This window comes from Acidobacteriota bacterium (assembly GCA_018001935.1).
GTDB lineage: Bacteria > Acidobacteriota > JAAYUB01 > JAAYUB01 > JAAYUB01 > JAGNHB01.
Genome location: JAGNHB010000011.1, coordinates 1 through 57,671 on the forward strand (window position 1 = coordinate 1; position 57,671 = coordinate 57,671).

Sequence of the window (57,671 nt, forward strand, 5' to 3'; positions counted from 1 at the left end):
CCGCGGACGAAAGATCCCGAGAGGGGTGAAGAGAAAGATGAGTAAGTTTCCCATTCGCAATTCCAAAAGTAAAAAGCCGGTTCGAATCCTCGACTACTTGATCAGTATCCTTAAATGAGCAGTATTGCTTTTAGGCTCTTTTGTTTGTGCTTCCGGAAAGCGCGTGGGTTCGCTCGAGGGCCACGCCGCTCCGGCAGCCTGCGCGGCGCGGTCAAAGCGGCGCTCCGGCAGCCTGCGCGCCGCACTCCGCACGGCGATGGCGACGCCGACGCCGATGGCGGTGGCGGTGGCGGTGGCGATGGCGGTGGCGATGGCGGTGGCGATGGCGATGGCGATACCGATAGCGATACCGATAGCGATACCGATAGCGATACCGATAGCAATAGCAATACCGATTGTGATAGCGACAAAGACTCCGCTGAAAAGCTCTCCGGACCTACAGCCTACAGCCTACACCCCTACAGCCTACAGCCTTCACCCTTCACCCTTCACCCTCGATCCGCTTTCCCGGGCCGTTTCCGCCGCCGGACGAACTTGGCCTCGGACCAGGCCGCCACGCGCCCGCCGACCAGGATCTGCGCTTCGAGGCGGTACAGGGGGGGGTGGGAGGCCGTCACCCGGGACCGGATCTCCAGGTCCGCGTCGCAGGGGACGGCGTGGAGGTAACGGACGTGCAGGTCGCCGGTGACGGCCTGGATCCCCTGGTGAAAGAGGCAGTGGGTCATGGCGGCGTCCAGCAGGGCGGCGATGACGCCGCCGTGCAGCATGCCGTCGTAGCCCTGCAGTCCCCCGTGTCCGGTGAAACGGGTCTCCACCGTCCCCTCGCCGTCGGGCTGGAAGGACAGCCTGAGGGACCAGGGGTTCCGGTCCCCGCACAGGAGGCACCGGCCGTGGTTGTTCCGCACACTGAGCGTGAGGGGCTCTTCAGTGGTCACAGACGTTGCCCCCCACCCGGAGCGTCCCGGCGAGGTGCTCGGCCACCAGTTTCTCGGGGGCTTCCGGGGGGGCTCCCACCACCACCTGGATGCCTTGTTCGGCGAAGAGCGCCAGGGCGCGCTGGCCCATGCCGCCGGCGATGATGACGTTCGCGCCGTGCTGCGCCAGCCAGGCCGGCAGCTTGCCCGGTTCGTGGGGCGGGGCGGCGACGTCCTCGCGCCGGAGGATTTTCTTTTCGCCCGGGTCCACGTCGATGAGGGCGAAGTGGGCGCAGTGCCCGAAGTGGAGGGCCAGCTTGCCGTCGGCCAGGGGGATGGCGATTCTCATGGTTCGGTTCTCCTCTCGGTTGGTTTTCTCTTGCCGGGCCTCGTCGGTCCGGGGGCCGTCCAGCGACAGGACGGTTCGGGCGACCTCGTGAAGGGCCTCCGCCGCGGGGGTCGCGCCGTGGTCCCGCAGGAAGGCCCGGCCGCCGTCGCAGGCGGCCACGATCCGGGGGTCGAAGGGGAGGGAGCCCAGGAAGGGGACCTTCATGTCCGCGGCGATGCGCCGCCCGCCGCCCGAGCCCAGGATGGGGGTCACCTCGCCGCACGTCGGGCAGGCGAAACCGCTCATGTTTTCCACGATCCCGAGCACCGGGACCCGGAGCCGCCGGCAGAAGGTGACGGACTTGCGCACGTCCACGGCGGCCACGCGCTGGGGCGTCGTCACGATCACGGCGCCGTGCAGGTCCCCGATCAGCTGGCAGACGGAGAGGGGCTCGTCGCCGGTCCCCGGCGGGGAGTCGATGACCAGGACGTCGAGGTCGCCCCAGGCCACCTCGGAGAGGAACTGGCGGATCACCCCCATCTTCATGGGACCGCGCCAGATGACGGCCTCGTCGGGGTCGTCCAGTAAAAACCCCAGGGACATGACCTTCAGGCCGTTCACCTCCACCGGGAGGAGGCCGTTCTCGTCCCCGTGGATTTTCGCCCCCTCCAGGCCCAGGAGCGTGGGGACGCTGGGCCCGTGGATGTCCACGTCCAGCAGCCCCACGCGCTTTCCCGCCATGGAGAGGGCGGTGGCCACGTTGACGGCGACGGTGCTCTTGCCGACGCCGCCTTTGCCGGAAAGCACCACGATCTTGCGGCCGATTCGGGCGAGGCGCTCCCGGAGGGCCTGCTGCTGGAGGTACTCGTCAAGGGCGCCGGGGGCCGGGTGGGCGGCGTGCCCCCCGGTCCCGCAGGTCGTCCCGCCACTGCACGGATCGGATTTCGATGTCACAAAACCTCCTTGTTGTCAACGCTCGACGGCGTAGGGCCACATGGCCACGCCGCCGTCGAGGACTTTCACGTCGCGGAAACCGGCGGCCTGAAGGATCCGGGCCGCTTCGTAGCCCCGGAGGGAGACCTTGCAGAACGTCACGATCTCCCGGTCCCGGGGGATCTCGTCCAGCCGTTTCCGCAATACGCCCAGCGGGACCAGCGTCGACCCGGGCAGGCGCACTTCCGCATGCTCCCGGGGCGAGCGGACGTCCAGGAACACGAAGGCGTCCCCCCGGTCCAGCCGGGCGCGGGCCTCCTCCGCGGTGATGCCCGTCATGAGGCCGCTTCGCTTGTTGCGGGCCACGTTGGCGGCCGTGATGAGGTTGTCCATGGCGGGGGCGTAGGGCGGGGCGTAGGCGAGGTCGAGCCCGGCCACGTCGTCCAGGGTCATGCCCGCCGTGATGGCCGTGGCTGCCACGTCCACCCGCTTGGCCCCGTCGCCGGGGCCCACCGCCTGGACGCCCAGGAGTCGGCCGGTGGCCTGGTCCGCCACGAGCTTGAGCAGCAGGGGTTGGGAGCCGGGCATGTAGTGGGCCCGGTCCGGGCCGGGGGCCAGGGCGGTGACCACGTCGAAGCCCTCCGCGCGGGCCGCGGCCTCGGTCAGGCCCGTGCGGGCGACGGCGAAGTCGAAGACCTTGCAGACCGCCGTACCCAGGATGCCGGGGAAGACGGAATCCACTCCACAGACGTTGTCGGCCGCCACGCGTCCATGCTTGTTGGCGGTGGAACCGAGGGGGACGAAGGCGGGGCGGCCCGTCAGCCGGTCGGTGCACTCGGCGCAGTCCCCCGCCGCGTGGATGTCGGGGTCGGAGGTGCGCAGGCGGTCGTCCACCCGGATGGCCCGGGTCATTTCCCCGATGGCAAGCCCGGCCCGCCGTGCCAGGTCGACATTGGGGCGGACGCCCGTCGCCACGATGACCATCCCGGCGGGGATCTCCCCTGCTTCCGTCCGGACGCGCCCGACCCGGCGAGGGTCGTCCGGGGCCGGTTCCAGGGCGAGAGCCCGGGTGCCGGTGAGCACCCGGACACCCTTGGATTCCATGTGAAGCTCCACCAACCGGGCCACCTCCGGGTCCAGCATGCCGAGGATCCGGGGGAGCATCTCCACCACGGTCACCCGGCAGCCGTGGGCGGCCAGGGCCTCCGTGGCCTCGACGCCGATCAGGCCGCCGCCGAGGATGACCACGTCCAGCGCCTTCCGTTCGGCCAGCAGTGCCCGGATCCCCTCGGCATCGTGGATGCCGTGGAGGGTGAAGACGTTCCCCAGTTCCGTGCCGGGGATGGGCGGGATGACGGGGACGGCCCCCGTGGCCAGCACCAGTTTGTCGTAGGGGAGCCAGGACTCCGTCCCGGACTTGTGGTCCCGGGCCCGGACCCGCTTGCCGGGGCGGTCGATCTCGACGGCCTCCGTTCCGGTGCGGACCTCGATGTTCTTGACGCTGCGGAAGAAGGCGGCGTCCCGCGGCACCCCCGCCGGGGTGTCCATCAGCTCACGCTGGGCCTTCACCTCGCCCGAGACGTAGTAGGGGAGCCCGCAACCGGCGTAGGAGAGGAACTCCCCCTTCTCGAGGAGGGTAATCCGGGCGTCGGGCCGGAGGCGGGCGATCCGGGCGGCGGTCTTGGGGCCGGCCGCGACCCCGCCGATGACGAGGACGTCCATGGCCGGCTCCCTCAGGCCCGGAAGGCCTGGTCGAGGTCCCGAATCAGGTCGTCCAGGTCCTCGATGCCCACGGAAAGGCGGACGAGACCGTCGGTGATCCCCGCGGCCTCGCGCTCGGCCCTGGGGACGCCGGCGTGGGTCATGGAGGCCGGGTGTTCGATCAGCGTTTCCACGCCGCCGAGGGAAACCGCCAGGGTGGCCAGTTTGACGCTGTCCATGAGGCGGCGCCCCGCTTCCAGGCCGTCGCGCATCCCGAAGCTGATCATGGCGCCGAAACCGCGCATCTGGCGGCGGGCCACCTCATGCTGGGGGTGGGAGGGCAGGCCGACGAAGCGCACCCACTCCACCTCCGGGCGCTGCTCCAGCCACTTCGCGATGGCCATGGCGTTCTCCTCGGCGCGGGCGACCCGCAGCGAGAGGGTCTTGATCCCGCGGTGCACCAGGAAGGCCTGGTGCGGGTCCATGTTGCACCCCGTCAGGATCATGGTGTCCCGGAGCCGCTGGTAAACGCCGGGGTCCCGGGCCGCCAGGATGCCGCCCACCACGTCGGCGTGCCCGTTGATGAACTTGGTCACCGAGTGCATCACCACGTCGGCGCCCAGGAGCAGCGGCTGCTGCAGGCAGGGCGAGGCGAAGGTGCCGTCCACCGCCAGCAGCGCCCCCGCGGCGTGGGCGATTTCCGCCATGGCGGCGATGTCGGTGACCTGCATCATGGGGTTGGACGGCGTCTCGATGTAGACCAGCTTCGTCTCGGGGCGAACGGCCGCCCGCGCAGCCTCGAGGTCGGAGGTGTCCACGAAGGTGGAGCGGACGCCGAAGCGGCTGAAGTGCCGTTCGAGGAGGATGCGGGAGGGGCCGTAGACGGACGCGGTGCTGACCACGTGGTCGCCTTCCTTGAGCAGGGCGGAGTAGATGGTGTTCACGGCCGCCATGCCGGAGCTGGTGGCGATGCCGCCGACCCCGCCCTCCAGTTCCGCCACGCACTTTTCCAGGGCGTCGAGCGTGGGGTTCCCGATCCGGGTGTAGATGTAGCCGTCCGCTTTCTTCGCGAAGCGGTCCGCGCCGTTCTGCGCGCTGTCGAAGGCGAAGGTGGACACCTGGTAGATGGGCGTCACGACGCTGCCGTAGGGGTCGGGCGAGACGCCCGCGTGGACCAGTTTGGTGTTCATCCCGACGTTTTCTGTTTTCAATTGATCCTCCAAAGAGATAAATGAGCTTGGTAAAATCCTGACGACCCCGAAAAAAGCCCGGATTCGGATCTCACAGAGGCACAGAGGCACGGAGAAGAATCATAAGAATTTTTGATTCTATTAAATACGATTTGCATTTCTCCGTGCCTCAGTGCCTCTGTGAGAGAAAAGGACTTTTGGCGATGGCATCATATCCTGACATCCCCGAGAAGTCCCATCGCCCTCCGGGCGACGGCTCAAACCAACGAATTGCCGAACAGTTCCGTCCGTTTCCAGACGTGTCGCGAAACCATCCGGTCCCGCCCGCTTCACCGGCGGCCGGTCGTTTCAGCCGCCGCCAGGCGTTCCCAGACGGCGCGGATATCGTCCGCCGCCGGCCCGCCCCCTTCAACCACCGCCTGCCCGTCCATCTGGGCCCGGGTGACGGACCGGTCGTAACGGATACGGCCGGCGACCCGCGCCCCGGCCTCGCGCGCGTCGTCCTCGACCCGCGCGGACAGCTCCGGGTTGATGTCCCACTTGTTCACGCAGACCGCGGTCGGGACCCCGAAGTGACGGGCCAGGGAGAGGACCCTCGCCAGGTCGTGCTCCCCGGAGAGGGTGGGCTCCGTGACGACGAGCACCTCCGTGGCCCCCGTCACCGAGGCGATGACGGGGCAGCCGATCCCCGGCGGGCCGTCCACGAGGATGAGGGAGCGGCCGGTTTCTTCGGCCACGCGCCGGGCTTCCCGCCGCACCGTGGACACCAGCTTCCCGGAGTTTTCCGCGGCGACGCCCAGGCGGGCGTGAACCATGGGCCCGCAGCGGGTGTCGGAAACCATCCACTCGCCGCAGACCCGCTCGGGAAAGTCGATGGCCCGGGCCGGGCAGAATCGGACGCAGACGCCGCACCCCTCGCAGGCGGCGGGATCGATGACGAAGACCGCTTGGCCGGTGTTGTCGTCGAGGCGCTGCACCGCGCCGAAGCGGCAGACCGACAGGCACTCCCCGCACCCCGTGCAGTCGGAGGGCCGGATGACGGCCTCGTTGCCGCTGCGGAACACGTGGCGCTCCAGGGTCCGCGGGGCGAGGACCAGGTGAAGGTCCGCGGCGTCCACGTCGCAGTCGGCGACCACGGCTTGTTCGGCCAGGACGGCGAAAGACGCCGTGACGCTGGTTTTGCCCGTTCCCCCCTTGCCGCTGACGACGACGATTTCCCTCATGGCTCGCCCCCGCAGGGAGGTTTTCCGCACCGGCCGTCCCGGCCGCAGCAGGTCAGGCCCTCCCGCTCCAGGGCGCATCCCCCGCCTTCGGGCCCCCGGGGGGCGGCTGCGCCCGACCCCTTGATCACGAAGCCCGCCCCCCCGGTGACCAACTGGCGGACCCTGCCGCCGCAGTGGGGGCATTCCGACAGCGGGTCCGCAGTGATGCTCCGGCGCTGTTCGACCACCTTGCCACATCCTTCGCATTCGTATTCGTAAGTCAGCATTGATGACCTCGCAGAAGTCCTGAATCTGATCTCACAGAGGCACAAAGGCACGGAGAATACACAAAAAGCTCATTAGAACAAAGTGCGCATACTCCCGAATCCACTGGCGGGGTTCAGGGCAGCGAAAAACCACCTTTTTGCTACTACAGACATTGCCTCTCTCCCTCCTGCGGCTTGCTCTCGACGATTTCCCGCAGCCGCGTGAAAAGGCCCCGGTACTCCGGCAGCGCCTCCACCATCAGGTCCCCCCGGGAGTAAGCCTCGGCGATCCGGCGGTCATCAGGGATTTCCAGCAGGACCGGGATGTTCTCCCCCCGGCAGTAGCGGTGCACCCGGTCGTCACCGGACCCGGCGCGGTTGACCGCCACGCCGAAGGGTACCCGCAGGTGGCGCACCATGTCAACGGCCAGTTCGAGGTCGTGGAGGCCAAACGGCGTCGGCTCGGTCACCAGCAGGGCGAAATCGGCGCCGCGGATCGTGGCGATCACCGGGCAGGAGGTCCCCGGCGGCGCGTCCAGGATGGCGGGGATGCCCGGCCGCAGGCGGGCCTTGACTGCCCGGATCAGGGGCGGGGCCGTGGGGACGCCGACGTCGAGGCTGCCCGCGACGAGGGTGACGTCGCCGGATTGGAAGGTTTCGATCACGCCCAGGCGGCGGGGGACCTCGTCGATGGCCCCCCGGGGACATACCCGGGCACACCCCCCGCAGGCGTGGCACAACTCCGGGAACAGGAGCGGCGCGGTCCCGAAGGAGACGATGGCGCGGAAGGCGCAGAACCGCCCGCACTCGCCGCAGCCGTCGCAGCGGGCCGCGTCCACCCGGGGAACGGGGACGGTGACGACTTCCTCGGCGACCCGCGGCCCTTTCAGGAAGAGGTGGCCGTTGGGCGCCTCCACGTCGCAGTCCAGGACCTGCACGGGGCGTCCGAACACCCGCGCCAGGTTCGCGGACACGGTGGTCTTCCCGGTTCCCCCTTTGCCCGAGGCTACGGCGAGGATCATGCGCCGCCTCCGTTCCTTTCGCCGGCGCCGTGTTCATGCCCCGTGTCCGGCGGGGCGGGGTGGGCCAGGAGCGCGTGGGCCCCGAGGGGGAGGCCGGCGTGGGCCGCCACCACGGGGCACTTCACCTTGAAAAGGAAGAAAATCGACCGGGTCGCACCCGCCAGGGTCTCGTAGTTGCCCTGGCCCTTGGCGACCACCAGGTCGGCCGCGTCGAAGCGACGGCGGAAGGCCGCGGAGCAGTCCTCCAGGATCGTCCCGGGCGCGTCGGAGCCGTTGGAGAGCACCTCGACGAAGCCGGTCAGGCCCGCCTCCGCCGCGTCTTCCAGGGTCGCGTCGTTGATCACCGGGGCGCCCCGGACGGCGACGGTCACCTTGCCGGGCCCGATCTGCCCGATCAGGAGGCGATCGAAAACGATCTCGCCGGCGTTGTCCGCCAGGAAGAGGATCCGGCCCGCCGCCGCCACCGCGGAGCGGAAGGTCTCGACGTCACCGCTGAGCGGGGCGTTGACGGCCTGCTCGAAGGCCCGGGGCAGGTCGGCCTCCGTCAGCCCGGTCTTGGCGCCCAGGTCGATGACGTTGGCGGCGATGGCGAGGCGGATCGCGAGTTCCAGGGGATCCCGAAGGCGGTGCAGGCGTTCCTGCCACGCTTCGGCCAGGGTCAGGGCCAGGTGCGTGAAGCGCTGTTTCAAATCCCGGTAAGGGTCGACCCCTCCCGTCAGCGTCCGCAGCCGGCGGTGGACCTGCTGGGCCAAAAAAGGCGGCGGGCGGTGGAAGTCCGCCCGGCTTGCCCGCCGCAGGAGGTCGCGCACCGCCGTCTCGTGGACGGCGGGGTCCGGGGAGGCCAGCCGGGCCACGTCCAGCGCCTGGCGCACCAGGCAGGGAATGCATTCGAGAGAGGTCTTCATGATCGCTTTCGGTCTTCCGTCGAGTATCATCCGGACCGGGGCAACGCGAGCGGCGGGACCCACTCCCGGCGCACGGGTTGCGGCTTCGCCGGGAGCGGCCGCCGTTTACGCCCAGTGTCCTTCGACGTCGGCCGAGGACGCCTCGGAAAGCTTGCCCGCGCGGAAAGCGGCGAGCGCCTGCGCCACGGTGGCCTCGGGGGAAGGGTAGATCTTCACGCCGGCCGCCGAGAGGACCCGGAAGGCCTTGGGCCCGCAGTGGCCGGTCACCACGGCCTTCGCTCCCGTCCGCGCCACGGTCTCCGCGGACTGGATCCCGGCCCCCTGGGCGGCGTTGAGGTTGATGGAGTTGTCCACCACGGTGAACGTGTCGTCGTCGAGATCATAGACCAGGAAGCGGGGCGCCCGGCCGAACCGGGGGTCCAGGGGGGCGTCGAGCCCCTCCCCGGTGGTGGTGAATACGATTTTCATGGCAATCCCTCCGTCGGGTGTGGGGAAGGGGGGACCGGCCCCCCATCCCCCGGGGTTTTCGCGGTCGGGGTTCCCGTCGGTTTCTGCCGGGACGGGAACAATCGCGAAGGCTTCGATCGTCCACGCAAGCTGAAGCTTGCGCCACAACTCACTTCTTCGCGACGGCGGCGTCGATTTCCTCGGCACTCAGTTCCCTGGTGCAGAAGAACCAGTCGTAGCACTTCAGGCCGGCCTGCCCCTCCATGCGCTCCTTGGCCACGCCGCAGGAGCCGGCGGGCGGGACGATGACGGGGTCGCCGGGGCGCCAGTCCGCCGGGGTGGCCACGGAGAAGGCGTCCGCCGTCTGCAGGGCCACGATCAGGCGGTAGATCTCGTCGAAGTTCCGGCCCGTGCTCAGCGGGTAGTAGATGATGGTGCGGATGATGCCCTTGGGGTCGATGACGAACACGGCGCGCACGGCCTTGGTGGAACTCTCTCCCGGCTGGATCATCCCGTACAGGCGGGAGACCTCCATGGTGATGTCCTCGATGAGGGGGAACTTCACCTCCACGTCCTTCATCCCGCGGTACTCGATCTTCTCCTTGATGGTGCGCAGCCAGGCGATGTGGCTGAAGAGGCCGTCCACGGACAGGCCCACCAGCTTGCAGTTGACCCTGGCGAACTGCGCTTCCATGGTGGCGAAGGTCATGAACTCGGTGGTGCACACGGGGGTGAAGTCCGCGGGGTGACTGAAGAGGATCACCCAGCTGCCGGCGTACTGGCCCGGGAAGTCGATCATCCCCTGGGTGGTGACCGCCTTGAAGGGGGGGGCCTGGTCCCCGATCCGGGGCATCGACACGGCGGTTCCCTTGACGTCTTCCATGATTCATCCTCCTTGGGTTGAAATTGAGTCGAACGTAAGTTCACGGATGCCCCGCGGGGCGCCCCGGATTCAGATGCCCCTCCCGCTCGGCCCCCGGGAGCGGGGAGGCCGCAGCCCATGCCAAGGTGAAGCGGGTGATCGGCGCTCAGAAGACCCGGGTCATGGCCGCCCCGCATTTCGGACAGGGGATCTGGGCGCACGGGAGTCCTCGCCGGTGCGGTTCCTGGTGGCCGCAACTCAGGCAGCGGCAGAAGCCTGAGGCCCCCGAGCCCGCACCGACCCCCGCACCGCCACGGCCTCCTCCTTGTCCCTGGCCACGCCCGCCGCGGCCCCGACCGCCTCCCCGATTCCCGGGGCCCGAGCCCTGACCCGTTCCCGCCCCGCGTCCGCCTCCCTGCCCGCCTCCACCCGGGTTTCCCCTCATGGCAGCCTCCTGTACGAAATATTCCCTGTCCTCCAGTCGGCAGCGCCGGCCGCCGGCCCGGCAGCCGGGCATGGCCCAGGCGTCGGGGTCGAGGCGGCCCTCGAGAAAGGCCCGGACCACTTCGGAGCTTTCCCCGGCCACGAAGGCGATCACCCGGATGTCGGCAGCGTTGATCAGGAGGTGCAGGGGTCTCGAGATGGCCCCGCAGACCAGGACGCGCACCCCGAGCTGGGCCAGGTCCAGCGCCTTCCGGGCCGGCGGGTCCTCGGCCAGCGCTTCCTCGCGATCGTCGAGGATCTTCCCGTCCTCGACCTCGACGACCCGGACCCGCCGGGCGACGTCGAAAACCGGGGCGATGCGCTGGTTCCAGACGGCGAAGGCGATCCGCGTCATGACACGCCCCTGATGCCCCCGCCATATGGACCATCGCCCTCCGGGCAATGGCTCAACCGAAGGCTGCTCAAGCTTTTTCCCGTTCGGCTCCCGGGCTTTTCCGAAGTCGTCAATCTTGATGCCCTCGCAAAATGTCCTGATTGTGATCTCACAGGGGCACGGAGGCACGGAGAAGAATCATAAAAATTGTTGATTCTATTAAATACAATTTGCATTTTTCTGTGCCTCTGTGCCTCCGTGAGGGAGAAAGACGGATAACGGGGATGCCAACCCTGTTCGGGCTTCGCGAACCGGCGGGAGGGTGCCGACGCCTGCGGCGGACGTCATCCTCACCGGACCGGATGCTTTGATTGCATCCGGGGTGCCAGAAAGGCCCGGAAGTGGGGCGTCAAGCGTATCATCCGACTTTCACTGGGGTTTGCCGGCATTTTCGGCCGTGCCGGGAGACGGATCGGGTAGCGTGAATGCTACGGTCGGGGCGGGCCCGGATGCAGTTGCGCAACCCTGGCAGCCCCTCAGAAAGTACCATCGCCCTCGGGGCGATGGCTCAATCAATGGCTTTGCAAAGACGTTCCCGTAAAAAGTCGCCAAGTGGTTTTTCCCGCGAATCACGCCAAGGGGCGCGAATCGGGTCTCAGTGGGCCGTCTTCGCGCTCACCGGTCCCCGGATGACGATCCGGCCCTCCACGCGGGGGGAAACCGGCGAGTGGCGCCCCAGGTACTCCAGCAGCACGTCCCAGAGGACCAGGTCGAGCTGCGTGCTCCCGACCTCGCCGAGGACCTGGTAGCCGCGCCCGCTCTCCACGAGGAAGTCGTTGGTGGCGACCCGGTACCGTTTCGTGTCGTCCAGGCGGGCCTCGCCGACGCGGACGTCCAGGAGTTCCAGTTTCCCGTCCGTGCGCTGCCGGTACTCCAGCACGGCGCCCGAGATCTGCGGCGGCTGCCGCTCGAGCAGCCCGATCCCTTCGAAGAGACGCCGCACCTGGGCCCCGTTCATCTCGAGGACCACGACCCGGTTGTCGAAGGGGAGCAGGGAGAAGACCTGTTCCTTGGTGATGTCCCCCCGGGGAAGGCTGTTCCGGATGCCCCCGGAGTTCTGTATGGCGAGGTCGGCCTTCGCGGACTCCCGCATGGCGTCGCACACCAGGTTCCCGGCGGCCGTTTCGCCCCGGGAGTCGTGGTCCACGTCCACCGTCGTCGAGCCCACCACGCGGGAGAAATCGGCCTTGATCCGCTCGAAGTAGGCGTCGACCATCCCGGCCGCAACGTCGTCCCGGGGCCGGTCCGGTCCCGCGAGCACGGTGACGAGCCCGCTCCCGGGTAAAACCTCGACGGGGCCTCGCCCGCCCGGTTTCACCCGGAGGCGCAGGACCCCGAGGTATATCCCGTAGGACCCCGCCTGGGCGATCAGGGTCCGGCCGACCCGGAGCGGTTCCCGGACCGCGGTGTGGCTGTGACCGCCGACGATGACGTCGATGTCCCGGACCTTCCGCGCCAGTTCGCGGTCCGCCTCGAAGCCGAGGTGGGAGAGCACCACCACGAGCCGGGCGCCGTCCCGGCGGGCCTTGCGGACGAGGGGGGGGAGGACGTCGGCCGGTTCGTGAAACACCAGGCCGCGGGTGTTCTCCGCCCGCGTGATGTGGGGGGTGACGGGGGTGGCCACCCCGATCACGGCGACCCGGACGCCCCCCCGTTCGAACACGGCGCTCGGCGGGAAGAGGGGCGGGCCGCGGCTGCCGACCGCCTCGATGTTGGCGGCCAGGAAGGGAAAGGCGGCCGACTCCCTCAACCGCCCCAGGACGTCCCGGCCCCAGTCGAACTCGTGGTTGCCCACGGCCATGGCGTCGAAGCCCAGGTGGTTCATCCACTCGATCACCGGCTTCCCCTGGAAGGAGTTGGACACGGGGGTCCCCTGGAACATGTCGCCCGCCGAGAGGAGGAGCGTCCGTTCCGGGGCCCGGTCCCGTTCCTGCCGGATGAGCCCCGCAAGGTACCCGGCCCCGCCCGTGGGGACCGCCTCGTCGACGTTTTTTCGCAGGGCGGGCATCAGGTAGCCGTGGGTGTCGTTGACGTGGAGGAGGGTGATCTCCACCGGGGCGGGGGGGGAGGCCTGCGCCCCACCGGCCAGCATCAGGAGGCAGGCGGCCAACACGACCCGGAGGAGTCGGGCCTGGCTTGTCATGTTCTTTCCCCTTTCATGGGCAGGTTTCCGGATCGGCCGTCCCGGCCGCTCTCCCGGATCCCCAGCTTTTTCATCCGGCGGAAGAGGGTGGTCTTGTGGATCCCGAGGTCCCGGGCCGCGGCCACGCGGCTGAAGGCGTTGCGCTCCAGCGCGGAGCGGATGGCCCGGGTGTCGAGGAGGTCGTGGGCGGCCCGGACGTCCGGGACCGTCTCCCGCGTGGCCTGGCGTCCCGACAGTTCCACCGGGAGGTGCTCGACCCCGATGGGCCCTTCCCGGCAGAGGATGAAGGCGCGCTCGATGACGTTTTCCAGTTCGCGGATGTTCCCCGGCCACTCGTGGGCGAGGAGGACGGAGAGGGCCTCGGGGGAGAGCCCCTGGAGGTGTTTTTTCTGAAGGTGGTTGAAGCGCTCCACGAACTGCCCGGCGAGGAGGGGGATGTCCTCCTTGCGGCTGCGGAGCGGCGGCAACTCGAGGCGCACCACGTTCACCCGGTAGAAGAGGTCCTCCCGGAAGGCGCCTCGGCGGACCTGCTCCGCCAGGTCCCGGTGGGTGGCGACGATCACCCGGACGTCGGCGGTCTCGGGCCGGGTCGAGCCCAGGGGCTCGTAGGTCCGGTCCTGGAGCACCCGGAGCAGGCGGACCTGGAGGGCGGGGCTGATCTCCCCGATCTCGTCCAGGAAGAGCGTCCCCCCCTTTGCCAGGGCGAAGCGGCCGGGCTTGTCCCGGTTGGCGCCGGTGAAGGCCCCGGCCTTGTAGCCGAACAGCTCCGACTCCAGCAGCGTGTCGGGGAGGGCCCCACAGTTGACCGCCACGAAGGGGCCGCGGTTGCGGGGGCTGAGGGCGTGGAGGGTCCGGGCCAGCACCTCCTTGCCGGTCCCCGTCTCCCCCTGGAGGAGGACGGTGCTGGGGCTGACGGCGACGGCGGGCAGGACCTCGAACAGGCGGTGCATCGCGGGGCTGTGGCTGACCAGGTCGCCGACCCGGGATTTCCCCTCCAGTTCGCGGCGCAGCGCTTCCGTCTCCGAGAGGTCCCGGAAGGTCTCGGCCCCCCCGGTCACGCGGCTCCGCTCATCGCGCAGCACGGCCGTGGACACGCTGACGGGGACCCGTTCCCCCTCGGGTGTGAGGATGTAGCCGGTTTTCCCGATGATGGGGCGGCCGGTTTTCATCGTCTCCCGGAGGGCGCAGTCGCTCTCGCACATGCTGGATCGGAACACCTCCGAGCAGGGTTTGCCCAGGGCTTCCTCGCGGGGGATCCCCGTGATCTCCTCGGCGGCCCGGTTGAAGGAGGTGACCCGCCAGTCGGGCCCCACGGTGAAGACCCCGTCGGAGATGCTCTCGAGGATGGCCTCCGTGGGGGATTGGGTTGATTTCGCCTTGTCCTTCGCCATCACGCTTCCCGTTCGCCCGGGCGGCGGTCACCACCCGGCTCCCGGGAGAATCTGAGCACAGGCACAGCGTGGTGTCAAGCGCTTTCCGGGAAAGGATGGCTGCGAACGGCCGATGTCCCGGGGTCGTTCTCCCAGGCCACCAGGAGGGATAAAAGGGCCTCGTCGAACTCGACCAGAGGGTCCATGGCCAGGGAGCCGGACTGGAAGGGCGGGAGAACCGCGTTGGCCGGCAGGGAAAAGGAAGGGGTTTGCATCTTTTGTATCCTTTGTTCGTGTCAATTGGCGTTATTCGCGGGAAATATCCAATTGGCGGCTGTTTGCGGCTTCACCAAGGGCAACACGGGAACCGGCCCGTCTCCCGAAGGCTCGAAACGGGATCATTGTAGCACCACCCCCCGGGTGAACGGGGGGAAGGAAACACGAACCCCGCGAACGGAACCTGCCATCCCGCCGGGTGCGTTGAAGAGACCTTCACCCCGTCATCCCTTCGGGAGGCGCCCGGAACGGGGCGCCACGAAGCCCCCCTTCGGGAAACCGCCGGACGTTCCGGGCGCCGAAAAAAAATACTTGACACCCGCAAGGAATAGCATGCATCATAGATGAGGGTAGCAAATATTGCTGACGCCAACTACCCGGGAGCGCTCATGGTTCACGAAAAACTCTGCAGGATGAAGGACCTTTTCCGCCGGATGTACGCCTTCGAGGCGGAACTCCAGAAGGAGTGGGGCCTCTCCCTCAACGAGGCCATGGCCTTGTGCACGCTCTCGGGAGGCACCCGCAACGCGGGCGAGGTGGCGGCGGAGGTCGGGCTGTCGGAATCCCGGATGTCCCGGGTGCTGGGCTCGCTCGAGAGCAAGGGGTTCATCCACCGGGACGTGTCCCACGACGACAAGCGGGTCATGCTCTTCTCCCTGACCCCCGCCGGGCGGGAGAAACTGGACGGCATCCAGGCGGCGGGCATGCCCTTCGGGTTCTGCGACGAGGCCGGCGTCGGCACGGACGCGGCCGATGAGCGGTCTGCGTCAGATCAGGGATGAAACCACGAACCACACGAGCCGCACGAGCAGCCTCGGGCGCTCGACCCTTCGGAGAGGTGGGTATTATGGACGTTGGAACGGGAAGGAAGACAAGGCACGAGCTTCGGTCGGTCGCGCTACTGACGATGGCCGTGGCGCTGCTGACGGCGGGGTTCGGGACGGTGTGGCCCTCCGCGGCGGACGGCGCGGCGACGGGACCGGGCTCGCAACAGGCCGCCCCGGCCGGTGACGCGATCTCGGACGCCTCCGCGGCGGTGGAAAGCGCAAAGGCGGAAAACCCGACGCCGGACGCGCCCCGGCGGCTGACGCTGCGGGAGGCCGGCACCGCCGCCCTGGAGAACAACCCCTCCATCACGGCGGCGCTGCGGGAGGAGGACGCCGGCAAGGCCCAGACCCGGCAGGCGCGCTCCGGGTACTACCCCCGGGTGGAGAGCCGGGCGGTCTTCACCAACGGCAACAACCCGGTCTACGTCTTCGGGACCCTGCTGGGCCAGCAGCGCTTCTCCGCGGCCAACTTCGACATCGACGCCCTCAACCACCCCGACCCCGTCAACAACCTCAAGGGGGAGGTGACGCTGTGGCAGTCCATCTGGGAGGGGGGGAAGACGCCGCTGCGGGAGAAGATGGCCCACCGGAACGAGGCGCTCAAGGGACGCCAGACCGAACAGGCCCGCCAGGCGCTCCTGATGGACGTGGTGCGGCACTACTTCGCCGTGCAGCTGGCCCGGGAGAACCTGGCCGCGGCCCGCGCCACCCTCGCGTCGGCGCGGAAGAGCCGCGAGCGCATCCAGGACCTTCTGGACCAGGGGATGGTGGTCAAGTCCGACCTCCTCCGCATGGACGTCTTCGTGGCCGACGTCCGGCGCCAGGAACTGGAAGCGGAGAGCCAGGTCCGCCTGGCGGCGGCGGCGCTGAAGACCGACCTGGCCGGCGCCGAGCCGGGAGAGCTCGACCCGGCCACCCCGCTGGCCCTGCTGGACCTCCCGGTCCTCGCCGAGGCGCAGGCGCGGCAGGAGGCCCTGAAGAACCGGCCCGAGCTGGCGGTCCTGCGGGAGGCCGTGGAGATCGGCAAGCTGCGGGTCCGGGAGGCGCAGGCGGACTTCAAGCCCAGCATCGGCGCCTTCTCCACCGTCGAGGCCAACCAGGGGACCACGGGCGGGAGCTTCGGGGCCAACTACGTGGTGGGTGTCCAGGCCCGCCTGACCCTCTACGACGGGCACTACCGCGGGGCGAAAGTGGCGGAGATGAAGGCGGAAGCCGCGGCGACGGAAGCCCGGCTGAAGCAGTACGAGGACCTGCTGTCCCTGCAGGCCAAGGACGCCTGGCTGCGGGTGGGCACCGCGAAGGCCCAGCACGCCGTGGCTGCCGAGGCGGTTGGGATGGCCGAGGAGAGCCTGCGGATCGTGAAGAACCGCTACGAGGCCGGCATGGCCGTGCTGACGGACCTGCTCAACGCCGAGACGGCCCTGCTGGGGGCGCGCACCAACCGCTGCGGCGCGGTCTACCAGTACAACCTGGCCCTGGCCGGGCTCGAGCTGGCCGTGGGCCGGCTGACCCTGGACAGCCCGATCTTCCGCGCCGCCGACGGGCAGAAACCATGAGGATACGTTCTCTCACAGAGGCACGGAGGCACGGAGAGGACGCATGAACACCAGAAATCCAAGGGAATACAAGATTTCAGCGGGCTTTGCTTCTTCTCCGTGTGCTCTGTGCCTCTGTGAGAGAGAATCCGGACCTGGGATTGACAGATTCGGCACACGAGGATCGACTCGAGACCGATGAAACGATTTTGATTGAGGAGGAGGTCGCACTCATGAAGATAACGAGCATCATCATCCTGGTCGCGCTGCCGGCCCTGGCGGGCTGCGGGGGGCACGCCCCGGAGAAGGGCGAGGCGAAGGCCCCGCCCGCCGTGCAGGCGCAGGTGACGGAGGTCAAGACCGTGGACGTGGCCGACGGCTACACCGCCACCGGCACCGTCCGGGCCCGGGACAGCGTCACCGTCTCCAGCAAGGCGATGGGCAGCCTCGTCTCCGTCCACGTCAAGCAGGGGGACAAGGTGGGCGCCGGGCAGCTCCTGGCGGTGGTGGACGCCCGGGACATGGCCGCCCAGCACAAGACCGCCCAGGCGGGGGTCGAGGAGGCGAGGACGGCCCTGGCGGAGGTGGACCAGGGGATCCGGGCGGCCCAGGTGCAGCTGGACCTGGCCCGGACCACGTACGGCCGAATGAAGGCCCTCCGCGAGAAGGACTCGGTCTCGAAGCAGGAGTTCGACGAGGCGGAAACCCGCTTGAAGCTCGCCGAAGCGAACCAGCTCGCCCTCCAGGCCAGGCGGTCGCAGGTGGAGGCCGGGATCCGGCGGGCCGAGGCCGGGGCCGCGGCGGCCGAGACCGTCCTGGCCTTTGCCCGGATCACGGCCCCCTTCGCCGGGACCGTCACCGAGAAGCTGGCGGAGCCGGGGACCCTGGCCGCCCCGGGTGTGCCCCTCTTCATCATCGAGCGCGGGGGCGGGCATCGGCTGGAGGTGGCGGTGGACGAGTCCCGCCTGGGCGCCATCACGGTGGGGCAGACCGTCCGGGTCACCCTGGACGCCTTCGGAGAGAGCTTCGACGCCGCGGTGGCCGAGGTCCTCCCGACACTGAACCCCCTGTCCCGCACCGCCACCGTCAAGATCGATCTCCCGTCGCGGGAAGGGCTCCGTTCCGGTCTCTTCGGCCGGGCCGTCTTCGGCGCCGGGGCCCGAAAGGCGCTCACCGTGCCCCGGGAGGCCGTCCAGACGCGCGGGCAGATCCAGTGGGTCTTCGCGGTGGAGGAAGGGGTCGCCCGCAACCGGATGGTCACCCTGGGCGAGGGCGCCGGTCCTGGCGGCCCGGCCGAGGTGCTGACGGGACTGGCGGAGGGAGAGAAAGTGGTCTGCCCTGTCCCGCCCGGGCTTCGGGACGGCGTCCGCGTGGAGGTCCGGCCGTGAGCGATCAACCCCAAAAAATGGGCATCGCCGGCCGCCTCGCCCATGCCTGGATCAACTCGAAGCTCACCCCCCTCTTCATCGTGGCGTCCCTGGCCATCGGGGCGTTTTCGGTGGTGAATCTCCCCCGGGAGGAGGAGCCCCAGATCAAGGTCCCCATGCTGGACATTTTCGTGACCATGCCCGGCTCCTCGGCCCGGGAGATCGAGGAGCGGGTGACCAAGCCCATGGAGAAGCTCCTGTGGGAGATCCCCGGGGTCGAGTACATCTACTCCACCTTCTCGCCCGGCATGAGCATGGCCATCGTGCGTTTCAAGGTGGGCGAGGACGAGGAGAACAGCATCGTCAAGCTCAACCAGAAGATGTACGCCAACTTCGACCTCATCCCGCCGGGGTGCTCCCCGCCGCTGGTCAAGCCGCGCTCCATCGACGACGTGCCCATTTTGGCGCTGACGCTCTCCAGCCGGCGCTACGACGACTACGCCCTGCGCCGCGTGGCCGCCCAGCTCCACGACGTCATCACCCAGACCGACGACGTCTCCGCCGTGAGCCTCATCGGCGGCCGGCGCCGCGAGGTCCGGGTGATCCTGGACCCGGTGCGGCTGGCCGGGTACAGCCTGTCCCCGATGCAGATCTTCGGCATGCTCTCCGCGGCCAACCGGAAGCTGCCCTCCGGCACCTTCAGCCGCGACAACCGGGAGTTCACCCTGGAGACCGGCGCCTTCTTCACCTCCGCCGAGGACGTCCGGTCCGTGGTGGTGGGGGTGGCCGGCGGCCGGCCCGTCTACCTGCGCGACGTGGCCCGGGTGGAGGACGGCGGCGGCGAGCCCGCCAGCTACGTCCACACCGCCGACGCGTCCACCGGCGAGTTCCTCCCCGCCGTCACCCTCTCCGTCTCCAAGCGGAAGGGGACCAACGCCGTCTCCGTGGCCGACGGCGTCCTGGAGCGGGTGGACAAGCTCAAGGGGACCGTGGTCCCCGCCGGCGTGGACGTGGCGGTCACCCGCCAATACGGCGAGACCGCGTCGGAGAAGTCCAACGAACTTCTCTACCACATGGCCATCGCCGTGATCTCGGTGAGCATCCTCATCGGGCTCACCCTGGGCTTCCGGGAGATGTGGGTGGTCTTCCTGGCCATCCCCGTGACCCTGGCCCTGACCCTGACGGTGTTTTTCCTGTACGGCTACACCCTCAACCGCATCACGCTGTTCGCCCTGATCTTCTCCATCGGCATCCTGGTGGACGACGCCATCGTGGTCATCGAGAACGTGGTGCGCCACGCCCGGCTGCCCGTCAACCGCGGCCGCTCCCTCAAGGACGTGGCGGTGGAGGCCGTGGACGAGGTGGGCAACCCCACCATCCTGGCCACCTTCACCGTCATCGCGGCCATCCTGCCCATGGCCTTCGTGGGCGGCCTCATGGGGCCGTACATGCGGCCTATCCCCGTGGGCGCCTCGGCGGCCATGATCTTCTCGCTGCTCGTGGCGTTCATGGTGACGCCCTGGGCGTCCGTCCGCCTGCTCAAACTGGCGGAGGGGCACGGGCACGGCGAGAAGGAAGGCTTCACCACCCGGCTCTACCGGAAGGTGATGGACAAGCTCCTGCACAAGGGCGTCGTCCGGTGGGGCTTCCTGGCGGTGGTGACGATTCTTCTGCTGGGCTCCATGGCCCTGGTTTACGTCAAGTTTGTCCAGGTCAAGATGCTCCCCTTCGACAACAAGAGCGAGTTCCAGGTCATCATCGACATGCCGACCGGGACGGCCCTGGAGAAGACCGAAGCGGTGGCTCGGAAGCTGGCGGCGCAGGTCCTGACCCACAAGGAAGTGCTCAACGTTCAGACCTACGCGGGGACCGCCTCCCCTTACAACTTCAACGGCCTGGTGCGCCACTACTTCCTCCGCCGCGGGGGCAACGTGGCCGACCTCCAGGTCAACCTCCGGGGGAAGGGGGAACGGAGCCTGCAGAGCCACGACATCGCCAAGATGATCCGGGCGGAACTCGTCCCCCTCGCGAAGCAGTTCGGCGCCCGCATCAAGGTGGCCGAGGTGCCGCCCGGCCCGCCGGTCCTCCAGACCCTGGTGGCCGAGGTCTACGGGCCCGAGGCGACGGGGCGCATCGACCTCGCGAAGCAGGTCAAGGCCGTCTTCGAGAGCACCACGGGCGTGGTGGACGTGGACTGGTACGTGGAGGACGACCACGTCAAGCAGCAGGTCCTCCTGGACCGGGAGAAGGCCGCCCTGCACGGCCTCACCGACGAGGACGTGGCCCGGGCCGTGGGCATGGCCTCGGCGGGGGCCACGGTGGGGCTGCTGCACGTGGACTCGGAGAAGGAGGACGTGCCCGTGGTGGTCCGCATGGACCGGGCGGAGCGCTCCGACCTCCAGCGATTGCTGGACCTCAAGCTTCCCGGGGCCGGCGGCGCCCTGGTCCCCCTGCGGGAGATCGCCCGGGTGGAGTCGGCGCCCGCCGAGAAGAGCATCTACCACAAGAACCTCATGCCCGTCACCTACGTCACCGCCGACGTGGCGGGCGTGGTGGAGAGCCCCGTCTACGCCATCTTCGACATGATGGCCCGGCTGGACAAGATCAAGCTCCCCGAGGGGTACAAGCTGGAGCAGTTCACCGCCCATCTGCCGGAAGACGCGTCGCGCTACGCCGTGAAGTGGGACGGGGAGTGGCACATCACCTACGAGGTCTTCCGCGACATGGGGATCGCCTTCGCCGCGGTGCTGGTCCTGATCTACATCCTCGTGGTGAGCTGGTTCCAGTCTTTCTGGACGCCCATCGTCATCATGGCCGCCATCCCCTTCTCCCTGGTGGGGATTCTCCCCGCGCACGGGATGATGGGGGCCTTCTTCACCGCCACCTCCATGATCGGCTTCATCGCCGGTGCGGGGATCGTGGTGCGCAACTCCATCATCCTGGTGGATTTCGTCGAGCTGCGCCTCAAGGAGGGGATGCCGCTGGACCAGGCCGTCATCGACGCCGGGGCCGTGCGCTTCCGCCCCATGCTGCTCACCGCCGCGGCCGTGGTGGTGGGGTCCGCCGTGATCCTGTTCGACCCCATCTTCCAGGGACTCGCCATCGCCCTGATGGCCGGCGAGATCGCCTCCCTGGCCCTCTCCCGCATGACCGTGCCCATCCTGTACTTCATGTCCAACCGGAGGCGGAAAAATGCGTGAGCGGGCCCGGGTTGGAACCACGAACCACACGAACCACACGAACGGGAATCCGTCTCGTGGCGGGGACGCTTCTCGCAAAGGCGCCAGGACGCCAAGCCTCGCCAGGCGGGCGATGCCATTTTTTCAGAACCCCTCTGCGGACCTTTGCGCCTTGGCGCCTTGGCGTGAGGCCGGAGACAGTAAGCTCTGGTCTCCCGGAGGGCCCCTTCCGGACCCGAAATGAAATTTGGAGGTGATACCATGACCATCGAAAGATACCTCAGGCTCGTCGCCGGGTTGTTCGTGATGCTCAGCGTGGCGCTGGCCTGGTACGTCCACCCCTACTGGCTCTACTTCACGGCCTTCGTGGGGTTGAACCTCTTCCAGTCCGCCTTCACCAACTGGTGCCCCCTGGTCTCCATCCTGCGGAAGATGGGGGTCCCGGAGGCCGGTGTTTGCAAGGGCCGTCCCGGCCCGGGTGCATGCGTGGAGTGAGGGGGTGTCCGCCCCGGGGAAGTTTGCACGGGCCGTCCCGGCCCGGGTGGGAGCGTGGAGTGGGGGGTGTCCGCCCCGGGAAGTTTGCACGGGCCGTCCCGGCCCGGGTGCGTGCGGGGTGTCCGCCCCGGGACGGGGCGTAGGAACCTCCGCCCCGGGACGGGGCGTAGGAACGTCCGCCCCGGGACAGGGCGTAGGAACGTCCGCCCCGGGACGGGGCGTAGGAACTTTGCTGTTGAGGAGGGAGGACGATGCCGATCTACGAATACGAGTGTCCAGGCTGCGGGTTGAAGTTCGAAATGCTGCGGCCCGTTGTCGGCGACGATGGCGAGGTCCGCTGCCCGGCGTGCGGCGCGGGCGAGGTGGAGCGCCGCGTCTCAACCATCGCCGGGGTCGGGGCGTCGAAGCCCTCGTCCTGCGGGGGCGGCGGCCGTTTCACCTGAGGCTGATCCTTCGGGCGGCGTGCCCGCCCGTCTTCCGGGAAGACACCGGAAGGCTCTTGCTCCACGAACCGCAAAAATACGCGCTGTTTGCGGGGATGTCAGGCTTGACGTTTTGACTTTGCCGGTTTTGCGGGGGCCTGGCGCCGGTCAACCCGCCGGGGGACGCGGAAAGTGCCGGGCCAGTTCGACCAGGCTGTCCTCCAGGTCGTCGGCGGTATAGCAAGCGTCACGTTCGACCAGGGGGACGCTGAAGATCATCCGGGTCCCTTCCATCGCGATGTCGCGCTCCTCCAGTTGCCCCACGTGCCGGAAATGGATCGCTTTCACCCCGGCGGACACCGGGACCCGTCGATTCACCTGGGTCAAGGCAAAGCGGACGTCGGCCAGCAGGTCTTCCCGGAACCGCTTGAGGGCCGTCAGGGTTTTCTCCCCGCTGCCGATGGCCCGGAAACTGCCCCAGTCCACCGTCACCTCGGGTTCGAAGGCGATCTCGCTGCGGCATTTGTCGACGAACCGGGCCACGGCGGCCTCCGACCGGCGGATGGACGGCCCCACGTCCAGGTCCAGGCTGTCGCGGATGGCCCACTCGATCTCGCCCCCCTCGAAGCCCCTCACGGGTCGCAGGGGGTGATCGCTCGCCGCCAGGCAGGGCTTGAGCGTCAGAAGCCCGTCCCGGAGCGTGCAACCGCCCTGGCGCGGGTCGTCCACGCTCAGGACCCGGATCCCCCGGATCCCCGCCCGGACCTTCGCCATGCTGGTCCCGGCCGGTTCGCCGGGTTCCTCGCTCCGGTGATCCTTCAAAAAGATCAGGGCGAACCGCAGGGGTGCCAGCACCGACCGAACCAGCCGCCTCGGAGCGTTCCGGTCGGCGGGCATGGTCCCCCAGGCGATCTCCCAGGCGATGTCCGGGTTCTCCAGCAGCTCAGAGATCTTCTCGATCTCGCGCTCGAGTTCCCCCTCGATCACTTCCAGTTCCGATCGGAACTCGTCGCTCGTTCGACCGGGGTCGAAGAGTTCGGGGTCGAGGGAGTCCGTTTCATCCCCCTTGCCCGGCGGATCGATCGCTTCGAGGGCATCCTGTTTCGGGTCGGACATGTTCACTCCCCCTTCGGTATGGGATTCAGAACCTTTCGAAGTCGGTTCCGTCATTTCAGAAGATCCTTGACCTTCTCGGTCATGGCTGCGAAGTCCACCGGGTATTCGTTCGCGGGGCCGCCGCAGGCGACGGTGAGGACGCCGTCCGCCAGTTCGAGCGTCTCCCCCTTGACCCCGTTGTCGTAGCGGAACCGGACCGCGCCCACGGCCGCGATGAGCTGTCCCTTCAGCGCCTTGTCGTGGGCCAGGGTCATGAGAGCGCCCGTGACGGACCCCACGACCTCGGAGCAGAGCCGCTGGAGATGGTCCGAGTCCTTCCCGAGGCTGTCCCAGTCCACCTCCACGGCGAAATCCCTCCCGAAAAGGTCCGAAAGCTGGCGGCGCAACTGCTGCAACATCTTCGATTCCATCGTGTCCACCACCAACTGGAAGTACTTCGCCGCGAGGTCCTCGTCCACGGGCGGCGCCACCCCGGCGGCCGGCCCCGTCTCCGCGCCGGACAGTGTCCGGATCCGCTCGAGCACGGCCTCGAAGTCCGGCGCGTAGCCGCTCGCGGGGCCGCCGCAGGTGGCGGTCAGAACGCCGTCCGCCAACTCGAGGACGGCACCCCGGACCCGGGCGTCGTAGCGCACCCGGAGGGCCCCGACCGCCGCGACGAGCGGCCCCTTCGCCGCCCGGTCGTTGACCAGGGTCATGAGGGCGCCCATGACGGTGCCCAGGACGCTGGAAACCGCGAGGGCGAAGTGATCCGGGTCTCCCTCCAGGCTGTCCCAGTCAACCTCCATCCCGAACGCTTTCCCGTACTGTTCCGTCATCTGGCTTCGCATGGCCGGGAGCACGGAGGATTCCATCGAGTCTATCGTGTACTGAAAGTCGAACCCCGCCGGCTTCTCCTCCCCGGCCAGGGCCTTTTCCCCTTCCGGCCCGGGCTCCCCCTGCGTCACGGGAGGAGGCGTCTCTTTGGCGGCGGGACCTTTTGCGGGCCCGGGCGGTGCATTCGGTGGTGCCGGCCATTCACGTGCCAGTCGCTCCATGATCTGCCGCATCTCGTCGTAGGAATAGATCAGGTTCGGCTCGGCCAGGGGGAAGCGGAAGACCACCTGATTCCCCTCCACCTTGACGCTTCGCTTGCGCAGGCCGTCGACGAGTTGAAAGCGGAACGACTCCAGACGCCCGGCCAACGGGATTTCCCGATTCAGCGTCATCAGACAGGTGTGGATGGACGGCAGCAGCCGGAGCCCGAAGTCCTTGAGGACGGCCAGGATCTCCCGCCCGTTCCCGATGGCCCGGAAACTGTCCCAGTCAACCGTGGCCGCCAGGTCGATCCCGCAGTCCCGGCAGCAGTCGTCGAGAAAGGCGATCACGGCTCTCTCCGCCTGCTGGATGGCCTCCCCCACGTCCAGGTCCAGGGCGTCGCGGATCGCCCACTCGATCTCGTCGCTTTCGAAACCCCTCACGGGCGTCGAACTGGACTTGCCCATCTTCAGGCAGGCCTGCAGAGAGAGCCGCCCGTCCCGCAGCCGGCAGCCGCAACGGCTTTCCTTGTTCACGTTCAGGATCCGGATCCGGCGAATCCCCTCCCTGACCTTTGCGAACGATCTCTCGGCCGCATCGCCGGAGTAATCGCTGGGGTAGCCCTCTAGAGAGACCAGGGCGGAATGCAGGGGGCGGACCACCGACTGCACCAGACGGCGAGGGCAGTTCTCGTCCCCCGGCAGGGTCCCCCAGGCGACCTCCCAGGCGAGGTTCTCGTTCGCCAGTCGCTTCATGCACTGTTCGACACAGAAATCCAGCTCATCCTCGACCCACCTCATTCCCCTCCAGAAGTCGTCGGTCGCGCGAGAGGGCTGGAAGAGCCCGGGATCGACAGGGGCCTCCCCCTCGAGCACCTCCGCACCCTCCGGCCTGGTCGCGTCCGGTCCGCCCAGGAACGCCGTGAGCCCGGGTCGGCGGACCTTCCCGGAGCGTTTTGCGTAAAATTCCGCCAGGGGATCGCGTGTTTCCCCCGGGCCAGGGGACGGCTCCGCAGCCGGCGGCAGGGTCGCCTTGCCTTCACGCCCGGCTGCCTCCCCCGCTGGTTCGGGCGTCGATTCATCTTCAGCGCCCGGGACGTCGACGGGTGCGGAGGCCTCTGTCTCCTGCGGTTCGGCCGGGGACGGCTGAAAGTGCTCCAGCAGTCTCGACAGGGTACGCTCCAGATTGTCCCGCTCGATGTACGGGTCACCTTCAACCAGGGAGACGAAGAAGCTCAGCCGCCTTCCCTCCAACTCGGTGAACTGTTCATCAGGGTGCAGGACGTGCTCGAAATGAATTGATCTCAATTCACTGACGGCCATGACCTTGCGATTCGCCTTGGACAGGGCGTGGCAGAGGGCGTCCAGCAGGTCGCACCGGAACCGTTTGAGGGCGGCCTGGGTTTTCCCCATGTCGCCGATGGCCTTGAAGCTGCGCCAGTCGACGGTCACCTCGGGCTCGAAATCGACGTTCTCGCGGCACCTCGCGACGAAACCGGCCACGGCGGCCTCCGACAGGCGGATGGACGCGCTCATCCCCAGGTCCAGGGCGTCGCGGATCGCGCCCTCGATCTCGCGGGCCTCGAAGCCTTTGACGGGAATCGAGGGGTGATCTCCTGCCGTCAGGCAGGGCTTGAGCGTCAGACGCCCGTCCCGGAGCGTGCAGCCGCACTGGCGCTGATCGCTCACGTTGAGGATCCGGATTTTCCGAATCTTCGCCCGGACCTCCTTCATGCAGATCCCGGGCGGCTCGTCGGGATCCATCCTCGAGGTGTACTGCAGGTGGGTCAGGGCGTCCGCCAGGGGCTTCAGCACCGATTTCAGAAAGCGATTCGGACAGGCTTCGTCCCGGGGCATGGACCCCAACGCGATTTCCCAAAGGTCGTCTCTGCCTGACTCGAGCGACCCCATGATCGATTCGATCTCCCGCCCGAGTTTTTCATCGACCTTCTGCCAGTTCGCGCTGACTTCCGGGCTCAAGCGGCCCGGATCGTAGAGTTCGGGGTCAAGGGTCTCCTCCTCCACGCCCGCTGCCGTCGGCGCGATCGTTTCCTCACGTCCCTCCTGCTCCTCGATGATCGGCTTCATCGCCCCGACGAGTTCGTCCGGCGAGGCGCCGAAGGTCTCTTTCAGCGTCAGGTCCATGTCGATGCGCGTCCCGGCGTCGGTCTGCACGCAGACGAAGCCGATCCCCTGCCGACCCTGGACGTCGGGGGACGCGAGGAAAAGCTCGACCGGGACGACCACGGTCTCCCCCTCCACCCGGGCGTCGCCGATCGTCCAGGTCAGGGTCTGGTTCTCGCCGGCTTCCGGCAGCGGCAGCTGTTCCACCTCGCTGCTGAACAGCGCCCGGGCCCCGTCGACGTCTCCGCTTCGAACGCGCTCCAGGAACGATTCAACCGTTTCCGCGGCGGCCTGTTCGGGGTTCATCATCTTGGTGCCCTCCTCGATCGGTGCCCCCGCCGGTACATGGACCAGCCGGGCGAGATTCCTGACGCGGACAGGGGCCCCCAATGCCCCCTTGCTTCTAGCCCCCCGCCTTGTCGCCCCCGAGGCTTTCAGGCCCCGGGGACACCCTCGAGAAGCTCTTCGTAGCTTGCCAGCCCTGTCGCTTTCGCGGCCCTCTCGGTGAGCGGCACGATGTCTTCCCGGCTGATGTGCCGCAAGGCGAACTTGCGGTTCAAGGCCATGAACTGCTTGAGCCCGACGGAGACGCGGTTCAGGTACGAGTACACGCCGACGGCCCCTGCCGGGATGCTCGACGCCTCGTCGCCGTATTCGGCCCGGAGGAGGCGCAAGTCCGCGAAAAGCTCGTCGAGGCTGGACCCGAAGCGTGCATACTCCGCGGGGACCGAGCCGTTCCGCAACGCCTCGCCCACCTGCCGGCCGACCGAGGCGGCGGCCATGGCGGCACGGCCGATGGCGATGGTGCCGACGTACGGTGCGCCGAGCGCGAGGCCCTTGAAGACCTGGTCCTCGGTGGCGAAACCGCCGGCCATGGCGACCGGCGGCAAGGCTTTCCCCGCCGCCGCGAAAGCGCTCAGGATCCTGTGGACGAGGACCTCGAGCGTCACCGTGGGCATCCCCCACTCGTTCATCATCCTGGCCGGGCTGTGGCCGGTGCCGCCGCCCGCCCCGTCCAGGGTCACGAGGTCGACGCCGGCCTCGGAGGCGACCTCCAGGATGGTGGCGATATCCCGCGGGTCGAAGGGGCCGGTCTTGAAACAGACCCGTTCGGCGCCCAGGCCCCGCAGTTCGCCGACCCGCCGTACGAGGTCCTCCGGGCGCCACATCGGCAGCTTGCCGATTTTCTCGAAGATCGGGCCGACCCCCCGGGCGTAGGCTTCGGCAACCCCGGGGTCGGTCGGGTCCGGCAGGACGAGGTACCCGAGCGCCTTGAACCGCAGGGCGTCTTCGATCCTCGGCACCCGCCCCATGCCCTGGATTCCCTTGGCGGCCTGGCCGAACTTGAGTTCGACGGATTTGACGCCGAGCCGGTCGATCGCGTACTCGAGAACACCGTGGTACTCGTCGTCGATGTTGGCCTGGAGAACGACATCGCCGCAATCCCGCTGGTAGCGCCTGAACGCGGACACCATCTCCGCGATCAGCGGGGCCTCGACGACCCGGTGACCCGCGACGGCGAGCCCCGTGTCCTTGGCGACGACGTCCTCGCCGATGACCACGGGCACGCCGGAGAGCGCCGCACCCGCGAAGTACTCCTTCCATGCCAGTTTCGCCATGGCCGGCAGGATGAGCGGGGCCTTCGTCCGGACCGCCCGGGAGCGGCCGAAGGTGGACGCGATGTCGGCGTTGGGGTAACAGGCCACGCACGGGTCCGCCGGAAGCCCGACCGCGCCGAACACCCGTCCGTTGATGCTGAAGTGGGAGAAGTCGAGGGGGTAGCGCTTTTCGGAGGCGAACTGGTTCCGGTCCGCGGCGAAGGGGAGGATGGCCTCGGCGCCGCGCAACGCGGAGAGCCCGATCTCGCAGGGCCCGACGCAGTCGGCGGTGCAGACGGCGCACATCCCCGAAACGTCGGCGACATGGCCCGGATTTCGCAAGTGGGTATGCGTGACCGGACTCCCGAGCGGTGGGCTGTACGACATGGTGAACTCCTTTGACTCGATAATAGAAACCACCTTGTCACGGCCGGTTGGACATGCGTGATACGGTCGCAAGAAGTACCATCGCCCTCCGGGCGATGGCTCGACCAAAAACTTTACAGGCAGTTTGCCGTTCGTTTTACAACTTTTTGCGAACGCATCATGCGTGAAAAGTAGCCGGAAATGCGGCGGGAGTCAAGCGAAAACCCCGGCGGGGCAGGCGAGGGCGAAGGGGGCCGGGGCGAGGCGGGCCGTTCCCGATTTTCCCAAGCTTTCCCTTGACTTTTCCACCGATCTCGCCTATTTTCAAGCCGTGCTTACGGAAAAGTAAAACCCCGGTTGTTCGCCATTCTCCAGACGGAGTGTCCCCGATGAACGAAGACGCCCTCCTGCTCGGCACCGACAAGATCGACCGGAGTTTCCCCCGGACGATGTTCCCCGACTTCGACAAGGTCTTCGCCTGCATCCAGTGCGGGACCTGCACCGCCTCGTGCCCGACCGCCCGCCACATGCAGTACCCGCCCCGCAAGGTCTTCCGCCTGATCCAGCTCGGCCTGCGCGAGGAACTGCTCAAGAGCGACGCCTTCTGGTACTGCACCACCTGTTATTCGTGCACGGTGCGCTGCCCCCGGGGCATCTCCATCACGGAGACGATGCAGGCCCTCAAGCGCCTCGCCATCGCCGCGGGGGTCGACCGGAAGAAGAACAGCTCCCGCTTCTACCGGGCGTTCATGAAAACCGTGCGGCGGACGGGCCGGATGCAGGAGATGGAAGTGGTCACCCGCTGGCTGCTCAGCACCAATCCCCTGCAGGGTTTCGCCTTCACGAAAATGGGGCTCGCCCTGTTCCGGAGGGGGCGGATGCCGCTTCTTCCCCACTCCATCCGCGGGCTGGAACAGGTTCGGGCCATGTTCAGCAAGGCCGAGGAAATCGAAAAGCGGGAGGGCCGGCCATGAAATACGCTTACTTCCCGGGGTGCAGCCTCGAGGCCGCCTCGCTCGAGTACCTGGTTTCCAGCAAGGCGGTCGTTCGCGAGCTGGGGGGGGAACTGGTCGAGATCCCCGACTGGAACTGTTGCGGCTCGATGCCTTCCGAGGCCGTGGACTACCTGATGGCGCTGGCGCTGCCCGCGCGAAACCTCGCTCTCGTCGAGGCCATGGGGGTCGACACGGTCGTCGCCTCCTGCAGCGCCTGCTACCTCAGCCTCGCCCGGGTGAACCGCCACCGGCAGCGGGACGCCGGCGCGAAGGCGAAGCTCGACGAGATCCTGGGCGCGGCCGGGCTGTCCTACGCGGGGACGGTGAAAGTGCGCCACCTCCTGGACGTCCTTGCCAACGACTTCGGGCCCGACGCGGTGAAGGCCCGGGTGAAGCGGCCCTTCAGGGGCCTGAAGGTGGCGCCCTACTACGGCTGCCAGACCGTGCGGCCGCACCTCGAGTACGACAGCGCGGATTTCCCCACGTCCATGGACAGGATCATCGAGGCGCTGGGCGGCGAGGTCGTCCCCTACAACTTCAAGACCCGGTGCTGCGGCGGCACCATGGCCTACACCGCCCGGGACGCCGGCCTCGGCTTGGTGGTCGAACTGTTCAGCGGCCTGGGCCCGGAACCGGTGGACTGTTTCGCAACCGTCTGCCAGCTGTGCCAGATGAACCTCGACACCAGCCAGGGGAAGGTCTCCCGCACGCTGGGCCGCCCCGTGAAGATCCCGGTGATGCTCCTGACCCAGTTGATGGGCCTCGCCTTCGACCTTCCCGACGCGGAGACCCTTCTGAAAAAGAACATCGTTTCCCCGAGGCCCATCCTCGAAAAGCGTGCCTGACATCGGCAGGGAGGACAACATGCCAAGCAAACGAAAGACGGACGCGGAAAAGCCCCGGATCGGGGTCTACGTCTGCCACTGCGGGACCAACATCGCCGGGACCGTCGACGTCGAGGGGATCGTGGCCTCCTGCGCGAAACTGCCGCAGGTGGTGATGGCCCGCTCTTACAAGTACCTGTGTTCCGAACCCGGGCAGAAGCTGATCCGGGAGGACATCCACAACGAGCGGCTGACCCGCGTGGTCGTGGCCTCGTGCACCCCCCGGATGCACGAGCAGACCTTCCGGCGGGCGCTGGCGGCCGCCGGCTTAAACCCCTTCCACCTCGAGGTCGCCAACATCCGCGAACACGTGTCCTGGGTCGTCGAGGACCCGTCCACGGCGACGGAAAAAGCCCTGCGCCTGGTTCGTGCGGCGGTTTCCCGCGTCGCCCACCACGCCCCGCTGGAGCCCCGCAAGGAGCCCGTGACCCGGGCGGCCCTGGTGGTGGGCGGCGGCATCGCCGGCATCCAGGCCGCGCTGTCCATCGCCGACTCGGGGTACCCGGTTTACCTGGTGGAGCGCGAGCCGTCCATCGGGGGCCACATGGCCCAGCTCGACAAGACCTTCCCCACGCTCGACTGCGGGACGTGAATCCTCGGCCCCAAAATGATGGATGTCGGTCGACATTCCCTAATCAAGCTCTTCACGTATTCCGAAGTCGAAGCCGTCAGCGGCTACGTCGGTCAGTTCAAGGTCCGGATCCGCAGGAAGGCGAGGTCGATCCGCGAGGACCTCTGCACGGGCTGCGGCGCCTGCCTGGAGAAGTGCCCGTCCAAGGTCCTCGACACGGCCTTCGAAGCCGGGATGGCCAAACGGCGGGCCATCTACCGCCCCTTCGCCCAGGCCATCCCGAACTTCCCCGTCATCGACCGCGAGAACTGTATCTTCTTCAAGAAAGGGAAGTGCAGGGTCTGCGAGAAGCTCTGCCCCACGGGGGCCATCTGGTACGAGCAACCCGACGAGATCGTCGAGGTCGAGGCGGGCGCCATCGTCGTCGCCACGGGCGTGGGGATGTGGGACCCCATTCAACTGCCCCAGTACTCCTACGGTCGTTCGCCCGACATCATCACCGGGCTGCAGTTCGAGCGGCTCTCCTCGGCCGGCGGCCCCACGGGGGGCCAGGTCCTCACGGCCGACGGGAAAAAGCCGGGAAAGGTCGCGATCCTTCACTGCGTGGGGAGCCGCGACACCCACGCCCACCCCTACTGCTCCCGCATCTGCTGCATGTATTCCCTCAAGCACGCCCACCAGGTCCGGGAGAAGACGGGGGCCGAAGTCTACAGCTTCTTCATGGACATGCGCACCTTCGGGAAGGCTTACGAGGAGTTTTACGAGCGCGTTCAGCGCGAGGGGATCACCATGGTCCGCGGCCGCGGGGCCGAGGTCTTCGTCCAGCCCGGCGGGAAGCTCCGGGTGAAGGGCGAGGACGCGAACCTGGGATGCGTGGTCACGGTAGACGCCGACCTGGTGATCCTCGCCACCGCCATCGAACCGCAGAAGGATGCCGACCGGGTGGCGTCGATGTTCGGCCTGGGCCGCACGCCGGACCGCTTCTTCGCCGAGGCCCACCCCAAGCTTCGCCCCGTGGAGACCAGCACCGCCGGGGTTTTCCTGGCGGGGACCTGCCAGGGTCCCCGGGACGTGCCCGACACCGTGGCCCACGGCGGCGCCGCGGCGCTGGAGGCCGTTCGCCTGTTCAACCAGGGGGAGGTCACCATCTCGCCCACCGTGGCCGTGGTGGAGCCCAAAGCCTGCGTGGGGTGCGGGGACTGCATCCTGGCCTGCCCCTACACCGCCATTTCCCGGTCCGACGAGGGCAAGGCGGTGGTGAACCCTGCCCTCTGCCAAGGTTGCGGCACCTGCGCCGCCACGTGTCCCGCGGGCGCCATTTCGGCGCTCCACTTCACCGACGAGGCCCTCGTGGCCCAGCTCGACGCCCTCCTGGCGTCCGTGGGGTGATACCATGAACACCGTTTCAACCACAACGGCCGACAGGGGGGCGCCGGCCCCGTTCGAACCCCGCATCGTGGCCTTCCTCTGCAACTGGTGCTCCTACGCGGGGGCGGACAATGCCGGCGTCGCCCGGATGAAATCGCCGGCGAACGTGCTGCCGGTCCGGGTCATGTGCTCCGGCCGGGTCTCGCCGGAACTCGTGCTGCGGGCCTTCCGGGCGGGCGCGGACGGCGTCCTCGTGCTGGGGTGCCACATCGGCGACTGCCATTACATCAGCGGCAACCACCGGACCGCGAAACGCATGCCGCTCGTGGAGAACCTCCTGGGCTACGTGGGGATCGACCCGCGGCGGCTCCGACTGGACTGGGTGTCCTCCGCCGAGGCCCCGCGGTTCGCGGAGGTCACCCGGGAGTTCGCGGAGACGGTGCGCGCCCTGGGGCCCGCCGCCGCGGAACTTCCCCAAGGCTGAGGAGGACGTCATGCCCAAACCGATTCAAGACCGGGTGGCCGAGCTGCTGGAAGGCCTGGACGGGTTCGTCGCGCTCCGGAAGACGGCGGCCGGCGTCGCCCCCCACCTGTTCAGGAAGGGGGACGACGTCTCCGGGCTGGTGCTGGCCCCGCGCTACCCGCTGGCGTCCGTGGTGGGCCTGATCCACAAGCGTCACCCTGCCGCCCGGATCGGCGTCGTGGCCCGCGCCTGCGACGTCCGGGCCCTGGTGGAGATGGCCACGCGCCGGCAGGTGGACCCCGGGCAGTTGTTCCTGCTCGCCGTGGCCTGTGACGGGGAGACGGCGGAGGCGTGTCACTGCGACCGGCCCGGCCCGGGCGTGGACGGTTGGCCCCACGCCGAGGTGATGGGTACACCAGGCCACACCGGAACGGTCCAGCCGCTCCTGGCCGGTTACGACGCCCTGACGCTGCCGGAGCGCCGCGCCTTCTGGCAGCGGCAGTTTCTCAAGTGCATCAAGTGCTACGGTTGCCGCAACATCTGCCCCGAGTGCTTCTGTGAGCAGTGCACCCTCGAGGACGAGACCTTCGTGGAAAAGGGCGTTGCCGCGCCGCCTTTCCCCATGTACCACCTCGTTCGCGCCATGCACATGGCCAGCCGGTGCGTGGGCTGCCACCTTTGCGAAGGGGCCTGCCCCGCGGGCATCCCCCTCACCGTGCTCTACGCGCTGATGCGAAGGGACGTGGAAAAACGGCTGGACTTCGTGCCCGGCGAGAGCCTCTCGGCGAGGCCGCCGCTGTCCCTGAGCCTGGCGGACGGCCCGCTTCACCTCGACGAATAAGGAGTCGTGATGGAATATCAGAACGTCCTCACCACCTGTTGCTACTGCGGAACCGGCTGCACCTTCTTCCTGCAGGTCCTCGACGGAGAGGTCGTGGGCGTGCTGCCCAACCGTGAACACCCCGTGAGCCTCGGGCGCCTGTGCCTGAAGGGATGGAACGCGGCGGCCCACGTCTCGCACGAGGACCGGCTGAAGACGCCCCTGGTCCGGCGCAACGGCGCCCTCGAGCCAGCCGCGTGGGACGAGGCCCTGGACCTCGTCGCCACCCGGCTGAACGCCCTGCGAGACACGCACGGGCCGGACGCCGTGGCGTACCTCGCCTCGGCCAAGTGCACGAACGAGGAGAACTACCTGCTCCAGAAGCTCGCGCGGGCGGTGGGGAAGACCAACAACATCGACCACTGCGCCCGGCTTTGACACGCTCCCACGGTGGCCGGTCTGGCCGCCTCGTTCGGAAGTGGGGCGATGACCAACTCCATCCCGGAGTTCAGCCGGGACACCGCGGTCTTCCTCGTCACCGGCAGCAACACCACCGAGGCCCACCCCGTCCTGGCCGCCCACCTCATGACGGCACAGGAGCGTGGCGCGAAACTCATCGTCATCGATCCGCGCCGCACCCAGATCGGGCGGATGGCGGACGTGTTCCTGCAACCCCGGCCCGGGACCGACGTGGCCTGGTTGAACGGGCTCATGAACGTCATCCTGGACGAGGGCATCGCCGCCGACGACTTCATCGCCGGGCGGACCGAGGGGTTCGAGGCACTCAAGGCCGCCGTGGCGGAGTACCCGCCGGAGAAGGTCCGGGACATCACCGGCATCCCGGCGGACGAGCTTCGGAAAGCCGCCCGGATGTACGCCGGGGGCAAGCCGGCGGCCATTCTCTACACCATGGGCATCACGCAGCACACCACGGGCGTGGACAACGTCAAGTCCTGCGCGAACCTGGCCATGCTCACCGGCAACATGGGCGTGAGCGGGGGGGGCGTCAACCCGCTCCGCGGCCAGAACAACGTCCAGGGCGCCTGCGACATGGGGGGGCTGCCGAACGTGTTCCCCGGCTACCAGGCGGTCACGTCGCCCGAGCTGAGGGCGAAGTTCGAGGCGGCCTGGGGCGTGACCGGCCTGCCCGAAAAAGCCGGTCTCACCATCCCCGACATGGTGGAGGGGGCGGGGGCCGGCACGGTGAAGGCCCTGTTCGTGCTCGGCGAAAACCCCATGCTCTCCGACCCCGACCTGAACCACGTTCGCCACTGCCTCGAGAAGCTCGATTTCCTGGTGGTGCAGGACATCTTCCTCACGGAGACCGCCGAACTGGCCCACGTGGTGCTCCCCGGGTCGACCTTCGCGGAGAAGGACGGGACCTTTTCCAACACCGAGCGGCGCATCCAGAGGGTCCGGAAGGCGGTGGAACCGCTCGGCGACGCCCGGCCGGACTGGCAGGTCCTGTGCGACCTGGGCCGGCGCATGGGCGGGACGGGCTTCGACTTCGCGTCCCCCGGGGAGGTCATGGCGGAGATCGCCCGCGTCACCCCCAGCTACGGCGGGGTCTCCTATGAGCGCCTGGAACGGGACGGGTGGCTGCACTGGCCGGTCCCCAACCCGGAGCACCCGGGGACGCCCTTCCTTCACAAGGACCGGTTCAGCCGGGGGCTCGGCCTGTTCCACGCCGTGAGGTACCAGCCGCCGGCGGAAGCCCCGGACAGCGCGTATCCCCTGGTCCTGACCACCGGGCGCTACGCCTCCCAGTACCACACCGGGACCATGACCCGCCGATCCGAAAAGCTCGAGCAGGAGCACCCCGAGGCCTGGTGCGAGATGAACCCCGACGATGCGGTCCGCGCGGGGCTTTCGGACCGGGAGACCGTCCGCGTGAGCAGCCGCCGCGGCGCCATCGAACTCGGGTTGCGGGTCACCCCGACCGCCCAGAGGGGCGTGGTCTTCATCCCGTTCCACTACCGGGAAGCCGCCGCGAACCTCCTCACCAACCCCGCGGCCGATCCCGTCGCCAAAATCCCCGAGTACAAGGTCTGCGCGGTGAAGGTGGAGGCTTTGCTGCCTGCGGAGGCGCACGCAGGGTGAGTCCCGGACCGCGGGTCCCGGGCACGATCACTGGGCTTGTTCCAGCAGGCGCTTGCTCGCGTCGTGGGCCGTCCCGGGGATGCAGCTCAGGGCGTGCTGGACAGCCTCGGGGTCCCGACGGGACGCCAGGATCAGCCGCAGGATGTCGAGGGCGTCCGCTTGGGCCGCCCGGCAGAGGGCGTCGGCGACCGCCTGGGGGGTCGGGCCCGCCTCCAGCATGATTCGCACCATCTCGGGGCGCTCCCGCCCGGCGGCGGTGGAGAAGGCCGAGGGTTGGTGAAGGCTGTCCGCCACTCTCACCCCGTTTTTCGTCGTGGTACTCTCGACGATCCGGGCGCTCACGTCGGCCCCTCTCGCGACGAGGTAGGCCACCACCCGGGTGTGACCGGCTTCCACGGCGGACATCAGGGGCGTGTAGGACGGCGGGGAGGTCATGTTGACAGGGACCATGATCGGCCCTCCGTGGGGCGAGACGAAACTGACCGGGTCGTGGAGATAGGCGTTGACGGGGACGCCCGCCTCCACCAGTTCCTTCACCTGGTCGAGCCGCCCGTACCAGCAGGCGTCGAGAAGCTTCCGAAGCTGCCGGCCCGTATCGGAGTTTTTCCGGTAGACCGTCAGGCCGTCGCTCGCGCTCTCGGCCCCGCCGGCGCTCGCCGCCGGGGCGACGTCGTCGTTGGTGAAAGTGGCCAGGGGCACGGTACGGGTCTCCGCCTTCCCGGGTGTCGCCGCCGGCTTGTCCTGGGCCGGCAACGGGGTGATGAAGAACCAGGTCACGATCAACACCCAAAGACGGGCGGCTTCTGCCGGTTTTCGCATGGGACCTCCTCGGCAAGGTTTCTTCAACTTTATCACGAGCGGGGAGAAGGCCGGGAAAAATCTCGAAGGAGGGTCAGCGGGACAAAGGAAAAGAGGGACCAAAACAACCATAGGAAAAATGCCGGCAGGGCGAACACCGCTCCGCGCCTGGGAGGGATATCCGCAAGGCCTCTCCCTGAAGCGCGGCAAGCCGGTGAAGGCGAGCTTTCGTGGCCCCTGGCCGCACCCCGGGCGCCCCGATTTTCTTTGCGGTCTTCGCGCCTTTGCGCGATCAAGATCCGGATCGGCTCCTGCTGCAAAGCTCGCAGAAGGAAGACGGCCCTGGCCGCGAATCATGTTCCAGACCGATGTGTAGGGAGATGGACTCAATTCAGGGTGCGTTTCCTCCCCCCGTTGCCGCGTTCCGGGGGCGGCGACGCGGGCGCCCGGAACGAACGGCACGCTGCACGTTCATGGCTGGCGCCCGCGTCTTGCCCCCGGCTGGGACGCCCCCTCCCCTTTGGGGAGGGTCAGGGCCCTCGAAGTGCCAACCCCGGTAGGGTTACGCGAACGTCCGATCCCGGTAGGGCTCCGCGAACGCCCGATCCCGGTTGAGGCGCTCGAGCGGGCGATCCCGATCGGGGGCCGCGAACGCCCGATCCCGATTTGATTTATACCCCCCCCGATTCCCCGAAGGGGAAAGGCGTTTCAGCCCGGGGCAAGCCGCGGACGCCGGGGAACTCAGGCACAAGCGCGAAAAAGTGACGGGCGTCCGCGGCGCCGCCCCGGGGACAAGACGTAGAATGGAGGGAGTTCAAGCTCAGGAGCGGGTCATGTGCGAATTCTGCATCAAGCACGGCGAGGGGGAGAAGTGGTATCTCCAGGCGAAGAACTACGCGGAGGACCTCCTCTCCGACATGAAACGACGCCGGATGATCGAAGGGTTCTCCAAAATGGACATCGGCACGATCCGGGAGAAGATCGGCCAGTTGGACCGCCTGCACCGGATGCCTGCCTTCGTCCGCCGGGTCATTACCCGGCGGATCACGAAAAAAATGAAAAAGCAGCACTTCGGCCAGGTGGTGCCCATCGAGGAGATCGAGCGCATCCTCGGCTTCGTCAACTCCATCGTCAGGGTGGGCTGCATCTGCCGGAAGATCGGCACCGGCAAGGAGCAGCGTTTCTGCTATGGCGTCAGCATGGGGCCCAACGGGGGCGAATTCGCCAAATTGTTCAAGGAGATCAGCCCCGATTTCCTTTCGGGTCCCGACGCCCTTTCAACCGAAAGCCTGACGAAGGAGGAGGCCTTGTCCGCGATGAGGGAGCACGAGAAGGAGGGCCTGTGTCACACGGTCTGGACCTTCCGGACACCCTTCATCGGAGGGATCTGCAACTGCGACCGGGCCGACTGCCTGGCCCTGAAGACGACCCTCACCCACGGGATCACCACCCTGTTCCGGGGGGAGTACGTGGCCGAGGTCGACCCCGAGGCCTGCGTGGGGTGCCGGGCCTGCATGCGGGTCTGTCAATTCGGGGCCATGGCCTACAGCGCCGGGGAGAAGAAAACGGTGGTCGACCGACGGCACTGCTACGGTTGCGGGATCTGCCGCTCGGTCTGCCCGAAAAACGCCATCGTGCTGCATGACCGCGCCGACACGGCCGACGTGGCGGAAGTGTGGTGAGGCGGTCCCCGCGAGAGTAAGGGGACGAGTCGGTTCAGCCTCACGCGAATGCGCGCGGTTCAGGGCTTCCGGTTCAGTCTCTCCGCCCGCCCATGAAGCGGAGGATGAACAGGAAGAGGTTGATGAAGTCGAGGTAGAGGGTCAGGGCGCCCAGGATGGCGGCCGACTGGGCCACGGATCCCTCGGCGCCGACGGAGGCGGACATCTGCTTGAGCTTGCGGGTGTCGTAGGCCGTCAGCCCCGTGAAGACGATGATGCCCACGCAGTTGATGACGAACTCCAGCATGTTGTTCCGCCAGAAGAGGCTGACCAGCATGGCCACCACGAGGCCGGTGAGCCCCATCGTGCAGAATGCCCCCAGGCCGTCCAGCGAGCGCCGGGTGGTCAGCCCGAAAAGCGACAGGGCGCCGAACATGGCCGCGCAGACCAGGAAGGCCGAGGCGATGGACTCCTGGGTGTAGACCAGCAGGATGACGGAGAGCGTCAGGCCGTTGAGCAGCGAATAGACGATGAACAGGAGGGACGCCACGGCGGGGGAGAGGCGCCGGATCATCGCGGAGATCACCAGCACCAGGACGAGTTCGCCGATGATCAGGCCGAAGAAGACGGCCTGGTTCCCGACGACCGCCCGGAGCAGCCCGGGCTCCGAGACGGTGTAGTAGGCCATGAGGGCGGTGAGGGCCAGCCCGAAGAACATCCAGCCGTAGACCCGCTGCAGGAAGCGGCGCGACGCCTCGGCCTGCTCGAAGGTCCCGACCGCCGGGTAGGGATTTTCGTAGGGGTTGTGCATGTGGGCCTCCGGTTGCATTTTTCCGCCCCTCGACCGAGGGACGGATGCAGGATACCATGCCCGTCAAGCGGGCCCGTCGGTTTGCCGCCGCCGGCTGCGGCCGCGGGGAAGGGGCTCTGGACGGGGCCGGCTCAGGGCTCCATGAACGTCAGGGCGCCTTCGAGGGCCGTGTAGTCGTCGAAGTTGCGGATGTCCGGGAACGCGCTGATGTGGCTGATCTTGGAAAAAGGAATGAACACCTGCGTCCGGGCGAACTCCACGTCCCCGGTCTTCTTGTTGGAGAGCGGGAACTGGTTGTGTTCAAAAAAGATGCCCTTGTCCTCGACCCCCGTGAGCTTCACGAAGATGAGGCGCGTGGGCCCCGGGGGCTCGAAACCCGTCACCACGAGCTTCTCGGTGAAGCCAATGTAGATGAACGAGCCGACCATGTCTTCCAGCTTGATGCCCGCCATGTCTTTTCCTCCAGGGTCTGTCTGCCCCCATTGTACACGCCGCGCCGCGGCTCCGCAACGCCTATCTCGCCGGGTGCCCCGGCAGGGTTGACTCCGAAACGCAGCCACCCCCGCACCGTTCGCGAAAGCCGCACGCCCGGGGGGAAGGGAATCCATGGATGTCAAGCTTCGTGTTGCTCGTGAGTTGAACGTCCCTGCTCAGTGGCCCCGGGCGTCGAGGGCTTCGAAGGTGTCGTTGGCGATGGGGTAGGGCTTGGGGGCCTGGTAGTCGAAGTGCCACCACTCCGCCTCGTAGACCTTGAAACCCTCCGTTTCCAGGACGCAGCGGAGCAGGTCCCGGTTCCAGCGTTCCAGGCCGGTCCCCCCGGTGTAGTCGACGGCGGCGCGGGGGGAGAACTCGTCGTACCCGCTGGGAAAGGGAACCGGTTTCCCCGTGCTCAGGTCGTAGAGGGAGACATCCACGGCGGTGCCCCGGTTGTGGCGGGACCCCCTGGCCGGGTCGGCGACGAATTCCCTCTGGTGGTCGGGGGTCGCGTCCCAGAACATCTTCGTGACGGACCAGGGCCGGTAGGCGTCGTGGATGATGAGCCCCAGCCCGTGAACCTCGAACCGCCGGGCGGCCCGGGCGAGGGCTTCCGTCACCGGGCGCTGAAGGAAGGCCCGGGCCGCGGGGTAGAAGGAAGCCCCGACGAAGTTGTCGGGGGTGGCGTAGCGGATGTCCAGGCGGACGTGGGGGACGAACTTTTCCGCGTCCACCCAGTCGGGGGTCGCGAAGGCGCCCGTCTCGACCGGGGGCGTCGCGGCGGCCGCTTCCCGGCGCAGGTCCTCCACCGGGCGCCGGGGGGTGATCCGGAAGGACCCGCCGCTCTCGGGGCCGAGGAAGTGCCGGGTGAACACCGCCTCTCCCAGGAGGCACTCCGCGGCCAGGCCCCGCCGGTCGCGGCGGAACTTCACTTCCATGGGTTGGAAGGCGCCCGGCATGCGGAGGCGGAAGCGGCCCTTGCCGGCGTCCTCCAGGAGGAACTCCCCCGTGAAGCGGGGCGGGGGGACGCGCTCCCCCTTCTTTCGGCCCGGGGTCTCCTTCGCTTTCTCCGACCCGGGGCCGGCTGACGGGGGGTGCGTGACGGCAGGGCTCCCGGGCGCCGGCCCCCCGGGGGCGGGCGGGGTGCCGCCGGCCAGCGAGACCAGGACGAGCCGGCCGTCCCGCTCGAGGACCCGGACCGAGACGTCCTCGAGGGTGTAATCGCCCGGAAGGCCGACCCACTCCTCCCGGGGCGGGGCCGGTTTCACCCGGGCGGGGCAGGGGACGGGCAACGTCCCCCGGATCGTTACGCCGGCCGGCGCCAGCACCCGGGGTCCGCTGATGGCAGGGGCCGAGAGCGCCCAGAGGACGAGGCCGAATCCGGCCCACTTTCCGACGAGGTTCTTCATCGTGTTCACTCCTGTCGTAACCCCGGGTTCCCGCCCTGCCGGAACGTTCCTCCCCAGGCGGCCGAGGGGGGCGTTGCGAGCGGGAAGCCCCTGCCGCCGGCCCCCGCGAACGCCCCCGGCCGTCCGGGGACGGGGGCAAGCGCCGGCGGAACGCTTCACACTCTAGCACAGACGGGGCCCTCGACGGAAACCATGATATAATCAAAGTCGTCGTCAACGCCCCATGCCCGGGAGGCATTGACGGACTTCCGGGAGGATCCCATGAAGCGAGCCTTTGCCGCCCTTTTTTCGCTCACCCTGTTCAGCCTCGCGGTCGCCCCTGCCCAGGACAAGCCTGCCGCCGACCCCAAGCCCGCGAAGCCGGTCCCCCTCCTCAGTCTCGAAGGGGCCCCGGAGCCCAGCCCGTACACTTCAACGGTCCACGCGCCGTCCGCGTCGAAGGCGGCGGACCCGAAGGCGTCCGCTTTCTACATTCCGTTCATCCGACTCCCCAACGGTCTACTGGCCGTGATGGTCCAGTTGAACGGCCGGAAGAGCGTCCCCTTCGTCTTCGACACGGGGGCGTCCGTGGTGACGGTCAGCGGCAGTGTGGCCGAGAGCGCCGACATCGAGATCGACAAGACCTCGGACATCCCCGTGGGGACCGCTTCCGGGAGGGTCATCTGTCACCCGGGGAAAGTAGAGTCTCTGAGCATCGGCGACCTCACCCTGGAGAACGTCCTGGTCCTGGTCAACCCGAAGTCCGACTACAACCTCTTCGGGCAGAACCTGATCTCCGATTACAGCTACACCATCGACAACAAGCGCCAGGTGATCATCCTCGTCCCCCACTCGGTGGCGACGGCACCCTCCCCGCGATGAGGCGTCCCCCGCTCACCTTTTCTTGTCGGCAGAGGTGATCATGAGAATGCTGCGATCGCCTTTGCACGTTTTTTCCCTGTTCGTGTTGACGACAATGCCCGTTCAGCCTGCCGACGATCCGGGGCCGACGCCTTGCCGGCTTCCAGGTTTTGTCGTGGATTCCCTTCGCCGGGACTCCGCTTTGACCGCGGCCGGGTTGCGCCCTGGCGACGTGATCCTGTCCTGGGAACGGCCTCCGGTGCCCCCGGGCGGGTCTGGGGCCGCCTCCGGGGAACTGGGCGCCCCGTTCGACTGGCAGGAGGCCATCGTGGAGGTGTGGCCCCGGGCCGCCGTCAGCCTGAGGGGCCTGCGAGACGGAGCCGAACTCACCTGGAATGTCGGTTTGGGTCGACCGGATGCAAAGGTCCATCCGCGCCTGGCTCCCCCGGTCGAGGAAGAGCTTTCGGCCGCCCTCGCCCTGTCACGAAAAGGCGATCTGGCGGGCGTCGCTCGTTTGATCAGGCTGGCCCGGCTCTCCAGCGAAACCGGGGAGCGGGAGCTGGCGGCATGGCTGTGGTTGGAGGCCGCCGCGGGGGATACCCTGGGCAAGCGATACGACGCCGCGCTCGATCGCGTCCGTGACGCCCGCCAGGTGCTTGGCGCCCCGCTCTCTTCAGCGGCACTGGTCGCCCTTACCCTCGCCGAGGCCGCGGTGTGGCTCGATCGGAAAGACTACCCCCGCCAGGCGCAGGTCCTGGGCGCCGGGCTCGACGCCCTGCAGGAGCGGGGTGAGGCCGGGTTGGACACCGCCCTCCTGCTCCGCGAGTTGGGGATCGCCAATTGGCAGCAGGGTCGCCTCGCGGAAACCATCGCGGCGTTCGAGAGGTCCCTGGCGCTGCGCGAGCGAGGGGCCCCCGGGGGGTTCCTGTATGCGGAAATCTGTTCCAACTACGGTCTGGCCCTCTGGAAGCGGAGCGACCTGGATGCCGCGCAACAAATGATCGAACGGGGGATTGCCATCCTCGAAACGCTCCCGGGCGTCGAACTGGATCTCGCCCGATCGCTCAACAACCTCGGGCTGATCGCCTGGAACCGGGGCGACCTCCCCGAGGCGGAGGCCATCTTCAACCGGGCGCTCCGGCTCAAGGAGACCCTGGACCCGGGGGGCCAGTCCTCGGCCTTCACCCTCAACAACCTGGCCAACGTCGCCAAGGATCGCAGCGATCTCGGGACCGCGGAAAACTACCTCCGCCGGGCCCTGGAAATCTTCGAGCGGACGGGCGCGGACCCCATCGCCCTCTCCGGCGTCGTGGACAACCTGGGGACCATCCTCTTTCTCCGCCAGGACTTCGACGGGGCGCAGGGGTTTCTGGAGCGGGCCCTGGAGATCCGGGAAAACGCCACGAAGGACTCCCTGGAGACGGCCAACAGCCTGAACAACCTGGGGAGCCTGTCCTTCGACCGGGGCGAATTGTCGAAGGCGGGGGAGTACTTTCAACGGGTGCTGGAGATCCGGAACCGGCTGGCCCCCGAATCCCTGCATGTGGCCAGTGCCGAGCTGACCCTCGGCCGGCTGGTGATGGTCATGGGGAAACTCGATGAAGCCGAGCGGCGTTTTCTGCATGCCAAGGCCATCTATGAACGGTTGGCGCCCAGGTCCCATCACATGGGCGAGGTGCTGGCCCGCCTGGCCGAACTGCGCGAACGCCAGGGCCGGGAGGAAGAGGCCCTGGCGCTCCTCCGTCAGGTCCTCGAAATCCGGCGGGTTTCCTGCCCGGGCGGGATCTGGGAGGCCATGGCCTGCGCGGAGCTGGGGAAGCTCAACCGCGCCCTCTCCCGGACCGCGGAGGCCCTCTCCTTCCTGCGCCGTTCTGTCGACTGCCTCGAGTCACAGATCGGGCGGCTCGGCGGGACCGAGGAGGCGAGAGGGGAATTTCGGGCCGCCTATGAGGGTTACTACCACCAACTCATGGATCTCCTTGTAGAGCGAGGGGATACTGAGGAGGCCTTCCGGGTTTACGAGCGGTCCCGGGCCCGGCATCTCCTTTCGCTCCTCTCCCAACGGGAACTCCGGTTCACCGCGGACCTGCCGGAAGACCTCGACCGGAAGCGGCGCCGCGTGGACCGGGAATTCGCCGGGGCCCTCGAGGCGATGACGCGCCTGGACCCCGACAAGGACCGGGAGAAGTTCGCAAGTCTCCGGGTCCGCCTCGACACCCTGGAGCGCGAGCGGGAGGCGGTGCTGGCCCGGATCCGCACGGTCAGCCCCCGGTTGGCGGCCCTGCAGGAGCCCCGCCCCCTGGACGCGGCGGGGGCGGTGAAGGCCCTGGACGAGGGCCGTCTCCTGCTGGCCTACAGCGTGGGGGAGGACAACACCCTCGTCTTCTCCCTCTCGCGGCGGACCGGGCTTCACGCCTACCGGGTCGGCCTGGGGCGGGAGGCCCTGTCGGACCGAATCCTGGACTTCCGGTCCCGGGTCCGCTCCGCCGTGGAGGGGGCGTGGAGCCCCGAGGCGGCCTGGGCGGTGGCGACGCGGCTCTCCGAAGCCCTTCTCGGCCCCGCCCTGGGGGACATCGCCGCCAACGACCGCCTGCTGGTGGTCCCGGACGGTCCCCTGCACCTTCTCCCCTTCGACGCGCTGGCGGTGGACGCGCGCACGGCCCGGGGCCCAGCCCTGGGCAGCGGCCGGAAGCGGGCCTGGCTGGTGGAGTGGAAACCGCTGCTCTACGCCGCCTCCGCCACCGTCTTCGCGGAACTGCGGGCGCGACAGGCCGGCCGGGTTGCCGGTTCGCCCGGCCTCACCGCCTTCGGCGACCCCCGTTACCCGGTGTGGGGCGCGTCGGATCGCCCCCCCGTTCCCGCGTTGCGGGGGCTGCGGGGGGCCATGGCCCCGCTCCCCTGGTCCGGCGTGGAGGTCTCGGCGGTGGCCGGCGCCTGGAAGGGCGCCGCCGCCACCTACACCGGGGACGCGGCCACCGAGAGACAGGCCCGCCAGGCCGCACCCGGCACGCGCCTCCTCCACTTCGCGTGCCACGGCCGCGCGGACGGGCGCTTCCCGCTGAACTCGGCCCTCCTGCTCAGCATCGGGAAAGCGGACGGGCCCGCGGAAGAGGACGGCGTCCTCCAGGCCTGGGAAATCATGGAGGGGATGCGGCTGGACGCCGACCTCGTCACGCTGTCGGCCTGTGACACCGGTCTGGGGAAGGCGGCCGGCGGCGAGGGGATGATCGGCCTGACGCGGGCGTTCCAGTACGCCGGTGCGCGGACGGTGGTGGCGTCCCTGTGGGAGGTCTCCGACGACGCCACGGTGGAGCTGATGCGCGGCTTCTACCGTCAACTGCGCCGGGGCCGCCCCGTGGACGACGCCCTCCGGGAGGCCCAGGTCCGGATGATCCGGAAAGCCCCGCCCCGGCCGGGCCCGGACGGCACCGTCCCGCCGGACCGCCGCGCCCCCTTCTTCTGGGCCGCCTTCGGCGCCTACGGGGGGAGGTAGTCTCTCCGGGCTGCGTATCCCTGCGGTGCCTTCGCGGCGGGAACGCACTTGCGAAGCGGCGTCTTCTTCCCGGGTCGGGCGTACGGCCGTGACGCCCGAAGGTGGTTGCCGATATTCCTCACCCGAGGCATTTTCCGTTTCACTTCACGGCCGATCTGCGCTATCCTGAAGTTTATGAAAACAACTACGCCTTCAGCGACACTTCGTGAAAACCCCCGTTCCGACCACAACAACATCCGAATCGGGATCTTCCTGATCCTGATCGGGTCCATCTTCGCCGCGGAGACCTATTTCCGGGTCCACATCCTCTACCGCTTCTGGCCGCTCGTCCTGACGGCCTGGGGTTGCGGCTTCATCGGGATCTACCACCGCCGGGAACGCCGGGAGGCCGCGTTCCTCGGATTGGGGCTCTACGTCATCTTCTTCAGCCTGTTCAGCCTCTACTTCACCTTTTCCGGGTGGGAGTCCCTCGCCCGACTCTGGCCGGCCTACATCGGGTTTCTCGGGGCGACCTTCCTCCTCCTCTTCCTATTCCACCGGAACCGGAGGATCTATCTGCTCATCGGGATGTTCCTGGGGTGCGTCTGCGTGGCCTTCTTCCTCGTCTTCTACCTCTCGGGCGACCTCTGGTGGACCACCTTCATCCTGGTGGGGTTGAGCGTCCTGGCTTTCGGACGCTCGCGATGAAACCCCTTTCCATCACGTTCATCGAGCCCCGGGGACGGCAGGCCAACGTCTTCGAGTACTCCATGAACCTGCCGCTGATGGGGAGCCTGATCCTGGGGACCATCCTGTCCCGTGCCGGGCACCGGGTGCAGATCCTCAACGAGAACATCCTGTGCGCCCCCGTCGACCCGCTGGACCTCGACGCCGAGATCGTCTGCCTCTCCTGCCTGACCCTCAACGCGAACCGGGGGATGGATCTGGCGCGGGCCATCCGCCTGAACCATCCCCGCACGCGCATCCTCATCGGGGGAATCCACGCCTCCCTGGTGCCCGAGGACTTCCTGGACCTGGCCGACCAGGTCGTGACGGGGGAGGGGGAAAGCGTCATCCTGGATGTGGTGGAGGGGCGCCTCACCGACCGGGTCGTGCACGGCAAGCCGGTGGATGACCTCGACACGCTCCCGGTGATTGACTACAGCCTCCTGAAGGGGGCGGAGTCCATGAGGGTCATCCCCATGATGACCTCCCGAGGGTGCCCATTCGATTGCAATTTCTGCACCGTCACCCGCATTTTCGGACGTCGTTACCGGAAGCAGTCCCCGGAACGCATCCTCGCCGAGCTGCGCAACGCGCTCGCCTTCTTCAAGGGGCGGAACGTCTTCTTCTACGACGACAACCTGGCCGTGGACGTCCCCCGGCTCGACGCCCTCATGGAGGGCATAACAGCCGAGAACATGGGGATCAGCTGGAGCGCCCAGGTGCGGGCGGACATCGCCCGGGACCCCGAACTCGTGGCCCGGATGTACCGATCGGGGTGCAACCGCGTCTACATCGGTTTCGAATCCATCGACGACCAGAGCCTCAAGGCCCTTCACAAGTCGCAGACAAGGGCGGACGTCGAGCGGGCCGTCGCCGTGATCCACGAACAGGGGATCCAGATCCACGGGATGTTCATCTTCGGGGAGGACCACGACACCACCGACAGTTTCGCCCGGACCGCCGATTTTGCCGTCCGGCACGATGTCGATACGGTCCAGTTCATGATCCTGACGCCCTTCCCGGGCACACGGATCTACGAGAAGTTCGAGGCGGAGGGGCGGCTGCTCCACCGGAACTGGGACTACTACGACGGCATGCACGCCGTTTTCCTCCCGAAGGGGCTGTCCCCCCTCGAACTCCAGCAGGGCGCGCTGCTCGCGCACCGGCAGTTCTACTCGGTGGACCGTTCCCTCTGCGACATCGTCGACCTCGTTTGCCGGATCGGCTACGACGCCCTGGTGTGGAACTTCCGGCAGGCCATCTACTACGACCCCGACAACTTCATCCTGAAGGTGGGCGCCCGTTTCATCATCAGCCGTTTCGAGAAGCTGAACCGGTCGTATTTCCGCTACCTGGGGACTTCCCCGCCGCCGCTCCCCGCGTCCCTCCCCCCGGACCCCGGAGGGCCCCCGGAGAAAAGCCGGGAGTGAGCGCCGGGTTTGCCCCCTCCCGCGATGCCCGCCGAAGCGTCACCGGGCCGAAACAATGTTTCCCGTCGTGCGTAACAGACGGTCTACCTTTCGTTCAGGAGTGCCCATGATCAAGACCCTGATCCTCGTCGCCCTGGCGGGCAGCCTGGCCGGCGCGGCCTTGTGCGCGCCGCCCAACCCGCTCCCCACGGTCAACGTCGAGCAGTACCAGCTGTCCAACGGTCTCACGGTCTTCCTGGTGGAGGACCACACCCTGCCCATCGTGGCGGTGAACATCAACTACAGGGTGGGGTCCAAGAACGAGAAGCCCGGCCGCACCGGCTTCGCCCACCTCTTCGAGCACATGATGTTCCAGGGCTCGAAGCACTGGAACGACGACTTCTTCAAGCCGCTGCAGGAGATCGGCGGCGAGGTGAACGGCGGCACCAACACGGACCGAACCCGGTACTGGACCCTGGTTCCCGCGGGCTACCTGGAGCGCGCTCTCTGGCTGGAGGCCGACCGCATGGGGTTCCTGCTGGAGGCCATGACGCCGGTCCGCCTGGCCAACCAGGTCTCGGTGGTCCAGAACGAGCGCCGCCAGAACTACGACAACCGCCCTTACGGGACGGTGATGGAGAAGATGGCGGCGGCCGCCTTCCCGCCGAACCACCCCTACAGCTGGCTGACCATCGGCGCCATGGCGGACATCCAGGCCGCCACCCTGGACGACGTCCGGGAGTTCTTCCGGGCTTACTACACCCCCAACAACGCCAGCCTCTGCGTGGCGGGCGACTTCAAGCCGGAAGAGGCCAAGGCACACATCCGGAAGTACTTCGGGGATATCCCTCCCGGCCCGCCCGTCTCGAAGATCGGGCGGTGGGTCCCCCGGCTCGAGGGCGAGATCGTCCTGGACATCCAGGACCGGGTCAAGCTCCCCCGGGCCTACCTCTCCTGGTTCACCACCCCGCGCTACGCCGGGGACGAGGCCGCCCTGACGGTCTTCGCCCGGGTCCTCGGGGACGGGAAGACCTCCCGGCTTCACCAGGCCCTGGTCCGCGACCAGCAGCTGGCCCAGGATGTCACCGTCAACCACAGTGCCCTGGAGATTTCGGGGAGTTTCCTGGTGACGCTCACGCCCCGGCCCGGGCACACCCTGGACGAGGTGGAGGCCGCGGCCCTCGCCGTGCTGAACGACACCCTGCAAAACGGCATCACGGCGGAGGAACTCGGGCGCGTCCAGGCCGACGAAACCGCGCGGGCCCTGCGCGGCATGCAGCGGGTCGGCGGGTTCGGCGGCATCTCGGATTCCCTCAACGAGTACTACCACTACCTGGGGAAGGCCGACATGTTCCAGTGGGACCTGCAGCGCTTCCTCGACCTGACCCCGGAGTCCGTCACGGCCGCGGCGCGGAAGTACCTGGGGCCCGACCGGGTCCGGGCCCGGGTCAGCCCCATGCCGGACCTGAAGGCCGAAACGGCGGGGGCCGCCACCGAAACCGAACGGGAGAAGGTGCCCGGCAAGGCCGCCGGGGAGCCTTTCCGTTTTCCCGCCCCGGAGCGTTTCCGCTTGGCGAACGGGCTGGAGGTCGTCCTCGCGGAGCGGCACAAGCTGCCCCTGGTGACCCTGGCGGTGGTGATCAAGTCCGGGTCGGCCAGTGACCCGGCCGGCCGCGCGGGGCTGGCCGACCTGACGGCGGCGCTCCTGGCGGAGGGCGCGGGCGGAAAGTCCTCGAAGGACTTCGCCGAGGCCCTGGAAGGGAAGGGGGCCCGCCTGAGCATCGCCACCGAGCGGGACGTCACCAAGGTCTCCCTCTCGACGATGAAGGACCGCCTGGGCGAAACCCTGCCGCTCCTGGCCGACGCCGTCATGCGCCCCGACTTCCCCGACGACGAGCTGGACCGCGAGCGCAAGGCCCGCCTGGTCCGCCTGATGCAGCAGCGGGACCAGACCGCGCTGCTGGCCCAGTCCGCCCTGCTCGGCGTCCTGTTCGGGGGGCACCCCTACGGCCACCCGAGCCTGGGGACCCCCGAAGGCCTCACGGCCGTCACCCTGGAGGACGTCCGCGCGAATTACGCGGAGCGTTTCGGCCCCGCCCAGGCCGTGCTGGTGGTGGCGGGGGACCTGACCCGGGCCGAGTTGGAAAAGGCCCTGGCGGGCAACCTGGCGGCGTGGTCCGCCGGGGCCCGCGCCGGCGCCTCCCTCCCCGAACCGCCCCGGCACCCGGCACGGACCCTCTACATCGTGAACAAGCCCGGCGCCGCCCAGTCCCACATCCTGATCGGCTCGGTGGGCGCCGCCCGCGCGAGCGCCGACCACGCCGCCCTGGAAGCCGCCAACGGCGTGCTGGGCGGCCAGTTCGTCTCCCGCCTCAACATGAACCTCCGGGAGGACAAGGGGTACACCTACGGGTGCCGCTCCCGCTTCACCTACGGGGTGGTCCCGTACCTGTTCTCGGCCTCGGCCCCGGTGCAGACCCGGGTGACCGCCGCCGCGGTCTCCGAGATGGTGAAGGAGATCGCGGGGATGGCCGGGGCCAGGCCCGTCACCGCGGAGGAACTCGCCTTCGCACGGGGCAGCCTGGTGGACGGGTACGCCAGGGACTTCGAGACCCTCGACCAGATCGTCTCCCGGATCGCCGACCTGGCGCCCTACGGGCTGCCGGACGATGAGCTGGAGACCTGGCCCGCCCGCGTTGGGGCCCTGACGCCGGACCTGGTGAACGCCGCGGCGCGGAAGCACCTCCACCCCGACCAGTTGGCCATCGTGGTGGTGGGCGACAAGGCGGCCATCGCGGCCGACCTGGCCAGGCTCGACCTCGGCCCGGTGGTGGAAGTGGACGAGCAGGGGCGCCCGGTGGCCCGATAAAGGACATCAAGGACCCAAAGGACCCAAAGGACATAAAGGACGGCAGGCCCGAAACGGAAAAACGCGGTTGGAAAGGAACCGGGTCTTGCCCATGCCGTCTGGGTCTCTTTAAATCCATTTCAGTCCTTTTGGTCGTTTTGGTCCTTTAGGTCCTTTTGTCCTTTCCCGCCGGCGTGGGAAGGGCGGCCCTGGGTGATGCCCGCCGCCCCCAACGCAGTCACTATAGTAAGGGAAGGGTTTACAGGCTCTTCCCCGTTCGCTTTCCGGCTTTTTCGTTCGACTTCCGTGTTTTCTCAAAATCGGCGATATCGGCCGGGCGTCCGAACCGGGCCCCCATGATGACGTATCACCAACCATTCGGATCGGAGGTGGATAAATCGCCATGTTGAAAAAGGTTATCGCGAGGGGTTCGACGATTTTCCTTCTGACGTTGTGGGCCCTGGCCGGCGGGATGCCGACGGAAACGGGCGCCCCTGCCGCTACCGCCGGGGCGGTCTCCCCGGAGCCGCTTCGGGTTTCCCTCGAGGAGTTGACCGCCGGGATCGACGGCTTCGTCGGGAAACGGGTGGTCGTGGAGGGCACGGTCCTCCATCTCTGTTCGGTGGACCGGACGAAGATGAAGCTCGAGGGTGCCGGGGGCGCCGTCGTCCGGGTGGACCCCGTGACCCCGGGACAGGGCTTCGACGCGGGCCTTCTTAAAAAGCGGGTCCGGGTGCTCGGCGTCGTCTCCGAGACCCGCATCGACGCGGCCCGTCTCGACGAACTGGAGAAGCAGACGGCGATCCTGTGTCACGTGGACCGGCAGCCCTGCCGCAGCGCTGGGTACATCGAGCGTTTGCGGGCGGAGGGGAAGGCCGGGGAGCTGTCCGCCAAACAGATCGCGGCGCTGCGGGAGAAGCTCAAGACGAGCGGAAAAGGCTACCTTTCGGTGGTGTCCATCCAGGCCGAAGCGGTGGAGGTCATTCCCTAGTCTCTGTTAACCACCTTCGTGCACTGTTCGTCCGAACAGACTCTTCCCGCCTCGTTGATGGCGTACACGATCCCCTCCTGTTCACCGGTCCCCCGGGCTACGCACCGGAACCGCTTGCCATTAGCCTCGAGGGAGTATCGGAACCCGTCGATCACCGGGTCTGGGTCTCTGAAACGGTCATCGAGGCGGTCCCTGGCCACCAGTTCGGCGAAAGTCCCGTAGGACCCTTTCTTGAAATTCTTTTCCCTGAAAGCCTCCTCCGCCATATAGATGTACTGGAGCATCGCCAGGGTGGCGGTTTCCCGGGCCATCCGTTGCGATTCGACGATGCTCTTCCCGGCGATCAGGGTGAGCGCTCCGGGGAGCATGAACCGTCGGCCCGAGATCTCCGCGGACAGTCGCAACCCTTCCTCCTTCCGCATGCACCGCCAGAAGATGCCCGCTTCCCTGGGGATGGCCAGTGACAGAAGATCGCGCTCGGGTGAAGGAGCGGACGCTCCCAGTACGCCGAAAAGGCCGCCACGGAAGCACTCGGCCGATAGCAGGTCCATCCCGCCGCAGCGGGGAGACCAGCGGGCCTCGGCCGTGCCGATGGCACGACGTATGCGCTCGGAAGGGCCGACGAAAAGAGAATCTCCGCACTGCCCAAAGGCCAGGTTCGGGAGGGCGGCGGAGTACGGGTACAACTTGCCGTTGCCGCAGGGCTCGCCTTCCGGTTTCGCTCCCTTGAACAGGGCATTGACCAGAGATTCCACCACATCGGGACTGGCGAAGCGGCCCACCGCGACGACATCGAAGGAGGACTTTGGGTCCTCCGAAAAATAGACGGCCACTCCTACGGCGAGTTTGCCCCCGACCTTCTCCAGCAGGGCGAGTTCCTCCTGGCCCAGGGAAAAGCGCCTCCCTGCCGGGTCCCGCAGCCTGTCCACCTCTTTCAGGATCACATCCAGGAGCCGGAATGTGTCCGCCGATAGGTCCAGGCTCAATGAGAAAGCGAGGTCGGGCCGATCCAGTCTCGCGATCAGCGGGTTGCAGTCAAGTCCGGACTGGAGAAGCCGGGCAAGAGGGCTGTCGGGATCCAGCGCCAGGTATCCCTCGAGGCGGGAATCCCCGACGGAGAAGGCGGACGCAGCGCAACCCTTCAGCAAAGGGTGTGTGATTTCGGTTCCCGCACCTGCCACGAAACCGGAAAAATACTCCCCCTGGGGCAGGACCTCGGTACTCCGCCTGAACAGGGAGTTGTTCCCGAGCGAATCCTCGGGGGGCAAGGCCATCAGGTCCTTCAGAATCCCGGCGCAGTCAGTGGCCAGCGACCCGGCCATCAAACGGAAGAGGCGACGGTCTCTAAAGACGATGACCGCTATAGTTTGGTCATTGAAGCCCGGTGCCCGGTACGTTTCCAAGGAGGCGTTCGGGTCCCTGACCATTTCGATGCCATATCTTCTGAAATCTTGCCGGACCGTCTCCATCGCCCTTGCCGTGTTGGCCACCCCGAAGGTTTCCAGATACCAGGGGCTCCCTTTCCAGAAACCTGACCCGCGAGTCATCGGCTGGGAAGGGTCGAAACCGGCTGCAAGCCAGGATTCCCGGGTTGAAAGGTCGAATCCCAATCGATCTTTCCATCCTTTCCCCAGGGCTTCCCGGAAAGCGGCTGGGTAGGGTGACCCGATCTCCGCGACAAAGGCAGCGAAGGTGTCCAGGATTGCCCCCGGGTTTTCGAGACAGAAAAAGACCACGGTCTCCTTCGGGTAGACTCGTGCCATCTCCGCCATTCGCAGGGTGGAAGCGAGTTCGGCCCCTTCGGCTCCGGAGACACAGAGGACGGTCAGGAACAAGCGGAGGATCATTCGAATTCGTCGGCAGGAAAGCCGAGCCGTGGACCGGCGGGAAGGAACCGGAGGACCGCCGGGGAGTCTCAGGATATCGTTCATTGAACCTCCTGTCGCGAAGGGATTCATGTGGCGACATTCTATCATCGAACTCATCCGAATACCCCGGCGGATTGTCCCGTAACCGACGAGAAGCGCTCCCGTATGGCCCGGCGTCGGGGTTTTCTCTTCCTGCCGATCCCGGAGGATGGTACAATGAAACGGTTGAGATCCCCGGGACGGGGCGGGATGAAGCAGAGTGGGACTCAGAATTCCCGGGGCAGGAAAAGGAGGCATAAAACATGTTCAGCCGTTTGGTTCGGCGGGTGACGGTTCTTCTCCGGGGCTCAGTCTTCCTGGCCCTCTACCTGGGTGCGGCGTCGGCTTTCCTTCCAGCGGCGACGGAGATAGAGATCCGTCGGCACGGGTCGATGTGGGCGGTGGTGGAAGCCGATGGAACCATCCGCATCAACGGCTCCATGGTCGGTCGGTTCGAGGACGACGGCACGGTCCGGAAGAACGGGTCGATGGTGGGTGAGGTGGAGCCGGGAGGCATCATCCGCAAACACGGCTCCATGGTGGGCGAGATCGAACAGGGCGGCACCTTGCGGATCCGCGGTTCGATGAGAGGCGAGATCGAATCGAATGGCACCATCCGCCTGGAAGGCTCGCTGTGGGGCGAGGCCCGGCCCTGCTGCGGCACCTACGCCGACCTGCGGGCGGTAGCGGCGGTGATCGTCTTTTTCACCGGCGAGTTCCTTCCCGCCAAATAACCGGCAACACCGAAGCGCTTTCCGGTTTCGAACCACGAACCATACGAATCGCACGAACAGGACAGGAGGAAAGATCAGTCTGTTGAAGGTTATTTCTTTGCCAGCCTGGATGATCGGTTTGTATTTGGCCCCGACCTTGTTCGTGTGGTTGGTATGGTTCGTGGTTGAAATCCAATTCGTGTTGTTTCCGGACACCATCCGGTCTCGCGCCGCGGTGTGGTCGGAGGGCGCGTGAGCCGGGAACGATTTCGCTGGCTGCTGAAGAACGCCTGGCAGTTCACCCGGTTTGCGTTGGTGGGCGCCTGCAACACGCTGGTCGATTTCGCGGTCACGAACCTGCTGGTCCTGTCCTTCCACCCGCGCACCGGCCTGGGCTACCTTTTCGTCTCCCTCACCGCCTGCGCGGTGGCCACCCTGAACTCCTACTTCATGAACCAGCGGTGGACGTTCCGCACGGCCTCGGGGGAGCCGGCGCGGGGCGCGCTCTCCAAGTTCTACCTCGTGGCGGGGGTCTCCCTGCTGATCAACACGTCCGTGTTCCTCTTCTTCGTCCGCTTCCTGCCGTCCCGCTTTGCCCTGGACGAGCTGGCGGTGGTGAACCTGGCCAAGCTGGCCGGGGTGGTGGTGGCGTTCACCGTCTCCTTCCTGGGTTACCGCTTCGGTGTCTTTCACACCGAGTCGGTGCGGGAGTTCCGGCGGAAGCACGCCTTCGACCTGGAGGGCGGCCCGTCCTTCCTCCGGCAGGGCGTGGTGCTGGTCCTGGGGGCCCTCGCCGCCCGGCTGGGGTACCTGCTCCTGGCGGGAGCGGTGTACGGGCGGGGCGCCGAGTGCGCCGCCGCCGCCCGGACCCTCGCCGCTGGAGGCCTTCTCGACCCGGGCTCGTTCCCCGGCGGGCCCTTCTGCCTCTGGCAGGCCCTCTTCGTCAAGCTCGGGCTCGGGCCGTCCGCCGCCCCCGTCCTGGCGTCGCTGGTCCCCGGCGTGCTGCTGATGCTTCCCGTGGCCTGGATGGCCCGCAGGCTCTTCGGGCCGCGCGCCGCCTGGCTGGCGGGGGCGTTCACCGCCGTGCACCCGAGGCTGGTCGAATACTCCTGCAACGGTTTCCCCGAGGGTTTCTCCCTGCTGTTCTTCACGCTGGCCGTGGCCTCCATCACGGCGCTCCCGGGCCGGGGAGGAGCGGGGTCGGGGATGCGGGCGGGGGCCTCTTTCGGGGTGGCCGCCGCCGTGAGCAGCGAGCTGACCCTCGCCTTCGGGGCCGCGCTCGTCATGGTCCCGTACTACGCCCGAAAGGGCCTCCCGCGGGAGGGTGCGGGGAAGGGGGTCCCGTGGAGGAGGGTGGTCTCCAGCCTCGTCGGGGGGGGCGTCGCGTTTGTCGCGTTGACTTCCATGGCCCGTGCATGGACGGGCGCCTGGCTGCCCCTGCCGGCCGTCGCTTCTCTGGCGGGTTACCCGGCCCGTTTCATGGACATGCTGATGACCCTGCCGGGGGTCGTCCTCACCCCGACGGCCGTCCTGGCCATGATGCTTCCGATCTTTCTGGGGAGGGCCACGGTGATGCGCAACGCCCGGTTGCCGCTGCTGCTCATGCTGCTGTTTCCCGTCCTGTACTATCCCCTCTCGCCCCGCGACCCGGCGCTGCTGCTGCCGGCCCTCGTCCCCCTGCAGATTTTCGGCGCCGCGGGGCTCATGGCCCTGGCCGCCTACACCTCGCGGGAGGTGAAGATCTCCGGCCTCCGTCAGTGGCTGGCGGCGGGCATCCTCGTGTTCTCCGCCGCCGTCTGCGCCTGGCGGGGCCTGGAGGTGGCCCGGTCCTTCCCCGAAACGCCGCCGCCGGCCCGGGCGAAGCCGTCCGCCCGGCTCCGCGGGACGCCTTCCGGGGAGGTGGCCGGGCTCGCCGGGCTTCCGGCCGTTGCAGGCGTTTCCGCGCCGGTCCCGTGGAAGGCCCACGTCCCCGGCCCCGGCGGCCACACCATTCTGGGTGACGTGCGGGTGGTGGCGGGCTTTCCCGGGCCGGGGGGGGAACGCCCCGTGGACCTGTGGGTCCTGCTCCCCGACGGGTACGACGGCTCGAAGACCCGCTACCCCGTCCTCTACGTGTTCGGAGGGCCCGCTGCTTTCGACGCCGCCGCCTCGGCGGAGGGAGAGTGGAACCTGGACGAGACCCTGGCCCTGCTGCGGGCGGCGAAGAAGAAGCGGACGGCCATCGTGGTCTGCTGGGCGCCCTCCGCGGGCCCGGCGGTCTGGGGGGGCGCACCCGCTGCCCGCGAGGAGACGGGCGACCTCCCCCGCTTCGTGGCCGAGAGCCTCAAACCCTCGGTGGACACCGCCTTCCGCACCCGGCCGGAGCGGGAGAGCACGGGGGTGCTGGGCGCCGGCGACGGCAGCTGGCCGGCCTTCGAGACCTGGCTGCGCTACCCGGACCGTTTCGGGCGCGTGGCGGTCTTCTCCCTCCGGGGCGTCCCGGGCCCCGAAACCCTGGAGGCGTACACCGATGGCGCTTCCCGGGGGAGGAAGGGCGCTCGCCTCTACGTTCACCTCACGCCGTCGGCCGCGGCGCTGCCGACGGGCCCGGGCGAGTCCCCGGCCGACGCGGCGGCGAGGTTGCAGCGGGCCCACGACGCGGAGCGCCTGGTCGTCTTCCTGGAAACCCTCGGGTACGGGAAGGGCGAACTCCTGACCGCCGCCGGGGAGGGGGAACCGGACGGGCCTTCCGCCTGGTCCAGAAGGGCCCCCGAGGCGCTGCTCTGGCTGCTGAAGTAGTGGCGCAAGCTTCAGCTTGCGCGAGGGAAGCGGCTGGCCGGGGAGGTGGGGCAGGAAAGCGGGGCCGTGGGGCGATGCGGGGAAGGGGACGCGAGGTGCTGGGGGATCGGGGCACGCCGGCTGAAGCCGGCGCCACCACTGACAGGGAGGATGTCTTGACCGAAAAGTTGTACCAGGCGGATTCATGCCTTCTGGCATTCCGGGCGACGGTCACCCGGGTGGAGGATGCCGGCGACGGGAAAACCCGGGTTTACCTGGACCGCACCGCCTTCTACCCCGAGTCGGGCGGGCAGCCGGCCGACGCGGGGACCCTCGGGGGTTTCACCGTGCTGGACGTGGGGGAGACCGACGCGGGCGAGGTGTTCCACCTCCTCGAGGGCGGGGGGCCGGCCCCGGGGGCTGCGGTGGAAGGCCGGGTCGATGCCGCGCGGCGCTTCGACCACATGCAGCAGCACTCCGGGCAGCACATCCTCTCCGCGGCCTTCTGGGCCGGGGGCGCTTTCCGGACCGTCGGCTTCCACCTGGGGGCCGACGCCGCCACCATTGACCTGAGCCCGCCGACGGCCACCCCGTGCCAGGTCGATGCTGCCTTCGACGCGGCCAACGCCGTGGTCTGGGAGGACCGCCCCGTGAGCGTCAGCTGCCACGACAAGGCGGAGACGGCGGAGTTGGGGTTGCGCAAGCCCACCGTTCGGGAGGGCCTCATCCGGGTGGTCACCGTGGCGGACTGCGACCGGTCGGCGTGCGGGGGGACCCACGTCCGGCGCACCGGCGAGGTGGGGATGATCGCCTTCCTCCGGAGCGAGAAGCTCAAGGACAAGCTCCGCATCCACTTCGCCTGCGGCGGCCGTGCCCACCGCCGCTTCCGGGCCGAGCACCGGGTGATCTCCGACCTGTGCGCCCTGACCACCACCGGCGTCCCGGAACTCGTGCAGCGGGTGAAGTCCCTCCAGACGGACGTCAAGGCCCTGGAGCGCGAGGCCGGCCGCCTGAAGGGGGAGATCCTGAAATCGGGGGTTCCCCGGCTCCTGGCGGAAGCGGTGAAGGTCGGGCCCGCCGCCGTGGTGATATGCGCCCTGGACGAGCCCTCCGCCCAGGCCCAGGCCCTCTGCCGCGCCCTGCTGGAGGCGGGGCGCCTCGTGGCGGCCGTGGTGG

44 protein-coding genes (1 of these 44 running past the window's edge) are annotated in these 57,671 nt (G+C 68.2%); 22 read left to right on the top strand and 22 right to left on the bottom strand.

The genetic code is table 11. The annotated features are described in order from the left end of the window. Nucleotides 1-488 precede the first annotated feature (488 nt). The 14 genes from KA419_06415 to KA419_06480 all read right to left on the bottom strand — a co-directional run bounded on the left by KA419_06415 (nucleotide 489) and on the right by KA419_06480 (nucleotide 14,435). The gene (locus KA419_06415; protein ID MBP7865566.1) at nucleotides 489-935 is read right to left on the bottom strand and encodes a PaaI family thioesterase; all 447 of its coding nucleotides are present in this window, start codon (nucleotides 933-935) and stop codon (nucleotides 489-491) included. Next, the gene (locus KA419_06420) at nucleotides 925-2,196 is read right to left on the bottom strand and encodes a P-loop NTPase (GenBank protein MBP7865567.1); all 1,272 of its coding nucleotides are present in this window, start codon (nucleotides 2,194-2,196) and stop codon (nucleotides 925-927) included. The genes KA419_06415 and KA419_06420 overlap by 11 nt, the downstream gene beginning before the upstream one ends. Before the next feature lie 15 nt (nucleotides 2,197-2,211). Then, nucleotides 2,212-3,897: an FAD-dependent oxidoreductase gene (locus KA419_06425; GenBank protein ID MBP7865568.1), complete on the bottom strand. Its 1,686-nt coding sequence runs from the start codon at nucleotides 3,895-3,897 to the stop codon at nucleotides 2,212-2,214. Nucleotides 3,898-3,908: 11 nt separating this feature from the next. After that, a complete protein-coding gene (locus KA419_06430) occupies nucleotides 3,909-5,066 on the bottom strand; it encodes a PLP-dependent transferase (GenBank protein MBP7865569.1) in 1,158 nt (385 codons plus the stop codon). A gap of 329 nt (nucleotides 5,067-5,395) precedes the next feature. After that, nucleotides 5,396-6,289 carry an ATP-binding protein gene (locus tag KA419_06435; GenBank protein ID MBP7865570.1) on the bottom strand — a complete coding sequence of 298 codons (894 nt, stop codon included), beginning with the start codon at nucleotides 6,287-6,289 and terminating at the stop codon, nucleotides 5,396-5,398. Continuing rightward, a complete protein-coding gene (locus KA419_06440; GenBank protein MBP7865571.1) occupies nucleotides 6,286-6,555 on the bottom strand; it encodes a zinc ribbon domain-containing protein in 270 nt (89 codons plus the stop codon). The genes KA419_06435 and KA419_06440 overlap by 4 nt, the downstream gene beginning before the upstream one ends. A gap of 143 nt (nucleotides 6,556-6,698) precedes the next feature. Beyond that, nucleotides 6,699-7,556, bottom strand: a complete 858-nt coding sequence (locus KA419_06445) for an ATP-binding protein (GenBank protein MBP7865572.1) — start codon at nucleotides 7,554-7,556, stop codon at nucleotides 6,699-6,701. After that, nucleotides 7,553-8,461 (bottom strand): DUF89 family protein, encoded by a 909-nt coding sequence (locus KA419_06450; protein MBP7865573.1) that lies wholly within the window; start codon nucleotides 8,459-8,461, stop codon nucleotides 7,553-7,555. Before KA419_06450 ends, KA419_06445 begins: the two co-directional genes overlap by 4 nt. Nucleotides 8,462-8,566: 105 nt before the next feature. After that, nucleotides 8,567-8,929, bottom strand: a complete 363-nt coding sequence (locus KA419_06455) for a NifB/NifX family molybdenum-iron cluster-binding protein (protein MBP7865574.1) — start codon at nucleotides 8,927-8,929, stop codon at nucleotides 8,567-8,569. 148 nt (nucleotides 8,930-9,077) lie between these two features. Beyond that, entirely contained in the window at nucleotides 9,078-9,761 is a 684-nt protein-coding gene (locus KA419_06460) for a peroxiredoxin (GenBank protein MBP7865575.1), read from the bottom strand. Nucleotides 9,762-9,936: 175 nt separating this feature from the next. Next, nucleotides 9,937-10,608, bottom strand: a complete 672-nt coding sequence (locus KA419_06465; protein ID MBP7865576.1) for a hypothetical protein — start codon at nucleotides 10,606-10,608, stop codon at nucleotides 9,937-9,939. 634 nt (nucleotides 10,609-11,242) lie between these two features. Then, complete coding sequence (locus KA419_06470) at nucleotides 11,243-12,790, bottom strand: bifunctional metallophosphatase/5'-nucleotidase (protein ID MBP7865577.1); 1,548 nt, start codon at nucleotides 12,788-12,790, stop codon at nucleotides 11,243-11,245. After that, on the bottom strand, nucleotides 12,787-14,181 hold the full coding sequence (locus KA419_06475; GenBank protein MBP7865578.1) for a sigma 54-interacting transcriptional regulator: 1,395 nt from the start codon (nucleotides 14,179-14,181) through the stop codon (nucleotides 12,787-12,789). Before KA419_06475 ends, KA419_06470 begins: the two co-directional genes overlap by 4 nt. Before the next feature lie 74 nt (nucleotides 14,182-14,255). Then, nucleotides 14,256-14,435, bottom strand: coding sequence for a hypothetical protein (locus KA419_06480; protein MBP7865579.1), 180 nt, complete (start codon nucleotides 14,433-14,435; stop codon nucleotides 14,256-14,258). Between the two features lie 390 nt (nucleotides 14,436-14,825). Between KA419_06480 and KA419_06485 the strand changes: the two genes are divergently transcribed. The 6 genes from KA419_06485 (at nucleotide 14,826) to KA419_06510 (ending at nucleotide 22,282) form a co-directional block, all read left to right on the top strand. Beyond that, complete coding sequence (locus KA419_06485; protein ID MBP7865580.1) at nucleotides 14,826-15,218, top strand: winged helix DNA-binding protein; 393 nt, start codon at nucleotides 14,826-14,828, stop codon at nucleotides 15,216-15,218. Between the two features lie 65 nt (nucleotides 15,219-15,283). After that, nucleotides 15,284-16,819: a TolC family protein gene (locus KA419_06490; protein ID MBP7865581.1), complete on the top strand. Its 1,536-nt coding sequence runs from the start codon at nucleotides 15,284-15,286 to the stop codon at nucleotides 16,817-16,819. 212 nt (nucleotides 16,820-17,031) lie between these two features. Next, nucleotides 17,032-18,186, top strand: coding sequence for an efflux RND transporter periplasmic adaptor subunit (locus KA419_06495; GenBank protein ID MBP7865582.1), 1,155 nt, complete (start codon nucleotides 17,032-17,034; stop codon nucleotides 18,184-18,186). Nucleotides 18,187-18,203: 17 nt separating this feature from the next. Further along, on the top strand, nucleotides 18,204-21,365 hold the full coding sequence (locus tag KA419_06500; GenBank protein ID MBP7865583.1) for an efflux RND transporter permease subunit: 3,162 nt from the start codon (nucleotides 18,204-18,206) through the stop codon (nucleotides 21,363-21,365). A gap of 240 nt (nucleotides 21,366-21,605) precedes the next feature. Beyond that, entirely contained in the window at nucleotides 21,606-21,839 is a 234-nt protein-coding gene (locus KA419_06505) for a DUF2892 domain-containing protein (protein ID MBP7865584.1), read from the top strand. A gap of 251 nt (nucleotides 21,840-22,090) precedes the next feature. Further along, nucleotides 22,091-22,282 carry a zinc ribbon domain-containing protein gene (locus KA419_06510; GenBank protein MBP7865585.1) on the top strand — a complete coding sequence of 64 codons (192 nt, stop codon included), beginning with the start codon at nucleotides 22,091-22,093 and terminating at the stop codon, nucleotides 22,280-22,282. A gap of 147 nt (nucleotides 22,283-22,429) precedes the next feature. Here the strand turns inward: KA419_06510 and KA419_06515 are convergent, their stop codons facing one another. From KA419_06515 to KA419_06525, 3 genes are all read right to left on the bottom strand, one after another. Next, entirely contained in the window at nucleotides 22,430-23,377 is a 948-nt protein-coding gene (locus KA419_06515) for a hypothetical protein (GenBank protein MBP7865586.1), read from the bottom strand. Between the two features lie 50 nt (nucleotides 23,378-23,427). Beyond that, nucleotides 23,428-26,823: a hypothetical protein gene (locus KA419_06520; GenBank protein ID MBP7865587.1), complete on the bottom strand. Its 3,396-nt coding sequence runs from the start codon at nucleotides 26,821-26,823 to the stop codon at nucleotides 23,428-23,430. A 125-nt stretch (nucleotides 26,824-26,948) separates the two neighbouring features. Continuing rightward, a complete protein-coding gene (locus KA419_06525; GenBank protein MBP7865588.1) occupies nucleotides 26,949-28,499 on the bottom strand; it encodes an FMN-binding glutamate synthase family protein in 1,551 nt (516 codons plus the stop codon). Nucleotides 28,500-28,867: 368 nt separating this feature from the next. Here KA419_06525 and KA419_06530 point away from each other — a divergent pair, with 368 nt between their 5' ends. Genes KA419_06530 through fdhF form a run of 6 tightly spaced genes read left to right on the top strand, consistent with a single transcriptional unit; the run spans nucleotide 28,868 to nucleotide 35,679 of the window. Beyond that, nucleotides 28,868-29,452, top strand: a complete 585-nt coding sequence (locus KA419_06530) for a 4Fe-4S dicluster domain-containing protein (GenBank protein MBP7865589.1) — start codon at nucleotides 28,868-28,870, stop codon at nucleotides 29,450-29,452. Beyond that, nucleotides 29,449-30,318: a CoB--CoM heterodisulfide reductase iron-sulfur subunit B family protein gene (locus tag KA419_06535; protein MBP7865590.1), complete on the top strand. Its 870-nt coding sequence runs from the start codon at nucleotides 29,449-29,451 to the stop codon at nucleotides 30,316-30,318. The genes KA419_06530 and KA419_06535 overlap by 4 nt, the downstream gene beginning before the upstream one ends. A gap of 19 nt (nucleotides 30,319-30,337) precedes the next feature. Beyond that, the gene (locus tag KA419_06540) at nucleotides 30,338-32,317 is read left to right on the top strand and encodes a CoB--CoM heterodisulfide reductase iron-sulfur subunit A family protein (GenBank protein ID MBP7865591.1); all 1,980 of its coding nucleotides are present in this window, start codon (nucleotides 30,338-30,340) and stop codon (nucleotides 32,315-32,317) included. Nucleotides 32,318-32,321: 4 nt separating this feature from the next. Further along, a complete protein-coding gene (locus tag KA419_06545) occupies nucleotides 32,322-32,780 on the top strand; it encodes a hydrogenase iron-sulfur subunit (protein ID MBP7865592.1) in 459 nt (152 codons plus the stop codon). A 10-nt stretch (nucleotides 32,781-32,790) separates the two neighbouring features. Next, entirely contained in the window at nucleotides 32,791-33,600 is an 810-nt protein-coding gene (locus KA419_06550) for a 4Fe-4S dicluster domain-containing protein (GenBank protein ID MBP7865593.1), read from the top strand. Nucleotides 33,601-33,609: 9 nt separating this feature from the next. Continuing rightward, nucleotides 33,610-35,679, top strand: coding sequence for a formate dehydrogenase subunit alpha (gene fdhF / locus KA419_06555; GenBank protein MBP7865594.1), 2,070 nt, complete (start codon nucleotides 33,610-33,612; stop codon nucleotides 35,677-35,679). Between the two features lie 27 nt (nucleotides 35,680-35,706). Here the strand turns inward: fdhF and KA419_06560 are convergent, their stop codons facing one another. Next, complete coding sequence (locus tag KA419_06560) at nucleotides 35,707-36,498, bottom strand: hypothetical protein (protein ID MBP7865595.1); 792 nt, start codon at nucleotides 36,496-36,498, stop codon at nucleotides 35,707-35,709. An 812-nt stretch (nucleotides 36,499-37,310) separates the two neighbouring features. Between KA419_06560 and KA419_06565 the strand changes: the two genes are divergently transcribed. Next, nucleotides 37,311-38,159 carry a 4Fe-4S binding protein gene (locus KA419_06565; GenBank protein MBP7865596.1) on the top strand — a complete coding sequence of 283 codons (849 nt, stop codon included), beginning with the start codon at nucleotides 37,311-37,313 and terminating at the stop codon, nucleotides 38,157-38,159. Nucleotides 38,160-38,232: 73 nt separating this feature from the next. Here the strand turns inward: KA419_06565 and KA419_06570 are convergent, their stop codons facing one another. The 3 genes from KA419_06570 to KA419_06580 form a co-directional block, all read right to left on the bottom strand. Further along, entirely contained in the window at nucleotides 38,233-38,949 is a 717-nt protein-coding gene (locus tag KA419_06570; GenBank protein MBP7865597.1) for a Bax inhibitor-1/YccA family protein, read from the bottom strand. A gap of 131 nt (nucleotides 38,950-39,080) precedes the next feature. Then, the gene (locus tag KA419_06575; protein MBP7865598.1) at nucleotides 39,081-39,401 is read right to left on the bottom strand and encodes a hypothetical protein; all 321 of its coding nucleotides are present in this window, start codon (nucleotides 39,399-39,401) and stop codon (nucleotides 39,081-39,083) included. A 198-nt stretch (nucleotides 39,402-39,599) separates the two neighbouring features. Continuing rightward, complete coding sequence (locus KA419_06580) at nucleotides 39,600-40,832, bottom strand: M15 family metallopeptidase (protein ID MBP7865599.1); 1,233 nt, start codon at nucleotides 40,830-40,832, stop codon at nucleotides 39,600-39,602. A 261-nt stretch (nucleotides 40,833-41,093) separates the two neighbouring features. Between KA419_06580 and KA419_06585 the strand changes: the two genes are divergently transcribed. From KA419_06585 to KA419_06610, 6 genes are all read left to right on the top strand, one after another. Continuing rightward, the gene (locus KA419_06585; GenBank protein MBP7865600.1) at nucleotides 41,094-41,693 is read left to right on the top strand and encodes a retroviral-like aspartic protease family protein; all 600 of its coding nucleotides are present in this window, start codon (nucleotides 41,094-41,096) and stop codon (nucleotides 41,691-41,693) included. Nucleotides 41,694-41,847: 154 nt separating this feature from the next. After that, entirely contained in the window at nucleotides 41,848-45,165 is a 3,318-nt protein-coding gene (locus KA419_06590; GenBank protein ID MBP7865601.1) for a CHAT domain-containing protein, read from the top strand. 174 nt (nucleotides 45,166-45,339) lie between these two features. Further along, a complete protein-coding gene (locus tag KA419_06595) occupies nucleotides 45,340-45,852 on the top strand; it encodes a hypothetical protein (GenBank protein ID MBP7865602.1) in 513 nt (170 codons plus the stop codon). Continuing rightward, nucleotides 45,849-47,300 (top strand): B12-binding domain-containing radical SAM protein, encoded by a 1,452-nt coding sequence (locus KA419_06600; protein MBP7865603.1) that lies wholly within the window; start codon nucleotides 45,849-45,851, stop codon nucleotides 47,298-47,300. Before KA419_06595 ends, KA419_06600 begins: the two co-directional genes overlap by 4 nt. 106 nt (nucleotides 47,301-47,406) lie before the next feature. Then, nucleotides 47,407-50,148 (top strand): insulinase family protein, encoded by a 2,742-nt coding sequence (locus KA419_06605; protein MBP7865604.1) that lies wholly within the window; start codon nucleotides 47,407-47,409, stop codon nucleotides 50,146-50,148. A 382-nt stretch (nucleotides 50,149-50,530) separates the two neighbouring features. Next, the gene (locus tag KA419_06610; GenBank protein ID MBP7865605.1) at nucleotides 50,531-51,118 is read left to right on the top strand and encodes a hypothetical protein; all 588 of its coding nucleotides are present in this window, start codon (nucleotides 50,531-50,533) and stop codon (nucleotides 51,116-51,118) included. On the opposite strand, the gene KA419_06615 is transcribed toward KA419_06610, so the two are convergent. Next, nucleotides 51,115-52,965, bottom strand: coding sequence for a hypothetical protein (locus KA419_06615; protein MBP7865606.1), 1,851 nt, complete (start codon nucleotides 52,963-52,965; stop codon nucleotides 51,115-51,117). The genes KA419_06610 and KA419_06615 overlap by 4 nt on opposite strands. 323 nt (nucleotides 52,966-53,288) lie before the next feature. Between KA419_06615 and KA419_06620 the strand changes: the two genes are divergently transcribed. The 3 genes from KA419_06620 to KA419_06630 all read left to right on the top strand — a co-directional run. Next, nucleotides 53,289-53,759: a hypothetical protein gene (locus tag KA419_06620; protein MBP7865607.1), complete on the top strand. Its 471-nt coding sequence runs from the start codon at nucleotides 53,289-53,291 to the stop codon at nucleotides 53,757-53,759. Between the two features lie 231 nt (nucleotides 53,760-53,990). Continuing rightward, the gene (locus tag KA419_06625; protein ID MBP7865608.1) at nucleotides 53,991-56,516 is read left to right on the top strand and encodes a GtrA family protein; all 2,526 of its coding nucleotides are present in this window, start codon (nucleotides 53,991-53,993) and stop codon (nucleotides 56,514-56,516) included. Between the two features lie 155 nt (nucleotides 56,517-56,671). Then, nucleotides 56,672-57,671, top strand: the 5' portion of a protein-coding gene (locus KA419_06630; protein ID MBP7865609.1) for a phosphoesterase. The gene runs 212 nt beyond the window's last position; only the first 1,000 of its 1,212 coding nucleotides appear in the window; the start codon lies at nucleotides 56,672-56,674; its stop codon lies beyond the right edge, outside the window.

Bases quoted from the DNA above. Each gene is read 5' to 3' on its own strand.
- KA419_06620 (MBP7865607.1), top strand. From the start codon at position 53,289: ATGTTCAGCCGTTTGGTTCGGCGGGTGACGGTTCTTCTCCGGGGCTCA.
- KA419_06430 (MBP7865569.1), bottom strand. From the start codon at position 5,066: ATGAACACCAAACTGGTCCACGCGGGCGTCTCGCCCGACCCCTACGGC.
- KA419_06485 (MBP7865580.1), top strand. From the start codon at position 14,826: ATGGTTCACGAAAAACTCTGCAGGATGAAGGACCTTTTCCGCCGGATG.
- KA419_06460 (MBP7865575.1), bottom strand. From the start codon at position 9,761: ATGCCCCGGATCGGGGACCAGGCCCCCCCCTTCAAGGCGGTCACCACC.
- KA419_06565 (MBP7865596.1), top strand. From the start codon at position 37,311: ATGTGCGAATTCTGCATCAAGCACGGCGAGGGGGAGAAGTGGTATCTC.
- KA419_06525 (MBP7865588.1), bottom strand. From the start codon at position 28,499: ATGTCGTACAGCCCACCGCTCGGGAGTCCGGTCACGCATACCCACTTG.
- KA419_06440 (MBP7865571.1), bottom strand. From the start codon at position 6,555: ATGCTGACTTACGAATACGAATGCGAAGGATGTGGCAAGGTGGTCGAA.
- KA419_06435 (MBP7865570.1), bottom strand. From the start codon at position 6,289: ATGAGGGAAATCGTCGTCGTCAGCGGCAAGGGGGGAACGGGCAAAACC.
- KA419_06500 (MBP7865583.1), top strand. From the start codon at position 18,204: ATGGGCATCGCCGGCCGCCTCGCCCATGCCTGGATCAACTCGAAGCTC.
- KA419_06550 (MBP7865593.1), top strand. From the start codon at position 32,791: ATGCCCAAACCGATTCAAGACCGGGTGGCCGAGCTGCTGGAAGGCCTG.
- KA419_06615 (MBP7865606.1), bottom strand. From the start codon at position 52,965: ATGATCCTCCGCTTGTTCCTGACCGTCCTCTGTGTCTCCGGAGCCGAA.
- KA419_06545 (MBP7865592.1), top strand. From the start codon at position 32,322: ATGAACACCGTTTCAACCACAACGGCCGACAGGGGGGCGCCGGCCCCG.
- KA419_06580 (MBP7865599.1), bottom strand. From the start codon at position 40,832: ATGAAGAACCTCGTCGGAAAGTGGGCCGGATTCGGCCTCGTCCTCTGG.
- KA419_06520 (MBP7865587.1), bottom strand. From the start codon at position 26,823: ATGATGAACCCCGAACAGGCCGCCGCGGAAACGGTTGAATCGTTCCTG.
- KA419_06515 (MBP7865586.1), bottom strand. From the start codon at position 23,377: ATGTCCGACCCGAAACAGGATGCCCTCGAAGCGATCGATCCGCCGGGC.
- KA419_06605 (MBP7865604.1), top strand. From the start codon at position 47,407: ATGATCAAGACCCTGATCCTCGTCGCCCTGGCGGGCAGCCTGGCCGGC.
- KA419_06455 (MBP7865574.1), bottom strand. From the start codon at position 8,929: ATGAAAATCGTATTCACCACCACCGGGGAGGGGCTCGACGCCCCCCTG.
- KA419_06510 (MBP7865585.1), top strand. From the start codon at position 22,091: ATGCCGATCTACGAATACGAGTGTCCAGGCTGCGGGTTGAAGTTCGAA.
- KA419_06480 (MBP7865579.1), bottom strand. From the start codon at position 14,435: ATGCAAACCCCTTCCTTTTCCCTGCCGGCCAACGCGGTTCTCCCGCCC.
- KA419_06535 (MBP7865590.1), top strand. From the start codon at position 29,449: ATGAAATACGCTTACTTCCCGGGGTGCAGCCTCGAGGCCGCCTCGCTC.
- KA419_06595 (MBP7865602.1), top strand. From the start codon at position 45,340: ATGAAAACAACTACGCCTTCAGCGACACTTCGTGAAAACCCCCGTTCC.
- KA419_06530 (MBP7865589.1), top strand. From the start codon at position 28,868: ATGAACGAAGACGCCCTCCTGCTCGGCACCGACAAGATCGACCGGAGT.
- KA419_06475 (MBP7865578.1), bottom strand. From the start codon at position 14,181: ATGGCGAAGGACAAGGCGAAATCAACCCAATCCCCCACGGAGGCCATC.
- KA419_06600 (MBP7865603.1), top strand. From the start codon at position 45,849: ATGAAACCCCTTTCCATCACGTTCATCGAGCCCCGGGGACGGCAGGCC.
- KA419_06445 (MBP7865572.1), bottom strand. From the start codon at position 7,556: ATGATCCTCGCCGTAGCCTCGGGCAAAGGGGGAACCGGGAAGACCACC.
- KA419_06560 (MBP7865595.1), bottom strand. From the start codon at position 36,498: ATGCGAAAACCGGCAGAAGCCGCCCGTCTTTGGGTGTTGATCGTGACC.
- KA419_06495 (MBP7865582.1), top strand. From the start codon at position 17,032: ATGAAGATAACGAGCATCATCATCCTGGTCGCGCTGCCGGCCCTGGCG.
- KA419_06470 (MBP7865577.1), bottom strand. From the start codon at position 12,790: ATGACAAGCCAGGCCCGACTCCTCCGGGTCGTGTTGGCCGCCTGCCTC.
- KA419_06610 (MBP7865605.1), top strand. From the start codon at position 50,531: ATGTTGAAAAAGGTTATCGCGAGGGGTTCGACGATTTTCCTTCTGACG.
- KA419_06490 (MBP7865581.1), top strand. From the start codon at position 15,284: ATGGACGTTGGAACGGGAAGGAAGACAAGGCACGAGCTTCGGTCGGTC.
- KA419_06570 (MBP7865597.1), bottom strand. From the start codon at position 38,949: ATGCACAACCCCTACGAAAATCCCTACCCGGCGGTCGGGACCTTCGAG.
- KA419_06450 (MBP7865573.1), bottom strand. From the start codon at position 8,461: ATGAAGACCTCTCTCGAATGCATTCCCTGCCTGGTGCGCCAGGCGCTG.
- KA419_06465 (MBP7865576.1), bottom strand. From the start codon at position 10,608: ATGACGCGGATCGCCTTCGCCGTCTGGAACCAGCGCATCGCCCCGGTT.
- KA419_06585 (MBP7865600.1), top strand. From the start codon at position 41,094: ATGAAGCGAGCCTTTGCCGCCCTTTTTTCGCTCACCCTGTTCAGCCTC.
- KA419_06575 (MBP7865598.1), bottom strand. From the start codon at position 39,401: ATGGCGGGCATCAAGCTGGAAGACATGGTCGGCTCGTTCATCTACATT.
- KA419_06505 (MBP7865584.1), top strand. From the start codon at position 21,606: ATGACCATCGAAAGATACCTCAGGCTCGTCGCCGGGTTGTTCGTGATG.
- KA419_06425 (MBP7865568.1), bottom strand. From the start codon at position 3,897: ATGGACGTCCTCGTCATCGGCGGGGTCGCGGCCGGCCCCAAGACCGCC.